Source organism: Micromonospora okii (genome assembly GCF_020884795.1).
Lineage (GTDB): Bacteria > Actinomycetota > Actinomycetes > Mycobacteriales > Micromonosporaceae > Micromonospora > Micromonospora okii.
Genome location: NZ_BBZF01000030.1, coordinates 1 through 46,812, shown reverse-complemented (window position 1 = coordinate 46,812; position 46,812 = coordinate 1). Strand labels below are relative to the sequence as shown.

The window sequence follows — 46,812 nt, the reverse complement described above, 5'->3', positions numbered from 1 at the left end:
CCGCCTTCATGACGCTGCTGGACGTGAGCATCGTCAACGTGGCCGTGCCGTCGATGGACCGCGCGCTCGGGGCGAGCCCGAGCGACCTGCAGTGGGTGCTGTCCGGGTACGCGCTCACCTTCGGCCTGGTGCTCGTGCCCGCCGGCCGGTTCGGCGACGCCCGGGGGCGGCGCAACGCCTTCGTCCTCGGCATCGCCCTGTTCACCGTGACCAGCGCCCTGGCCGGGCTGGCCCGCTCGCCGGAGTGGCTGGTCGCGGCGCGGCTGGCCCAGGGCGCCGCCGCCGGGATCGTCAACCCTCAGGTCACCGGCCTGATCCAGCAGTTGTTCCGGCCGGCGGAGCGCGGCCGGCCGTTCGGGCTGCTCGGCGCGACCATCGGCATCTCCACCGCGATCGGGCCGCTGCTCGGCGGGCTGCTGATCCAGGCCGGCGGCGAGGAGCACGGCTGGCGGTGGGTCTTCTTCGTCAACATCCCGGTGGGCGTCGCCGCGGTGGTCCTCGGCTGGCGGCTGCTGCCGTCGCGGGCGGCGGGGGCTGCGGAGCGGCACCGCCTCGACCCGGTCGGGGTGCTGCTGCTAGGCGTCGGCGTCCTCCTGCTGCTGCTGCCGCTGGTGCAGCGGGAGCAGTGGCACAGCCCGTGGAAGTGGGCCCTGATCCCGGCCGGGCTGGTCGTGCTCGCGGCCTTCGGGCTCTGGGAGCACCGGTACGCCCGACGCCGCTCGCCCCTGTTCGACATGAGGCTGTTCCGGTTCCGCTCGTACACCCTGGGCTCGCTGATCGCGCTGGTCTACTTCGGCGGCTTCACCGCCATCTTCTTCATCTTCACCCTGTACCTGCAGAACGGCCTCGGCTACAGCGCGCTGGTCGCCGGCCTGGCCATCACGCCCTTCGCCCTCGGGTCGGCCGCCGCGTCCGCGCTCGGCGGCCGGATCGTCAACCGGTACGGCCGTCCGCTGGTCGCCCTGGGTCTGCTCGTCGTGGTGCTCGGCCTCGGCGCGGTGGTGCTCGTGCTGCGCGGCGACCCGCACGGCTCGGTGCCGCTGCTGACGGCCGCGCCCCTGCTGGCCGCCGGCCTGGGCAGTGGCCTGGTCATCGCGCCCAACCAGACCCTCACCCTGTCGCAGGTGCCGGTGCCGGCGGCGGGCAGCGGCGCGGGAATGCTCCAGACCGGGCAGCGCATCGGCTCCGCCGCCGGCATCGCGGCTGTCGGGTCCGTCTTCTTCTCGTCGCTGGCGGGCAGCGGCGGCGACTGGTCGACGGCGTTCCGGCACTCGCTGCTGCTGGCCACGGGCATCATCGCGCTCGCCCTGGTCGCCGCCCTGGTCGACGTCCACCTGGGCCGCCGCGACGCCCGCTGACCCCCTGCGCGGACGGCGGCGGTGCCCCGCCGGAGTCCTCCGGCGGGGCACCGCCAACCCAACGGCACGGGCACTGCCCGGCCGGCGCAGGGTCAGCGCGGCGACCGGAAGCCGAAGCTGCCGCGCCGACGCCAGGCCAGGCCGGCGAGCGTCAGCACCACACCGACGCCGAGCAGGCCGCCGCCGACGGCCAGCGGCGTGCCCAGGTCGTCGCCGGTCACGGGCAGCCCGTGCGGCGGCCTGGGCCTGTGCGTCGGCTTCTGCGTCGGCTGGGACGCCGCGAGCACGGTCAGCGTGGCCGACGCGCTGCGGCCGCTGGTCCGGCCCACCGCCGTGTACAGGTAACGCCCGGGGGTGTCGGGCCGGTGGGTCACGGTGTGCCGCCCCTCGTGGTCGGTCACCGCGGTGAAGCGCGACGGGGCAGCCGCCCGGTACGCCACGGTCGTCATCTCGACGGTGCCGCCGTCGCTGCGGCGGGCCTGGCCCGGCAGACCGGCCGTCAACGGCGTGACGGTGACGGTGTGGTCGACGGTCTCGTTCGGCCCGAACCCGGCGCCGGTGAGGGTGGCCGTCTCCCCGACGACGAGCGTCGACGGGTTCACCGTCAGCACCGGCGGCTGCGGGACGTAGGGCGGCTGCTGCGAGCCGGTCGGTGTCGGCTGCGGCTGCGGCTGCGCCGCCCCCGCCGCGGTCGGCGCGGCCACGACGGCGAGGCCGACCGTGAGCGCCATGAAGATGCGGGATAGCCGCATGATGGGTTCCCTCCTACTGGTTGCAGTGTGGTGCGGAATTGATGTGGGTGGTCCAGGGGGTGGCGGTCGGGGTGAGCCACAGGTCGACGTCCCCGCTGCCGGTCCGGCCGGTCAGCACGTCCACGTCGAGGGTCCGGGTGGCGCCGGGCGGGACCTCGACGGTGGCGACGGCGACCTGCCGGCGGCGTTCGAGGCCGCTGCCGACGGGCACCGTGCGCCCGTCGAGTCGGGTGCCGAGCACCGCGCCGCCGGCCGGGCTGTGCACCGAGACGAGGGTGCGGGCGGTGTACGGGTCGCCGGAGAGACCGAGGCCCAGCACCGACGGGGACAGCCCGCGCTCGGGCGCGGTGGAGTGGAGCGCGAACCGCAGCCGCAGGTGCCGACGCGCGTCGGGGCGGCACTCGCCGACGGTCAGCGCCGCCGCCGGGCGCAGGTAGTAGCCGAGCTTCGCGCCGCTGCCGTCGTTGAGGAAGACGCCGACGGTGGGCACGGCCTCCTGCTCGGGCAGCGAGCCGGCGAGCCGGTTGCCCTCGACGACCCGCTGCTCGGCGGAGCGGGCGCTCCAGAACAGGATGCGCCCCTCCCCGATCGCGCGGTCGAGGGCCGACAGGAACGCCCTCGGGTCGACGTCGCGGGTGAAGAAGGTGCCGAAGACCGTCGCCGCCGAGGCCGCGAAGAACTCGTCCTGCTCCTGTGGCTCCATCCGCTGGTAGGTGTCGGAGAGCAGGGTCCGCACCACCGTGTCGCCGACCAGCGTGGGGTGACCCGGCACCGGCACCGGCCCGGTGGCCTTGAGCAGGTACGACAGCACCACCGGGTCGACCGCGAGCACGCCGTCGACCGTGCTGCCCGTGCGCCGCCGGTACATCTCGCGGAACAGGGCGGCGGCGGTCGGGAAGTGCGGTGTGAGGTTGACGTCGGCCGGCCAGACGCCCGGCAGGTCGGTGTAGAGGCGGCGCACCTCGGGCCTGAGTTCCAGCGGCGGGTCGAACAGCCCGAGTTGGGCGCTGGTGCCCTGCGCGCCCATCCGGAGCCGGCCGTCCTCCGCCTCGATCGTGGCGTACGCGCCGAACATGCCGCCGGTGGCGCGCAGTTCCGCCGGGTTCTGCGACACCATCAGGTAGCGGCGCGGCCCCTCGGCGCCGAGCAGGGCGGGCAGCAGGCGGGCGGTCTGGTCGGCGGCCCGGGTCAGGGTGGCCAGCCGGTCGATCTCGGCGCGCAGGTCGACCACGGCCTCGCGCACCTCGCCGACCAGGTCGACGGTGGGGACGCCGTCGAGGCGGGCGCGGGTGCGCTGGACGACCCGGTCGGTCTCGGCGAGTTCGGCGGCGACGGCGCGCAGCCGTTTGACGTCCAGCCGCTCCTTGCCGGGCAGCAGGGTCGACAGGTCGGTGCGCAGCAGGGTGGGGAACGCCCCCCGGGCGAGGTCGTCGATCGCCACCGCGATCTCGCGTACGGCGGCGAGGTCGTCCCCGGCGTACGGGGCGCGCTGCCCGAGCCACCAGCCCGGGTCGGCGGTGGCGTCGCGGGCCGCCGCGGCCTGCTCCTGGAGCGCGGCGAGGGTGCGCTGGGCCCGCTCGACGTCGGCGGCCACCACCTCGGCGCCGAGTTCCCGGGCCAGCCCGGCGGCGTTGACCAGGTGCGTGCGCGCCTGCCAGCCGCGGAAGCCGACCCAGCCGCCGCCGAGCACGACCAGGGAGGCGACGAGCAGGCCGGCGAGCAGGGCCCGTCGCGCGCGGACCCGGGTGCGCCGTCGGGACCTGCGGCCTCGGCGTCGGGGCTTCTCGCTGTCGCTCACACCCGCTCCGCTCGAAAATAGGACATAAATGACGATTCATCACTTCTTAGCACGACGGCCGCCTGGTCCGTGGCCTTATCGGCGCTTTTACGCGCCGTGTCCCGTCAGTGAGCCCTGCTCGGCCGGCGCGCGGCCCCGCCGCCGGGCGGCGACCACCTCGTAGAGGAGTTGCTCGACGCGGTCCACGCCGCCGCGCAGCGACATGTCCCGCAGGTACGCCTCCCGGCCGCGCCGCCCCATCTCCAACCGGGCCGGGGGCGGGATGGTGGCGGCCAGCCAGAAGCGGTCGGCGAGGGTCGCCCAGTCCTCCGGCGGGCAGGAGAGCCCGGCCCGGGCCCGCTCCACGATCTCCACCGTGTCCCCGCCGGCCGAGGCCACCACCGGCGCGGCGCAACCGAACGCCGCCTGGAGCTTGGCGGGAACCGTCCCGCGCAGCTCCGGCCGGTCGCGCAGCATCACGAGCTGGTAGTCGGCGGCGGCGTACAGGTCGGGCATCTCCAGCGGCGAGCGGCGCGGCACGAAGCGCACGTTGCGGCAGCCCAACTCCTTGGCGAGCGCGCGGACCCGCGCCTCGTCGGGGCCCGAGCCCACCAGGACCAGGTCCATCGTGCCGCCCAGCGGGGCGGCGGCGCGGACGGCGTTCTCCAGGCCGTGCCGGCCGGCGATGGTGCCGGCGTGCATCACGACGCAGCGGCCGTCGCCCCGGACCAACCGGCGGGCCTCCCGGGTCGGCTCGGCCGGGCGGAAGATCCGCTCCTCCGTCCAGTTCAGCAGCAGGCGCACCCGGCCCGGGTCCGCCCCGGCGGTGACCGCCAGGTCACGCATCCCGGGCGCGGCGACCGCGACCAGGTCGGCGCGCCCGTAGAGCCTCCGGGTGGCGGCGGCGGCCCGCGTCACCCAGGGGCCCGCCGAGGCGCCCAGCTCCGGGTCCACGCCCTGGAGGTGCAGCAGCGTCGGGACCCCACCCAGCAGGCGCAGCAGGCCGGACGCGGCGAACGTCACCGCGGGGAGCTGGTGCACGTAGAGCGCGTCCACGCCGGCGAGGTGCCCCCGCCCGATCGTCGCGGCGCTGGCGGCGAAGGAGAGCCAGCCCCGCACCCGGGCGCGCGCGGAGGCGTCGCCGCCGGTCCAGCGCGGCACCCGCCGCACGGTGAGCCGCTCGCTGCGGCTGTCGTACCGCCACCGCTGCCGCCAGCCCGGGTAGACGTGGCCGACCGGGTGGTCCGGGAAGCCGGTGAGGACCCGGACCTCGTGGCCGCGCGCGGCCAGCTCCTCGGCGAGGCTTCCGGGCACGAACGCGGGCTCCGGCGGGAAGTGGTACGACAGGATGCCGATCCTCACCGCGGCCCCCCACCCCACCGGTCGCCCACCGGCGCGGCGTGGACCCGAGGCGCGGCGTCGCGCGCATACGATTCCGGCGGCGCGTCCGACAAGCCGGAAGGGTCCGAGATGGTCGACCGCATCCTGTTCGTCTGCCACGCCAACCTGTGCCGCTCACCGATGGCCGAGTTTCTGGCCGGCCGGTTGCTGGCGGGGTCGCCGGTCGAGGTGGCCAGCGCCGGCCTCGGCGCCGTGGACGGCCGCCCCATGCACCCGTACGCGGCGGAGGTGGCCGCCGGGACCGGCCGGGACCCGGCGGGGTTCCGCAGCCGGGCGCTGACCGCCGGGCACCTGGCCGACGCCGCGCTGGTGCTCACGGCGAGCCGACGCCAGCGGTCGGCCTGCGTCTCGCTGACCCCGGTCGCCGTGCACCGCACGTTCACCCTGCGCCAGTTCGGTCGCCTCGCCGCCCTGGCGTCCGCGCCGGACGACGCGTGGGGCGGGGCGCTGCGGGCGGCGGTGCGGGCGGCGGCCCGCGCCCGGGGGCGGTCGCAGCCCGGGGCCGCGTCCGACGACGACCTGGCCGACCCGATCGGCGGCACGCCGGCGGACTTCCGGCGCTGCGCGCGGGAGATCGAGCGGTCGCTGGCACCGGTGGTGGCGCTCATCGAGGCAGCCGGGTGAGTTCCTGCGTCGGGTCGGGGACGCCCTGCGCCGTGCCGACGAACCCGGTGTTCCGGGCGGTCGGCGCGGCCGTTGCCCGGCTCGTCGGGGCGGCGGGCGGAACGATCGGGACCTCGACGCGGTAGCTCTCGTACTGGTAGGTCTCGGCGCGCCCGAGCTTGGCCATGTTCAGCACGCAGCCGAGCAGCCGCACGGAGACGGACTGCAACGCCTGGGCGGCGGCGCCGACCTGGTTGCGGTCGGTGCGGCCGTACCGGCTGACGAGCAGGGCCCCGTCGGCCTGGACGGCGACGACCACCCCGTCGGTGACGGTGCGCAGCGGCGCGGTGTCGATGACCACGATGTCCGCCGACTCCCGCAGCACCAGCAGCAGGTCCGCCATCGCCTTCGAGCCCAGCAGCTCGCTGGGATTGGGCGGCACCGAGCCGCTGGGCAGCACGAGCAGGGACCTGTCGCCCCACCGCTGCACCACGTCCCCCACGTTGACGTCGCCGAGCAGGACGTCGGTGAGCCCCACGCTGGCCTCCAGGCCCAGGTACTCGGCCACCTTCGGCCGGCGCAGGTCGGCGTCGACCAGCGCGACCCGCCACCCGGCCTCGGCCAGCGCGATGGCGAGGTTGCAGGAGAGGGTGGTCTTCCCCTCCCCCTGCAACGCGCTGGTCACCGCGATCACCCGGGCCGGCTCGTGCACGTCGACGAAGCGCAGGTTCGTCCGCAGCTTGCGGACCGCCTCCGCACGCGGCGAGCTGGCCGCCTCGCCGACGATGAGCGGGGCCGTACGGGCGGCGGGGTCGAACGGGATCTCGCCGAGCAGCGGACTGCCGGTGACCCGCTGGAGGCCGACGGAGTCCCGCAGCCGGGTGTCCAGCCGGGCCCGCAGCAGCGCCAGGCCGACTCCGGTGAGCAGGCCGGCGAACGCGCCGAGGGCGACGTTGCGCGTCGGGTTGGGCGACACCGGCGTGGAGCCGACCCGGGGCCCGCTGATCACCTCGACCTTGATCGGGGCGGCCCGCCCACCCTCGCCCGTCGTCTCGACCGCCTTGACCAGCTCGACGAACTCGGTGGAGAGCGCCTCGGTCAGCCGCTGGGCGCGGGTCGCGTCGGTGTCGGTGACGACGCCCCGCAGCAGGACCGTGTCGGGGACGGTGGCGGCGGTGACCCGGGACTGCACCTCCTCGGCCGTGAGCCCGAGCGGGGTCTTCGCCACGACGCTGCGTGCCAGCCGGTCGCTGCGCAGCAGGTCGGCGTACGACTTGACCCGCTGCTGCATGAAGACGCTGCCCTGGTAGGCGTCGGTGAGCCCCTGGCTGGGGGTGGTGACGAAGAACGTCACCGATGCCTCGTAGCGGGGTTCGGCCCGGACGGTGACCAGCGCGGCCAGGCCGAGCGCCGCCATGACGGAGAGGAGGACCACCCACCAGCTACGCCGGACGGCCCGGAGGTAATCACGAACGTCCATCAGTGGGGAAGCCCCCGTCCGGTCCGTGTGCTCGACATGTACAGCACCCCAGCTCCCTCAGCTACCAAGGGGGCGATCTCTCGCTTCGACAGCCCCACCAGCGCAATCCGACCGAACCGACTGTAGAGGATTTAACTTCCAAAATACCGCAATATGGTCAAAAGCCCTCGATGCCACCATTGGCCATCCGGGCTGATCAGCGGCCGCGTTCGGAACAACTCCGGCGGGGGCGGTGAAGTGACGTGGGGCGGGCCAACGGGCGCGGCACGGGTGCGGGGGCGGACAGCGCCCGCCACAGCGCGGCCCGCAACGCGACCACGGCGGCGGCCCCCGCCACCTGCGCCCAGCCCTGGTCGCCGGCGAGGCGGAGCAGGCCCGCTGCGGTCAGCAGGTCCAGCAGCACGCGCAGCGCCAGGCGCCAGGAGTTGCCGCCCAGCAGCACCGCGAGGCCGACGAGGAACGCGGCGGCGGTGACGACCGGCGCGGCCCGGGCGCTCACCGGGGCGCGCCCTGCGGGGCTTCCGGCCCCGGGGCGGGAGCGGCGGGGGTCACCTGGCGCTGCTCGTGGGCGATCTCCCGGCGCAGGAAGAAGTTGAGGGCCGTCCGGATGGCGGCGATCGCCGCGAGCTTGGCGATCTGGTCGAACGTCGGGGACACCGCGGTACGCAGGATGTCCGCCGCGAGCTGGAACTCCAGCCCGAGGGTGAGGAACCGGCCCAGGGAGAGCCGGATGGGGGTGAAGACGGCGGCGCTGCGGTGGCGCAGTCCCTCGACCACGAACCGCAGCGCCGCCCAGAGTGCGCCGACGAAGATCACCAGGGCGCCGGCGACCTCCACCACCGCGACCGCCACCTGGTCGGCGTGGCGCAGGGCCTCGTCCCAGCTCACCCGGGGCCGTTACCCGGCCCGGGCGGGGGTAGTCGGGACGTGGGGGGATCCGGTGGGTTCGGCGGGGATCAGGTGAGTTCGGCGACGGCCTCGAGGATCAGCCAGAGGCCGCAGATGGCGAAGAGCACCGCCGCGCCGTACCGGATGGCGCGCTCCGGCAGGTGCCGGCCGAGCAGCCGGCCGACGAGGATCGCCAGGGCGTCGGCGGCGACCATGCCGAGGGTGGAGCCGAGCCAGGTGCCGAACCAGCCGTACTGGGTGGCCAGGGTGATCGTGGCGAGCATCGTCTTGTCACCCAGCTCGGCGAGGAAGAACGCCACGCCGACGGCCACGACGGCGGACTTGCCGGTCCGCTCGGCCTTCTGCTTCTCCTCCTCGGTGAGCTTGTCCCCGCGCAGCGTCCACGCGCCGAACCCGAGGAACGCCACGCCGGCGACGAGCGAGATCCAGTCCGTGGGCAGGGTCGCGCCCAGCCCGTACCCGATGGCGACCGACGCCAGGTGGACGACGGCGGTGGCGATCGTGATGCCGATGAGCACCGGCACCGTGCGGAACCGCGTGGCGAACGTCAGCGCCATCAACTGGGACTTGTCGCCCAGCTCGGCGACGAAGATGACGCCGAAACTGACCGCCAGCGCGACGAGGAAACCTTCCATGACACCCTTCCCGACGTAAGCCGGGCCGGGGTGTGTGGGGCGCCCTCGACCCGGCTGATGTGCACAGCCTGGTCGAAGGTCTCGCCCGCCCCGCCGCACGGGCGGGGCCGCGTGGCCGGGTGCGGAACGCACCAGTGTGTCGACCACGACATTGGGGGCTACTCCCCTTCGCGCCGCCAGCATAGCCGACCGGCCCGCGCCCGCCCAGGTGGGCGCGGGCCGGCGACCGGCGGCGGTCAGTCCGCGCGGGCCAGGGTCACCCCGAACAGGTTGTCGGCGTCGGTCCAGAACCTCCGGGCGGTGAGGCCGGCGGCGGCCAGCTCGGCCGCGACGCCCTCGGGGCGGAACTTCGCCGACACCTCCGTGCGCAGCTCCTCCCCCGCGGCGAAGTCCACCTCGAGGTCGAGCACCCGGACCCGCATCGGGCGCTCGGCGCGCAGCCGCATCTCGATCCACTCCCGCTCCGGGTCCCAGCGGGCGACGTGGGTGAACGCCCCCGGGTCGAAGTCGGCGCCCAGCTCCCGGTTGACCACGCGCAGCACGTTGCGGTTGAACTCGGCGGTCACCCCGGCGGCGTCGTCGTAGGCGGGGACGACGACGGCCGGGTCCTTGACCAGGTCGGTGCCGAGCAGCAGCCAGTCGCCGGGTTCCAGGGCCGCGCGCAGGGCGGCGAGGAAGCCGGCCCGCTCGGCGGGGACCAGGTTGCCGATCGTCCCGCCGAGGAAGATCACCAGTCGCCGTCCGCCGGCGGGCAGCCGGTCGAGGTGGCGGGTGAAGTCGCCGACGATGCCGCGTACCCGCAGGCCCGGGTAGTCGGCGGCGACGCGCGCGGTGGAGCCGCGCAGGGCGCTGGCCGAGACGTCCAGCGGCACGAAGGTGCCCAGCCCGCCGCGCCGGGTGAGGGCGTCCAGCAGCAGGCGGGTCTTCTCGGACGAGCCGGAGCCCAGCTCGATCAGGGTCTTCGCCCCGGTCAGCTCGGCGATCTCGCCGGCCCGCTCGGCGAGCACCGACCGCTCGGCGCGGGTCGGGTAGTACTCCGGCAGGCGGGTTATCTCCTCGAACAGCTCGCTGCCCCGGGCGTCGTAGAACCACTTGGGCGGCAGCCACTTCGGCGTCGCGGTCAGCCCCGCCCGGACGTCCTCGCGCAGGGCCTGGCCGAGGTCCCGCTCCCTCAGGTAGATCTCCAACGGTTCAGCGCTCATCAGGTGTCCCCTCCGTCAGTCGTGTCGTGTCCCCAACCCGGCGGGCGGCCGGCGCTCACCGGCGGGGCAGGGCCGTGATCCGCGCCCCGGCGGCCGTGGCCACCACCAGCCGCCCCTCCGGCACGGCCCGCCAGCCGGGGTCGTCGTCGTGCGGCTCCGAGGCGAGCAGCACCCCGCCCGGCACCTGCCGCACCGACAGCGCGTGGCCGGCGACGCTGGCCACGACCGTCCGCCCGTCGGTCAGCAGCAGGTTGAGCCGGGACGCGGGGGCCACCGCCGCCACCTCCGCCACCGTCTCGGCGACCGCCCCCGCCGGGTCCTCGCCGGCCCGCAGCCGGTGCCGCAGCAGGGCCCAGAGCAGCGCGGAGTCGGTCGGCGCGTCGAGGGTGAGCAGGTCGCGCACGGGCAGCCGGCCGGCGAGGCCGGCCACCGCGTCCGGCCAGCCGCGCACCGCCCCGTTGTGGCTGAACAGCCACGGCCCCTCGCCGAACGGGGCGGCGGCGGTGTCGAGCACCGGCATGCCGACGGTGGCCGACCGGACGGCGGCCAGCACCGCGCCGCTGGTGGTCGCCGCCGCCAGCGCCGGCAGGGTGACGTCGCTCCAGATCGGCGTGCCGCGCCGGTACCGGACCGGCTCGCCGCCGTCCGGCGGATACCAGCCGATGCCGAAGCCGTCGGCGTTGATCGTGCCGCCGCCGCGCATGTCCCGGGGCGCCCAGGACTGCCGGGCCAGCGAGTGCGGCGGGTCGTACAGCAGGGTGCGCAGGCTCACCGGCGGCCCGACGTACGCCAGATGTCGGCACATCAGGCGGCCGTCACGGGTGCGACTCCTCCGGGCCGGCGTCGCGGGCGCAGCGGAAGCCGCTGAAGATCTGCCGCCGGATCGGGTAGTCCCAGTTGCGGAACGTCCCCCGGCAGGCCGCCCGGTCCGTGCCGAACGAGCCACCCCGCAGCACCCGGTGGTCGTCGCCGAAGAACACCTCCGAGTACTCGCGGTACGGGAACGCGGCGAAGCCGGGATGCCCCCGCAACGGGCTGGAGGTCCACTCCCAGACGTCGCCGAGGAGCTGGTGCACGCCCAGCGGGGACGCGCCGGCCGGGTACGCGCCCACCGGCGCCGGCCACAGGTGCCGCTGCCCGAGGTTCGCGTGCTCGGCGGTCGGCTCCTCGTCGCCCCACGGGTGGCGACGGGACCGCCCGGTCGCCGGGTCCCAGCGGGCGGCCTTCTCCCACTCGGCCTCGGTCGGCAGCCGCTTGCCGGCCCAGGCCGCGTACGCCCGCGCCTCGTACCAGCAGACGTGCACCACCGGCTCGTCGTCGCGCACCGGCGACCACCGGCCGAAGCGCCGGTACGCCCACCCGTCGCCGTCGCGCCGCCAGTGCATCGGCGCGGTCAGCCCGGCCTCGGTGCGGTGCCGCCAGCCGGCCTCACCCCACCAGCGCGGATCATCGTAGCCGCCGGCGTCGATGAACTCCCGGTACCGGCCGTTGGTGACCGGTGCGGCGTCGATGACGTACGCGGGCAGGCGCACGGTGTGCGCGGGGCGCTCGTTGTCCAGCGCCCACGGGTCGGTGGAGGTGCCCATGGTGAACTCCCCCGCCGGCACGAGCACCTCGTCGGCGACCCGGGCCCGGGGCTCGGGCGGGGGCGGGGCGTGCAGCGCCGGCGGGCCGGCCCGGAGCTGGTGGGTGGCGAGCATCGTCTCGTCGTGCTGCTGCTCGTGCTGCACGATCATGCCGAAGGCGAACCCGTCGGCGACCAGCGGCCGGTCGGTGAACGGAACCCGGCCGAGCAGGTCGTGCACCTTGTCCCGCACGGTGTCCACGTAGGCGCGGGCCTCGGCGGGCGGCAGCAGCGGCAGCGCGGGCCGGTCCCGGCGGGGCTGCTTGAACGCGTCGTACAGGTCGTCGATGTCCCGGCGGACGGGCTCGTGCCCGCCGACGTCGCGGACGAGCCAGAGCTCCTCCTGGTTGCCGATGTGGGCCAGGTCCCACACCAGCGGGGACATCAGCGGCGAGTGCTGGCGCGTCAGGTCGGCGTCGTCGACCGCCTCGGTCAGCAGGGCCGTGCGCGCCCGGGCGCGCTCCAGTTCGCCGGCGATCCGGTCGCGCAGCCGCTCCGCGCCGAGTTCGTCGATGGTCGTCACTGCGATCCCCTCTCCGTGGCGGCCAGCCGCCGCCGCAGTCCTCGGGTCGTCTCCTCGCGCAGCCGGTCGGGCAGGTCGAGCCCCGGCAGGGCGGCCAGCGCCAGGTCGAGCAGGCCGGCGGCGGCGCGCGCCAGCGGCGGGTCGGCGAGGCCGTGCCGGGCCGCCACGTACCACCGGTCGGCCACCGGCGCGGCGACCGCCGTGGCGCGGGCGACCGTGCCTGGGTCGGCGAAGATCGCCGCGAGCACGACGAGCGGCAGCGTCCAGTCCCGGCCGGGCTGGGCGTCCAGGTAGCGCAGCTCCAGGTACCCCCGGGGGCGGACCACGGGGAAGAGCGTGCCCAGGTGGTAGTCCAGGTCGTCGGCGGTGGGCGGGCGGGACAGCGCCCCGGCGGCCCAGTCGGCGAAGGTCACCCCGGGCGGCGGGGTCCAGTCGCCGTCGCCGGAGCGCAGGCAGAGCAGCGGGGCCGCCAGCGCGTACGCCGCCCAGGCCGCGACCGGGTCGGCGTCGGGGTCGGCCGGCGACCAGACCGGGCGGCTCCGGGCCGGGTCGATGCCCAGCCACGTCGCCATCCGGGCGGACGCCCACCCGGTGTGCCGCCCGGCGTGACGCCCGGCGGTGGCGAACGCGGCGAGCAGCGGCGGGCCGACGGCGTGCGCCGCCGCCCAGCGGGCCGGGAGGTGGGCCGGCTCGCCCGCGTCCAGGCAGACCTGCAGGCCGGCGGTGCTGCACATCATGGTCCGGCCGGCGGGGCCGTGCCGGTCGAAGACGCTGCGCATGGCGCGGTAGCGGGGGGTGTCGACGGTCGGCCGGGGGGTGCGCCACGGGTCGATGCCGGTGCGCCCGAGCACCAGGCCGGCGGCGCGCAGCAGGCGGGTCACCTGGGCGATCTCGTCGCTCGTGGCGTCGATCAGCGCGGCGAGCGAGGAGCGTGGCGCGGTGGAGATCTCAAGCTGGCCGCCGGGCTCGACGGTCACGGCGCCCCCGTGCCGCAGCGGGGCGGCGGGACCGGAGCTGTCGATGGTGGCGGGGCTGTGCGGCCCCAGGGCCGCCCGGAGCCGCTCGGTCTCCACGGGGCGAGCGGGGTCGGCGGCGTCGTGCACGGTCCATTCCAGTTCGAGGCCGGTGTGGACGGGCGGGCCGGTCTTGAAGCAGATCCGGGCGATGTGTCGGACCGCGTCCTCCACCCCACGGATCGGAGCCGTCCGGTCCAGTTCCGGTGACGTCACCACGAAGCGTTCCCTCCCTCGCGGGGCTGGGAGCAAAATCGGCGGACGCCTCGCCGGAGGTTCCGGACCCGGCGTCCGCGCTGCGACCATTTTCTGTCTAGCAGAGGGAATCCGCTCGTTCTGGCGTAACAGATGTTTCCAGGTCGTTCCGCCTGCGCGCCTGCTTCCAGGTCAGGCGGCGTCCGCGGCTGTCACAGTGTCACGCCGCGTTCGCGCCGGGGCGGCCGTTGTCGCGGCCCGGCCGACGGTCCTCCTCGGGCGTCGGGCGGCCGGCGTGGGAGGGCCGGGCCTTGGGCGGGCCGGCGGGCCGCGCGTCGGGCAGCAGGCGCAGGCAGAACTCCTCGACCCGGTCCGCGCCGCCGGCGGCGGCCACCAGGGGCGCGTACCCCGGGGTGGCCAGCGCCCGGTCGCGCCGCGCGGCCGGCTTCGCCAGGTACGCCCGGCACAGCCCGCGCACCTGTGGGGCGTCAGGGCGATCCGGCGCGCCGGGGCCGGGCCTCGGGGACCGGTCGGGGGTGGCCGGGGACGGCGCGCCGGCCCCCGGCGCGGGCGACGACGCGGCCGGGCCGGAGGGCGCGGGGGCCGGGCGGGTGGGATCGGCCGGCGCGGTGCTCGGCACGGGCCGGGGGTCGGGTGCCTCGCGGTCCAGGGTGACCGCCGCGACGGCGACGCCGGCGGTGGCGGTGGCGGCCAGCGCCCCGAGCCAGGCCAGCGCCGCGACGGTGAGGCGGCGCCGGCGGGGAGCCGGCCCGGGGGCGGGGGCGGCCCGGGCGGCCCGGAACGCGGCCAGCGCCGCCTCCTCCCCGGCGAGTTCGCCGGCTCGGGCCGGGGCCGCCGCGGCGGCGAGCAGGCGGGCCAGCGGGTCGGCGGGGGTGGAGGCGGGTCGGCCGCCGGGGTCGGTCGGGCCGGTGGGGGTCGGTCGGTCTGCGGGGTCGGGCAGGCCGGTGGGGGCAGCCAAGCCGGTGGAGGCGGACCAGCCGGCGGGGTCGGGCGTGCCGGTGGCCGGCCCCTGCCCGCGCGCCGCGTCGAGGAGCCGGTCGGACTCCGCCCGGTCGGTCGGCCGGGCGGGTTGCCGGTCCGGCCGGCCGGGTTGCCGCATGATCATCGGTTGTCCCTCACGTCAGCCGTCCGCCGGCTCGGCCTGCGGCGCGCCGGAGGCCGGCCGGGCGGCCCGGGGGCGGGGCGGCGTCGGGTGCGCCCTGGTGGCCGGGGGCGCGTCCGGGCCCCGCAGCAGGGCGGCGAGCCGGCGCAGACCCCGGTGGGCGGCCGTGCGCACCGCGCCGGCCCGCCGGCCCAGCACCCGGCCGGCGCTCTCGGCGTCCAGACCGATCACCGCGCGCAGCAGCACGGCCTCGGCCTCCCGGGGCGGCAGCGTGGCGATCAGCGCCAGCGCGGCCTCGGTGCCCAGGGTCTCGCCGGCCCGCTCGGCGGTGTCGGCGTTGCCGGGCAGGTCGTCCAGCACCTGCGCCGGCACCGGCAGCGAGGGGCGACGGCGCTGCCGGCGCAGCTGGTCCAGCGCCCGGTTCCGGGCGATGGTGACGGCCCAGGCCCGGAACTCGCCACCGACGAAGCCGGAGAGGTCGCGGGAGATCTGGAGCCAGGTCTCCGAGGCCACGTCCTCCGCGTCCGGCCCGACCAACGCGGTCAGGTAGCGCAGCAGCCCGGGTTGCAGGCTGCGGTAGAGGAAACGGAAGGCCTCCTCGTCGCCGGCCTGTGCCGCCGCGACCGCCTCTTCCAGCTCATCGCTCACGGGCACGCCGCTCCCGCCGGCCGATGCGCGGGACCGAGGCGCTCGAGCGCGCGGTGAGCGGTGGGGCGGGCGAACAAGTCAAGACTCCCGAGGCGGAATGTGAAAAGTATCTCTCGGTGATGCGGCACGCCGAGGGCACTACGGCAACCCCGCGCGCCCCGTCGACCGAGGTCGGGCAGGCCCGCCGCGACCGGCGCGGTTCGCGCAGGCCACAGCTTCCTCACAGCAAAAGGCGTGACTGCTCGTCGCTAGATGATCACACCCTAGCGGGTGCGCCCGCCGTCTCGCTGCCCCGGCCCGTGGCGCGCGCCGATCCACTCCGGCGGTATCGCGAGAAGTGCTCCGCGGCCGATCTGGGTACGGTATTGACGTGTTGTCTTCGGGAGTCGTGCTCAGCGGGCGGTACCGCCTGGACGACCGTGTCGCCACCGGCGGCATGGGCGATGTCTGGCGGGCCACGGACCAGATCCTCGGCCGACGGGTCGCGGTCAAGGTCCTGCTGCCCGCGCTCGTCTCCGACCCCGACTTCATCGCCCGGTTCCGCGCCGAGGCCCGGATCATGGCGGCCCTGCGGCACCCCGGCATCGTGCAGGTCTACGACTGCGGCGAGGACGACCTGGCCGACGGCGGGCGGGCCGACTACCTGGTCATGGAGTTCGTCGAGGGCGAGCCGCTGTCGCGGCGGATCGAGGCGGCGGGGCAGCTCGGCGTGGCGGAGACCATGTCGATCGTGGCCCAGGCTGCCGAGGCGCTGCACGCGGCGCACGTCGGCGGCATCGTGCACCGCGACGTCAAGCCGAGCAACCTGCTCGTGCAGGAGGACGGCACCGTCGTGCTGGTCGACTTCGGGGTGGCCCGGTCGACCAACGTAACCAGCATCACCAGCGCCAACGCGGTGCCGGGCACCGCGCTCTACATGGCCCCCGAGCAGGCGGCCGGGCGACCGGTCTCCGGGGCGACCGACATCTACGCGCTCGGCGCGGTGGCGTACTGCTGCCTGACCGGCGGGCCGCCGTTCACCGGCGACAACCCGTTGCAGGTGGCCGTGCGGCACCTGGACGACGAGCCGCCGGAGCTGCCGCAGGAGATCCCCGCGCCGGTGCGGGAGCTGGTGTTCCGGGCCCTGGCGAAGGATCCGGCGGAGCGGTTCGCCACGGGCACGGAGATGGCCGAGGCCGCGCGGGCCACCATCGCGGACGGTTCGGCGCCGACGAACGTCGTACCGGTCGCGCTGCGCGGGCCAACCGCCGCCCGCCCCGCGGGTGCCAGCGGCACCACCCGCGACGACCTGCCGCCGGTGCTGCCGGCTGCCGCCGCCGGGCAGTCGACCATCGGGCGCGCCGGCCGGCGCGGGACGCTGGTCGGCGCGCTCGCGGCCGTGCTGGTGGCCTTGGCCGCGCTCGGTGCGGCCCTGGGCATGTCCAGCGACAAGGAAGCGCCCGCGACGAACTTCAAGCCGACCGCGCCCGCGGCCGTGCCGACGCCGCGCACCGACGACGTGGGCGCCACCGAGGAGTCGGTGGTCGAGCAGGAGCGCACGTACCGGCCGGGCCCGGGGCGGACCTCGGCGCCGGCCAGCGCGACGCCGAGCCCGACGCCGAGCGGGTCGCCCGGCCCGCAGCCGTCGGGCGTGCCGTCGACGAGGCCGTCGGAGAAGCCGGTCCCGACGACCGCCCCGCCGGTCAAGCCGACCCCCACGGCCAGCACCCCGGAGGAGCCGCCGCCGACCACTGCGAGCACCCCGGCGGACCCGCCGCTCGACGACGAGAACTGACGCCCCGCCTCCACCGACCCCGGCCCGGATCACCCGATCCCGGCCGGGGTCGCGGCTTTCCCACCCGCCACGCCTTTCTCAAATCGGACTTAAAACACAGAAGCTCACTTACGCTGACGAGGAGCACGATCCGTCGTCTGCTGCGGGAGCACGCGTGAGCGCTGAGAAGTTGGTCGTCATCGGGCAGGGATACGTCGGCCTGCCGCTGGCGGTACGGGCCGTCGAGGCGGGCATGGAGGTCGTCGGCCTCGACGTCAACGCCGAGCGGGTCAAGCGGCTCGCCTCGGGCGAGTCCTTCGTCGAGGACATCCCCGCCGACCGGCTCGGCCGGGCCCTGGGCAGCGGCCGGTACCACCCGAGCACCGAGTACGCCGACGCCGAGGGCTTCGACATCTGCGTCATCACCGTGCCGACCCCGCTGCGCGACGGCGTGCCCGACCTGAGCCACGTCGAGCAGGCCGGGGTCGGCATCGGCCCGTACGTGCGGCCCGGCTGCGCGGTGGTGCTGGAGTCGACCACCTACCCGGGCACCACCGAGGAGCTGCTCCGGCCGCTGCTGGAGTCGGCCAGCGGGCTGACCGCCCCCGGTGACTTCCACCTCGGCTACAGCCCCGAGCGGATCGACCCCGGCAACCCGGTCTGGAGGCTGGAGAACACCCCGAAGGTCGTCTCGGGGGTGGACGCGGCGTCCCGGGACCGGGTCGACGCGTTCTACCGGCGGCTGGTGGAGCGGACCGTGCCGGTGGACTCGACCCGGGTGGCCGAGCTGACCAAGCTCATCGAGAACACGTTCCGCCAGGTCAACATCGCGCTGATCAACGAGTTGACCATGCTCAGCCACCACCTCGACATCGACGTCTGGGCGGCGATCGAGGCGGCCGAGACCAAGCCGTTCGGGTTCATGCCGTTCCGGCCCGGTCCCGGCGTCGGCGGACACTGCCTGCCGATCGACCCGTGCTACCTCTCCTGGCAGGTCAAGCGCCGGCTGGGGCGGCAGTTCCGGTTCATCGAGCTGGCCAACGACGTCAACCACGAGATGCCGGAGCACGTCGCCCAGCGGATCATGAACGGGCTGAACCGGGCCGGGCGGGCGGTCAGCGGGGCCCGGCTGCTGCTGCTCGGGCTGGCGTACAAGAAGAACACCGGCGACGTGCGCGACTCCCCCGCCGTCGACGTGGCCCGCCGGTTGCAGGCCCTCGGCGCGCGGGTGCGGGCGGTCGAGCCGTACGTCGAGCCGCACCACCTGCCCGGTGGGGTGACCGTGGTCGGGCTGACCGAGCGCGAGGTCCGCGAGGCCGACGCCGTGGTGGTGGTCACCGACCACGACTGCCTCGACTACGACCTGGTGGCGCGGCACGCCCGGTACGTCTTCGACGCCCGCAACCGGTGCCACGGCCCGACGGTCGAGCGCCTCTGAACGGCCGGCCGGCCCGGCGGACGCCTCGGGAAGAGGCCCGCCGGGCCGGCCGGTTGGGAAGGGGCCCTTCCTATACCGAAAGCGTTAACGCGGGGCCCTTCCTTCCCCCCAGGGCGTGGCGGGCCGGGAGGATCGAGGCGGCGAGCGCGGCCAGCACCGCCACCGCGAGGATCAGCCCGAGCCGGCCCCACGGCAGCACCAGCGTGAAGTCGCCGCCGATGCGGTCGACCACCGCCACCGCCCCTGCCCCGGCCCCGGTGCCGAGGCCCACCCCGAGCACCGTCCCGACCAGCGCCGTCAGCACCGCCTCGACGGCGAGCATGGCCCGCATCCGGCCCCGGGTCAGCCCGAGCGCGCGCAGCAGGGTGTTCTCCCGGGACCGCTCCACCACCGACAGGCTCAGCGTGTTCGCCACCCCGACCAGCGCGATGCACACGGCCAGGCCGAGCAGCGCGGTGACGAAGGCCAGCAGCATGTCGACCGTGCCGGTGAGCATCTTCTTGTACGCCGCCTGGTCCATCAGGTTGACCGTCGGGTAGCGGGCCACGACCGACTCGATGGCCTGCCGCGCCCGCTCGGCGGGAACCCCGGCGGCCGGGTCGGCCTCGACGATGAAGCCGCGTTCGGCCGGGAAGAGCCGGGTGAAGTCGGTGTCCGCCAGGTCGACCACGTGCCCGACCGGGACGGAGCTGCCGGCCAACACGGACCCGCCGGCGGTCACCACCGCGGCCACGGTGAACTGCCGCCCGGCCAGCGTGATCCGGTCGCCGACCGCCCAGCCCCGGTCCCGGGCCAGCTCCCGGTGCACCAGCACCCGGCCAGACCCGAGCCGACCGACGTCGCCGGCGTCCACACCGGTCAGGGTGCGCCCGACCAGCGCCGGGTGCGCGGAGCGCAGCTCGACGCCGCCGGTGATCCGTCTGCGCTGCTCGTGCACGGCGCCCAGCTCGCCACGCGCGGCCAGCTCGGCCGCGAGGGTCGGTGGCACGTTCCCGCCGATGCCGGTCACCACGAAGTCCACCCCGATCTGCTTGTCCACGGCCCGCTCGATGCCGGACTTGACGCTGCTCGCCCCCACCACGAACGCGGAGACCAGACCGATGCCGATGACCAGGGCGGTGGTGGTGGCGGCGATGCGGCGCGGGTTGCGCACGGCGTTCGCCACGGCGAGCGCGGCGGTCGCCCCGAACAGGCGGCGCGCCGGGGCGCCGAACACCCGCACCAGCGCCGGCACCAGCACCGGGCCGAACAGGACGATGCCGAAGAAGGTGAGCACCCCGCCGGCCGCGACCAGCCACACCTGGCCGGCGAACCCCGCCGAGACCAACGCGGCCGCCCCGGCGGCGAAGACGAGCGCCCCGGCGGCCAGCCGGACCCGGCCGGCCCGGCTCGACGGCTGCACCGCCGCGTCGGTGAGCGCGGCCACCGGCGCGATCCGGGTGCCCCGCCACGCCGGGACGGCGGCGGCGCCGGCGGTGACGGCGGTGCCGAGCAGCAGACAGAGCAGCACGGTCGGCGCGGTGACGGCGAGCCCGCCGCCGATCGGCGCCTCGAACGCGGCCATCGCGGCGCGCAGGCCGGCGGCGAGGCCCACGCCGGCCGCCAATCCGAGCGCCGACGCGGTCAGCCCCGTCACCGTCGCCTCCAGCAGCGCCGCCCGGAACACCTGCCCCCGGGTCGCGCCGACCAGCCGCAGCAGCGCCGTACGCCGGGCGCGCTGGGCGAGCACGATGGCGAAGGTGTTGGCGATGACGAACCCGGCCACCAGCACGGCCACCGCCGCGAAGGTGAGCAGGAACAGGTTGAACTGCTCCAGGTCGCGCACGGCGTCGTCGACGGCGGCGTCCAGGAGCCCCTGCCGGTCCTTCACGTCCACGCCGGGACCGGCCACCGCCGCCAGCCGGTCGGCGAGCTCCGCCACCGGCACGCCGGGCTCGGCGGCCACCATGATCCGCCCGTAGCCCTTCTCCGCCGTCACCGCGAGGGCGTCGGGGCCGGTGAGGCCGATGAACGGCCCGCCGACGTCCCGGGAGGTGCCGGCCACGTCGACCGTGCCGACCAGGGTGTACGGGCGGGCCGCTCCCCCGCTGCCGCCCACCTTCACCGGCGCGCCGAGGGTGAACCCCTCCTCGGCCACGGTCGGCGCGTCGAGGACCAGCTCACCGGGGCGCTGTGGCAGCCGCCCGGCCACCACGTCGTACGACTGGAGGGCCGTCTCGGTGGGGATCGCGGCGAGGACGGCGAAGCCGAGGACGGGCCGGCCGTCGGAGCCGAGCACCCCGGCGGTGCCGGTCAGCTCGCCGGCGGCGGCGCGGACCCCGTCGACCGCGCGCACCTTCTCGACCAGAGCGGGCGGGAGGGGGTCCCGCTCGGCGTACACGCCGGCGTCGGTGTGCCGGTCGAAGGTGCCCGCGCGCTCGTACGCGCCGCGCTTCATCCCGTCGGTGAAGATCAGGGTGCCGGCGACGAACGCGACGCCGAGCACCACGGCCAGCGCGCAGAGCAGCAGCCGCAGCGCGTCGGCCCGCATGCTGCGCAGGGTCAGCCGGATCATCGGCCGGTCACCGCCCCCGCGCCGGCCGGGGCCGTGTCGAGGTGGGCCAGGGTGTCGAGGACCGCCTCGGCGGTGGGCGCGGTCAGCTCGCGGACCAGCCGGCCGTCGGCGAGGAACACCACCCGGTCGGCGTGGCTGGCGGCCACCGGGTCGTGGGTCACCATGACCACGGTCTGCCCCAGGGCGTCGACGGCCTCGCGGAGCAGCCGCAGCACCTCCGCCCCGGAGCGGGAGTCGAGGTTGCCGGTCGGCTCGTCGGCGAAGATCACCCACGGCTTGGTGATCAGGGCGCGGGCGACGGCGACGCGCTGCTGCTGGCCGCCGGAGAGTTCGGCGGGCCGGTGCCGCAGCCGGTCGGCCAGCCCCACGGCGGCGACCACCTGGCCCAGCCAGCCGGGGTCGGGGCGGCGGCCGGCGATGGCCAGCGGCAGCGTGATGTTCTCCTCGGCCGTGAGCGCGGGCAGCAGGTTGAACTTCTGGAAGACGAAGCCGACCCGGTCCCGGCGCAGCAGGGTGAGCCGCTTGTCGTCGAGCCGCCCGAGCTCGGCGTCGCCGATCCGCACGGTTCCCTCGCTGGGCCGGTCCAGGCCGGCGAGGCAGTGCAGGAGAGTGGACTTGCCGGAGCCGGAGGGGCCCATGATGGCGGTGAACCGGCCGGCGGTGAAGTCGACGTCGACGCCGTCGAGGGCGACGACGCGCGCCTGGCCGGAGCCGTACTCCTTGCGCAGGCCGCGGGCGGTGACCGCGACGCCGGCGGCGGCGAACGCGGGGGGTGGGACGGACACGGCGGGGCTCCCCGTTGTCGGTGGCTGGAACGCCTCCGACGCTATGGGCGGCGGCCCGGCGTCCGCGTCCACCCGCGCGCTCGACCCTCCTGCGCCGTAGGTCGCCCCGACGGGGCGGTCCCGTACGCCTCAGGTCGTACCGCCCGTCAGCCGCCGGGGGTGACCAGCCCGCTCTCGTACGCCAGCACCACGGCCTGCACCCGGTCGCGGAGCCGGAGCTTGGCCAGGATGCGGCCGACGTGGGTCTTCACGGTCGCCTCGGCGACGTGCACCCGCGCGGCGATCTCGGCGTTGGAGAGGCCCTGCGCCACCAGCAGCAGGATCTCCCGTTCCCGCTCGGTGAGCTGCGTCAGCCGGGGGTCGGCGGCGGGGCCGGGGCCGAGCTGCCCGGCGAAGCGGTCCAGCAGCCGGCGGGTGATCGACGGGGCGACCACCGAGTCGCCCTCGGCCACCACCCGGATCGCGGCCAGCAGCTCCTCCGGGGGGACGTTCTTGAGCAGGAAGCCGCTCGCCCCGGCCTGGAGCGCGGCGAACGCGTCGGCCTCGGTGTCGAAGGTGGTCAGCACCAGCACGCGGGGCCGGTCGCCGGGGCGGCCGGCGCAGATGCGGCGGGTGGCCTCCACGCCGTCCATGGTCGGCATCCGGACGTCCATCACCACCACGTCGGCCTCGACCCGGCCGAGCACCCGCAGCGCGTCCGCGCCGTCGACCGCCTCGCCGACCACGGTGAGGTCCGGCTGGGAGTCCAGCACCATCCGGAACCCCGCCCGCACGAGGGCCTGGTCGTCCACGATCACCACGCGGACCGTCATGCCGCCACCTCCGTCCCGGTGTGCGACGGTAGCGGCAGTCGCGCCTCGACCTGCCACCCCCCGGCCAGCCCCGGCCCGGCGGTGAGGCTGCCGTCGTACACCGCCACCCGCTCGCGCATGCCGACCAGGCCGTGCCCGCCGGACGGCGCGGGCCGGACCACCGGCCGGCCACGGCCGTCGTCGACGGCCCGGACCACGACCGCGTCGGGCGGGTGGGCGAGGCTCAGCGTGACCCTCGCGCCGACCCCGGCGTGCTTGAGGGCGTTGGTCAGGGCCTCCTGCACCACCCGGTACACGGTCAGCTCCAGGCCGGGCGGCAGCGCCGGCGGCTCGCCGGTGACGGTCCAGTCGACGCGGAGCCCGGCCGCCCGGAACCGGTCCAGCAGCTCGGGCAGCCCCACCAACGCGGGGCGCTGGTGCGCCGGCTCCGCCGACAGGCCCGCCGACACCACGCCGCCCGGCTCGGGCGCGCTCGTCTGGCGCAGCACGCCCACCAGGCGCCGCATCTCCTCCAGCGCCTGCCGGCCGGTGTCGGCCACCACCCGCACCGCCTCCCGGGCCGTCTCCGGGTCCCGGTCGAGCATGTACCGCGCGCCGTCCGCCTGGACGATCATCACGGCCATGCTGTGCGCCACGACGTCGTGCAGTTCCCGGGCGATGCGGGTGCGCTCCTCGGCGACGGCGGCCCGCGCCTCGGCCTCGCGCTCGCGCTCCAGGGTGACGGCCCGCTCCTCGAGGCTGACCACGTAGAGCCGCCGGGTGCGGACGTTGAGCCCGATCAGCCACACCGCGACCGTGCACATGCCGAACCAGATCGCGGACATCCACCACGGGCTGGTGCTCTCGACCTGGAGGGCGGCCAGCACCACCCCGACCCCGGCGACCACCCCGGCGAGGATGCCGTCGCGCAGCCGGTCCGCGTACTTCACCACGCTGTAGAGGGCGATCAGCACGGCGACGTCGTAGGGCAGCGGCCCCCAGCCGGCGGCGACCTGCGCCAGGGCGAGCACGGCGACCACCGCCGCCACCGCCGACGGGTACGCGCGCCGGAACAGCAGCGCCCCGGCCATCGCGATGCCGACCCCGATGACCTGCCAGTCGTCGCCCACCTGGTTGGCCGCCCCGGCGAGGCCGAACAGCGCGACGAAGCCGGAGACCGCCAGGTCGAAGGCCAGGCTGCGCAGCCGCCGGCCGAACAGTGTCCGCTTCACGGTCACCCAGCGTACGGGCCGGCGGCCGACGGCTGGCGCGCCCGTCCGGCCCGGCGGCGCGTGTGGGCGTACAGGAGCGCGTTCCGACCCCGTTGATACATACCGCCGCGCGATTTCTTCAGCCACGTTCCGCCGTATTCGGGAATTGCCACCTCCCCGGCATATGCGGACGCCTTTTCAGCAATCGACAATGTTGACTGTTTCGTTTTCCCCGACCGTTGTCCTACAGTAATCGGGCCGGGTCGTGCGAGCCATTGTTCGCCATTCGGCCCACCACCGCCAGTCGAAAGGGAATCAGCATGCCAATCGCACGCACCCGCTCCCGTCCGCGCACCGCGCGGCTGCTCTTCGGCGCTGCCCTGGCCGCCGTGCTGGCCTTCTCGACCGGGGGCACCGCCACGGCCGCCGTCGAGTCCGCCGGCCTGGCCCCCGCCCGCACCGACGTCTTCATCAAGGACATCGCGAGCGACGCCGGATACGAGCCGCACGGCTCGATCTACTCGTCCTTCTTCAACAGCCCGGACATCAAGATCTGCCCCACCGCGGTCGAGTGCGCGGCGTCCACGAATCCGGTCGTCGGATCGACCAGCTACATCTTCGTGAAACTGCGGAACAACGGCCCGTACGGCTCCGGCACCAGCACCGGCCAACTGAAGGTGTACTACACCACCTCCGGCGGCGGCGCGAACTGGCCGGCCCACTGGACGCCCATCGGCTCGACGCCGTCCATCCCGGTCACGGCGGGCGTCACCACCACCTCGATCGCCTGGCCCAACGTGCCGTCGATCGGGCACTTCTGCCTCCTGGTGCGCTGGGAGTCGCCGACCGACCCGATGCTCTTCGAGGGCACGGCGACGTCGGTCAACACGCAGTACAACAACAACATCGCCTGGAAGAACGCCAACACCGTCCCGGCGGCCACCCCCGGCCCGATCTCGGTCCGCCCGTACGCCCTGGCCAACGCCCTGGACGTGCCGGCGCGGTTCGACCTGGCGTTCCGGCCGCTCGCCGAGCCGGTGCCGGGCGTGAAGATCGTCGCCGACCTCGGCCCCGAGCTCTTCGACCGCTGGCGGCAGGCCGGCGGGCAGGGTGAGAACATCCGGGTGATCGACAGGTCGGCCGTCGAGATCCTCGACCCGAACAAGGCGCAGATCCGGGGCATCCTGATCAACCCCGACGAGCGCCCGGTGCTGAAGTTGAGCTTCTCGACGAGCCAGGTGCTCCAGCGGCCGCAGACTCTCCAGGTGGTCCAGGTCGGGCCGCTCCAGAAGGAGGGCGAGCGGTACGACGTCGGCGGGGTGGACTACACCTTCGACCCGACCAAGCGCTGACCCAGGGGGCAGGTGGGCCGGCCCCGGGACTCCTCCCGGGTCCGGCCCACCGCTCTGCCCTTGCTGTCCCGGGCGCCCAGCGGATCCTGGTACGAGACGGCCCTCGGGAGGGGCCGTCTCGTACCAAAGTTCGTTACCGCGCCTCCGCCACGGAACCGCCGGGGCCCTGGTCCGCCACGCGCTACGGCAGGGTGAGCGGGAGGCGGTACGCGCGTTCGGTGCCCCTGGCGGTGCGCAGGTGGATGTCGCCGCTGCGCAGGCCGTAGGTGACCGACCAGCGGGTGTGGCCCTGACGGACGTCGTTGAGCAGCTCCAGCGCCGCCCGGTCGTCGACCACCCCGCCGGCCTTCGTCAGGGCGGCGGCGAGCAGGCCGTAGCGGTGGTCGGCGCGCCGACGCTCCTCGGGTACGTCGATGACCGGCACGTTGGTCAGCGCCTGCCAGCTCCCCCGCCCCTTCTCCACCCGCATCGCCCCGTCGACGAACTCGACCACGGCCGAGGTCCCGCTGGCGTCCGCGAGCAGGTAGTGCAGGGGCGGGCCGCCCTCGAAGTCGAGGTTGTGCCGCGTGAGGACGGCGACGGCCTCGTCGACCGTGGCGGCCTGGTCGAGCACCAGTCGCAGGATGCGCACCGAGCCGACGGTCGGCTTCCCCGCCACGGGCCGGGCGGTGGCGGCGTCGTCGGCGGCCAGCCCGACGGCGAGGCCACGCTCGTTCATGCCGTCGAACGGCAGCAGGGGCGCGTCCAGCAGCCGGCGGTCCCCCGTCGGGTCGTCGCCGACGCCGAGGTACGACATGTCGACCAGGGAGACGGTGGCGTACCCGTCCGGCGGGTCGGTGCGCAGCACCAGCGCCGGGTTGGCCTCCCAGTCGAAGTTGCGGGCGAACAGGGGGCGGCCCGGGTCGCCCCACGCGGCGAAGAGCGAGCAGCCGAACGGGCTGGGCGGCGCGGCGTCGGTGCCAACGGTCGGGTCGTAGTCGCCGACGTAGGTCATCTCCCACATCGGCAGGTCGTCGACCCGGCGCAGGCTGGCCAGGGTCCGCTCGACCTCGGCGGGGCTCTGCCGCGACGCTGACGGCGCCCCGGTCGACGGGCCGCCGGACGTCGGCCCGGGGGCGGCGGTGGACGTGGGGCCGGAGCAGGCGGCGACGGCGAGCAGCAGGGCCAGGCCGGCGCCGAGGAATGTCCTACGCATGATGCGGCGAACGCTAGGCCACCCATCGACTGCTGTCCACCACCCGGCCGGCCGGAAAGGAGGGGCCCCTTGTTAACGCATTCGGTGGTGGAGGGGCCCCTTCTTAACCGGCTGCGGCGGGAGGGTCCGGTCACAGGGGCACACCGAGCCGGCGACGGGCGCGGGCCGGCGTGGCAGGATCAGCCTCCGTGACCCCCGACGGCGACGAGCCGCCCGCCCCGGCCCGCCACGCCCGGACCCCGACGCCGCACCCGTCGATCCCGACGCCGCACCTCGCCCCGACGGCCCCCGCCTCGGCCCCGGCACCGCACCCGTCGCCCCCGGCAGCCCCGACGCCGCGCGCGTCGGCCCCGGCCGAACGCTCCACGGTCGCCGCCCGACACCCGGTGAGCCCGGCCCGTCGTACGAGGGAACCGGCGCGCCGGCCCCGCCCGCCGGACCGGCCGTCAGGCCCGCTGGGGCGGTGGGGCCGGCTGGGTCGGTTGCCCGACCGCCTCGGTCGGCTGCACCCGCTCGACTGGGTGGCGCTGGCGCTGGCCCTGCTCGGGGCGGCCTGCGCGCTGACGGGGCTGCTGCCCCGCGCCGAGACGGTGGCCACCCTGGAGCGCGTCCTGCCGCTGCTGCTCTTCCTCGGCACGGTGGTGGTGCTGGCCGAGCTGACCGCGGTGGCCGGCGTGTTCGACGTGCTGGCCACCCGGCTGGCGATCGTGGCGCGGGGCAGCTACCCGGCGCTGTTCGCGCTCTGCGTCGGCTTCGCCTCGGTCACCACGATCGCGCTGAACCTGGACACCACGGCCGTCCTGCTCACCCCGGTGATGCTGGCGCTGGCGCGCCGCCTCGGGATGCCGCCGCTGCCGCTGGCGATGACCACGGTGTGGCTGGCGAACACGGCCAGCCTGCTGCTGCCGGTGTCGAACCTGACCAACCTGCTCGCCGCCGACCGGGTCGGCCTCGACCCGCTGCCGTACGCGGGCCGGATGGCGCTGCCGCAGCTCGCCGCGATCGGCGTCACGGCGGCGCTGCTGTGGGTCGCGTACTGGCGGCGGGGTCGACGCGGGGCGGACCGGTTCGTCGCGCCGCGCCGGCCCGTCCCGGCCGACCCGGTGCTCTACCGGACCGCGCTGGCCGGCTGCCTGCTCCTCGTCGCCGGAATCGTCGCCGGGGTGGAGATCGGGATCGCCTCGGCGGCGGCCGCCGCGCTGGTGCTGGCCGGGTTCGCCGTGCGGTCCCGGGCGACGCTGCGGCCCTCGCTGGTGCCGTGGCGGCTGCTCCTCCTCGTCACCGGGCTCTTCCTGGTGGTGCAGACCCTCGGCCGGCACGGCCTGGACGACCTCGTCGGCGCGCTGCTCGGCCCGGACGGCGGGGCGCTGGGCGCGCTGCGGGCCGGGGGCACGGGCGCGCTGCTGGCCAACGTGGTGAACAACCTGCCCGCGTACGTGGCCGGCGAGGCGGCGCTGCCTGCCGGCGACGTCACCCGGCTGCTCGCCCTGCTGGTCGGCACGAACGTGGGGCCGCTGGTCACGCCGTGGGCGTCCCTGGCCACCCTGCTCTGGTACGAGCGGTGCCGGGCCGCCGGGATCACCGTGCCGGTGGGCCGGTTCGTGGCGGCCAGCTCCGTGCTGGCCGTGGCGGCCACCCTCGCGTCCGTCGGCGCGCTGCTGCTCACCGGTTGAGCCGTCGCGTCGGCGGCGGGCGGAGGCGGGACGCGGCCCGGGCAGTCCGCGGCGAAACCCGACAGGTCGAGACATCCCCACGGGCCGGGACGCCACCGTCTGAAGTCAACTGGTCCCCTCGTCAGTGCAGGGGGCGGTTGTCCATGCAGCAGCGGATGAAGTCACGGATGGCCGGGTCGCCGTCGGCTGAGGGTGTCCACGCCACACCGATCTGGGTCGGGCTGACGCCCAGCACCGCCCGGTAGACGACGCCGGGACGGGCATAGAAGCACGCGGCGGAGGCCGGCGCCAGTGCGATGCCGTAGCCGTTCGCGACCGCGTTGAGCCACTCGTCGGGCTGATCCGTGACGGCGCCGACACGGACCGGGTGGCCCTCACGTTCGTCGGTGGCCAGCCAGTAGTCGCGCCACCAGCCCGGCTCGGGTCGGGCCGCCACGAACGGCTCGTCCCGCAGTTCCCGGAAGGCGATCCGGTCGCGGTTGGCGAAGGGATGCGCGGAGGGGAGCGCGACACAGCGGGGTTCGGTGAGCAGCACCTCGATCCGCAGCCGGTCCTGACCGGGAAACGGCAACCGGACCAGGGCGACGTTGACCTCGCCGCCGGCAAGCCCGCCGGATGGATCCGACCAGCTCGCCTGGCGCATCTCGACGCGCCAGCCGGGCCGACGGTCCGTGAAGGCGGCGACGATGTGGGAGGTCGCCTCATTCGTGGCACTGGGCAGGAACCCGACCCGCAGGACACGGGCAACCCGGCTGGCAGTGCCCTTCGTCCCCCGTACTGCCTCGTCCACTGCGGCGAGCACCGCCGGCGCGCGCTGCGCCAGCGTCCGACCCGGCTCGGTCAGCGCCATCCCGGCCCGGGACCGCACGAACAGCGTGACGCCCAGCAGCGCCTCAAGCTGCTTGATCTGCTTCGTGAGCGCGGGCTGGGACACCAGGAGCCGGTGCGCAGCACGGGTGAGGTTGCCTTCGGCCGCGACGGCGACGAAGTAACGCAGCAACCGGGTGTCCACATCCATGCCGACAGGTTATAGATTCAGGTATTGGACGTGCGCTGGGCACTGCGGTGAGCTGGAGACAGCGGAAACCCCGTTCGCAGACATCCCCACCACGGAGTAGTCATGCCTGTTCTGATGATCCGCTACGAACTCGCTGACGAGGGCGTCACCGACGTCGTCGAAGCGGTCGAAGCCGCCTTCGCCGCCGTGCGGGCCGAGGAGCCCGACGGCGTCCGGTACGCCTATCTGCGCCGTGCCGGCACCACCGAGTTCATCGCCCTTCTCGAGCTGGCAGAGGGCGTGGAGAACCCGTTACCAGGCATGGCGGCCGCTCGGCGCCTGCAAGCCACCGTGGCGAAATGGGCCGTCGGAGCGGCCCCGACGCCTCAACAGGTGGAGATTCTCGGCGACTACCGCATGTTCGGGTGAAGGAACCGGCATGCAAACTGTAGGCGCAGTCGTGATCCTCCTGACGATCGCCGCGAACCTCGGTGTCGCGGTCGCTGACTTCGCACGAGCCCAGTTCGTCCTGGCGAACTCCGCTGAAGTCGGTGTCCCACCCTCCTGGCTGCCACTGTTGGGCACCCTCAAAGCGGCCGGGGCGGTCGGACTGGTTCTCGCATTGCTGGGGCTGCGGCCCATCGGCGTCGCCGCGGCGGCCGGTCTGGTGCTGTTCTTCATCGGAGCGGTCGCCGCGCACCTGCGCGCCCGCGTACACCACAACATTGCCGTTCCCGCCGGCTACCTGGCGCTGGCCGCAGCTTCGCTGGTCTTCCTGCTCGTGCAGTGAACACCGCCGGTGACGCCGTGGGGCCGCTGGCTGATCCGTCTCAGGCGCGGATCAGCGCGCCGGGAGGCGGGCGAGCTGCTCCTCGATCGCCTCCGGGGTCAGAGCGGGACGGCCGCCGGGGTGGCCGACGGTGGCCCCGGCCGCCGCGACGGCGTACCGGGCGATCCGCTCGCGCGGCTCGTCGCGCAGCAGGCCGACGGTGAGCGCGGCGACGAAGGCGTCGCCGGCGCCGGTGGTGTCCACGGTGCGGGTCTCGCTCAGCGGCACGAACAGCTCACCGCCGGGCCAGGCGAACGCGTTGCCCTCGCCGGAGACCTCGACCGCGACCAACGCCGGCCCCCGGTCGCGCAGCTCGCGGGCGGCGCGCAGCCCGGCCTCGGCGTCCTTCGGCGGGTCGCCGACGATCAGCCCCGCCTCCCTGTCGTCGGCCCGGAGCACGTCGGCGCTGGCGAGCAGCTCGTCGGCGGTGTCGTCGTCGGCGGGCGCGCCGTCGAGCACCACGAGCCGGCCGGCCTCGCGGCCGATCCGGGCCGCCGCGAGGGCCGCCGTCGGAGGCTGTTGGAGCTGCACGAGCACCGCCCGCGCGGCGCGCAGCGCGTCGGCCGCGCCGGTGACGTCCGCCTCGGTCAGCAGCGTCGGCTCGGGCAGGTCCTCGACGTACCGCCAGCGGGCCCGCGCGTCGACCAGGTCGACGATCAGCCCGGTGGGGGTGCCGGCGCGGCGCAGCACGGCGTCGACCTCCACGCCGTCGGCACGGGCCTGGGCCAGCAGCCGCTCGCCGACCTCGTCGTCGCCGACCACGCCGAGCAGGCCCGGCCGCGCGCCGAGCTGGGCCAGCCCGACCGCCTGGTTGGCGCCCTTGCCGCCGAGCAGTTCCCGCCTCCGCCGCACGGGGGCGGTGCCGGAGGGGCCCGGCACCTCGTCCACCAGTAGGACCAGGTCCCGGGCCACCTGCCCGACCACGATCGCGTCCAGCTCCACCATGTCCGGTCAGTACCCCGGCGAGATCCGGCCACTCCCGCCCTCGCGGGAAGGCGGCGTCCCACGCCGGTACGCCGGGGCGGGCCGCCGAGCCGACGGCCCGCCCCGCCCGGTCAGCGCCGGACCACCGGGAGCTGGAGTTCGGTCACACCGTTGGCCGGGTCCTCGGCGCTGTAGGCGACGTACAGCTCGCGGGCGAACCCGTCGGCGTGCCAGCCGTTCTCCTCGATCCAGGCGGCGAGGGCCTGCATGCTGCGTTCCACCTCGTCCATCGGCCCGTGGTGGATGATCGTCGCCGCAGCCGGCACGGCCGGCAGGTCGACAATCGCGAACTCCCGGGCCGACCCGGCCTCGGCGGCGACGACCACCCCGGCGTGCACCAGCACGGCCTCCTCCCCCGCCGGCTCGTACCATGCCAGGCCGGGGCCGGAGGGGGTGATGCGGGCCTCGCCGAGGCGGCGGTGCAGCTCGGGGTAGAGCGGCTGGATCACCGGCGAGATGTCCGGGGTCTGATAGCTGCGGGCGACCGCCGTCAGCTCCGCGACGCGGACCGGGGGCAGTTCCTTGAGTACGACGTCCTGGCTGGTCATTCGACCCTCCGTCTCGATCATACGGAGCCGCGCCTCGACCCCGGCCAGCCGCGCGGTGTCGGCGGCGAGCCGCGCCTCCAGCTCGGACCGGCGCAGCCGCAGCATCCCGCGCAGTTCGGCGACGTCGACGGCGTCGTCGACGATCACCCGCACCTGCCCGAGGGTGAGCCCCAGTTCCTTGAGGGCAATCACCCGGTTGAGCCGGTGAAGCTGCTCGGCACGGTAGAACCGGTACCCACTGCGCTGGTCGACGGCGGCCGGACGGAGCAGCCCGATGCTGTCGTAGTGACGCAGCATCCGTACTGACACCCGACCGAGTCTGGCGAAGTCTCCGATGGTGAACATGGCCCCCCACACGTTCGGCCCTGACACGGTGTGAGAGTCAACCAGGCGGGCGGTCCACCGTGGTCGTGGCCGTGCGTCGGCCGGGGTTCTTCCCACCGCGGCCGGCTCAGACCCCCATCTCGGCCTCGTACGCCCGGCGGAACCGGGCCCGGGCGGCGGGCGCGAGGCACAGGTGCCAGGTCTGTCCCTCGTCGACGACGTTGACCTCGCCACGGCGCTGCCGGGCCAGCAGCAGCTCCGCCAGCGCCTCGCGCACGCCGAACCGCTCGAACCAGGCCATCTCCACGTCGACGGCGTACCCGAGGCAGTGGCCGCTGGGCACCATCGCCGCGTAGCCGAGGCGGCGCAGCCGGTGCTGGTGCTCGGCGCTGCGGACCAGGCTGGTCACCCACAGCGGCGGGGTGCCGGGCGGGGCGAGCCGGGCGAACTCGCGGCCGACGTCGTTGAGCAGGCCGACCACCTCCCGCCGGGCCCGACGGAACCTCAGCCCGGCGGTGCGCGGCCGGGCGTCGGGCAGGAGCCGGCGGCGCACGGCCCGCACGCCCCGGCCGAGCACGGTGGCGGGCTGCTCCTGGTAGCGGAAGCGGAGCAGCTCCCGGCGGCGCAGCCACTCCAGGTCGACCAGTTCGGTGCTGGCGTCGACCTGCGCGTCGGTCATGAAGGGGGCGGTGTCGCGCCACCACATCACGTCGATGCGGGAGAGCAGGTAGATCCGGACCAGGGCGGTCAGGTCGGCGGCGGGGCCGCGCGCGTGGGGCCGGTAGCGGGCGATCTCGAGCAGCAGCGTCTCCCGGGCACCGATGAACCCCTGGCCGGTGGCGTGGAGCACCGAGGCGATCTCCGGCTCGCGCAACCGCTGGTCGAGCAGCACCTGCCGAGCCCCGGCCGACTCCGCGTCGGCGAGCGCGCCGACCTCGACCAGCAGCTCCGCCACGGCGGCCCGGTAGGCGTCGAGGTCGGGGGCGGGCCGCCGGGCCACCCCCCGCGGGGTCCGCCGGACCGGCGCGGCAGACCCCACGGGCGCGCCGGGCTGCTGGCCGGGGAGTCGGCTGGGCACTGGCATGGGTCGGTCCCCTCTCCGGTACGCCACGCGTGGCCGGCGTTGGATTCACCGTAAGCACGCGGAGCAGGAGAAGACCGAACATTCCTCCCATTCATCCCTTGGAGGTGACGGCAGGAACGCGATCTGGGTCGGGCTGTGGACGTTCCCGGCCGACACCACGCGGCGCATCGGGCCGGTGGCCTGCGGCGGCGCGGGGCCGCATGTCACCGCGCCAGTTCGGGGCTGCCTGCGCCTCTATCGCCGGGGCGGGGGCGGCACCGGGATGGAGCAGGACGGCCGGGGTGGGTGCGGCACCCCGGCCGTCCGCCCGGGCCTCGATCCCGCGCGAGCGGAAGAGGCCTTGGTCCCAGTTTCACCGAACTCCGTCGTTTCCGCAGCCCCGTACGCCGACCGGCTCAGACCGTCCGGCGCTTACTCTCCTGCCGTACAACTGCCTGGCCATGTACCCGGGGCCTCCGTCACACGGATGGAGACCCCGGGTGCAGGACGGTGCGCCGAGCTCAGGCCGGCGGGGCCGGCAGGGTGTGGGCCTGGAACCGGACGTTCGCCGGCGCCTCGGTCGCTGGTGATGCGGTCTTCAGCGAGGGGAGGATCTGCCGGTCGTACACCCGGGTGGCGTCGTTGACATTCCGATAGACGATCATCCAACTGCTACCGCTGCCATTGCTGAGCAGCGCGACCGTTGGATCCGTGGCGGCCGGATCGCTGAACCCCGAGTTGATCGCCTCCCAGTTCCCCCAGGCACCGGAGCCAGGGGCAGTCTCGAAGACCCGGTAGATTTCGTTGTCGGCCCCACGGACCACGACCGCCGTCCGGCCCAGCACCGGGTCGAGGATCGCGGCCGGCGGGCCAGCAGCGACCTGCGCGCCGACGGCCTCCCAGACGGTCGACCAGACCCCGGCAGCGTCCTGCCGCTTGCTGACGACCGAGCCGTCGGAGGCACGGGCGAAGATCGCCGTACGGTAGCCCGGGTAGACAACCGCAGCCGGCGTTCCCGCCACGGTGCCACCCAGGTCCGTCCACGTCGACAGACCGCCGTCGTTGGTGTAAACGGCGGTCTTGACAGCGCCCGTCGCGGTGGTCCCGATGATCCGGAGACCCACTTCGATTCGCTCCGCCGTGACCTTACCGACGAGACCCGCGTTGCCGAGGCTCTTCCAGGAAGGACCGGTGCCGGACTGACGGTAGTGCCAGAGTCGGCCGTCGATGTCGACGTCGAACAGCACGCCGGTGCCGTCGGCCACTGTCGTCGCCGTCGGCGTCCCCGCCATCGACCCGCCAAAGTCCGTCAGCGGGTCCCAGGTCGCCGCACCCGCAGCGGTCTGACCGCCGCCCCAGATGGTGCCGCTGGTGTGCTGTGCGCTGACCTGTACCGGTTTGCCGCCGGGCTGGTGGAGCGCCGGCTGGCCGGTGAACGACTCCAGGCCGGAGACGACCGTCCACTGAACGCCGGAGAAGTCGTTCGGGTCGGCCTGGTGCCCGATTCGCAACTGCCCCAGGTTGTTGACGTAGGCGTACTCGACGGTTCCGTTGGCGGTGCCCGCCGGCTGCGCCTGAAGGGCGACGCTCTTGGAGTACGTGGCGACCGGCAGGGGCGTCACCGGATCGGCGAACCAGCCCTGGACATCGACCACGAGATGGACCGTTCCATCGGAGTCGTTCCCGATGGAGACCCGGCCCTCACCATCGACCATGGCTACCACGAGGCTGGAACGAGGACCTTGACCGGAGTTGAAGTGTAGCGACGTTCCCCGCGGCGGCAACGTCTCAGGAGCACCAAACCAGCCCGGTCCCACGTGAAGGAGCCCGGTTGCGGTCGGACTGACGGCGGTCACGTTCAGCACCACGGCTGCGACGCCCCGGGTAGGCAGCCCATTGCTGCCGCCGACGCCGACCGAGATGCCGCCATTAGCGGCTATCGGCACATTGCTGCCGACACGGGTGTCGAGCACCCGGCCAGCCGAGATCGGGCGCAAGCCCGCTCCGGTCGTCGGTTGGTCGGTGAAGTAGCCCTGGACCGAGATGGTGACGTCGACGGCGGACCCCTGGTTCGTGATGTTGATGCTTCTACTTCCATCACCCTTGAGCCTGACGCTCATCGCCATGGAAGTAGCGCCAGGCCGGTAGTCAACGGTCGTGGAGGAAGCCGTGTTGACTCCGACGGTCAGCGTGCCGGATGCGGTGGCGCGGGCAACGGCCACATCCAGCAACACTGCTTTGGCGGTGCTCGGAACCGCAACAATTGGGAAGGTAGCCGGGGACAGGTCGACGGCGACTGTGGCACCGTTGGCTATCGCAGGCGGGGGCGGGCACTCGTCCTTGGGAAAGCACGGCTTCGGTCGCAATGGAAAAGGAAAGACCTGCATGTGCTTGACCGCCACGAACCCGGATCCCGCGCTCCCCGTGGTGGCGGTGAAGTAACCCTGCACGTCGAGCTTGATGTGCACGTTCCCAGCCTGGTTGTGGATGGCGAGCTTGCCGTTCGCGCCAACCTTCACCACTGCCGAGTTGGACAGGGTCTCCCCCGTCGAGGCACTCAGCGACGTGGCGGTAGGCCGCGTCGTCTGGTCCGGGTAGACGGTCAGTGACGTGTTGGCGGTCGGGCTGATCGTCGTCACGTCGACCATCAGCGCACTGACGCCGGTAGCCGGGATGCTGCCGACACCCAGGGCGTTCACCGCCGTGACGCTGTTGGCACCCCGGACACCGGTGACACCACCGGTGCCGTTACGGGTGTCCAGGAGCACGGCGTTGACCGGTACGAAGTCACCACCCTTGCCAGCGGCGTCCGCGTACGCCGGCACCCCCGACCGCAGCAGTGTCAAGCTTCCCGACAGTACCAATACCATCACCAAAGAGAATCTCGATACGGATTTACCAGCCTTACCCATAGCTAATCCTCCAGCCACCTAGCCACACTTTCTCCGAGTGAACAACTTACATCGATGGATCAGGTGCCCCGCCAGGTTCGATACACCTCTCAGCCTAGGAAATGACGAAGGAGCCCAAGCGACAGAATGGGACGCATCCAGAGTCGCCACATGCACTCCGAAGGGCTTATTCCACGCCCCGCAGAGGACCAAATTTAGATGGAGAGTGAGCGCCTCCTTGATCTTCATGCCACTTACAATGAGTGGCGCACAGGTACGCCTCGCCCCCATTGATTACGTACCATAAAGGCTTTACCTCGCGAGGCAGCTCGACCCCGCAATCACCCCAGTCATCGGGAGCCAGATCGATGTGAAGTCGACTCAGAGTTGGTGCCAAGTGCATGAAGTAGACATGACTGAACAACACATCGATCCGCGTCTCGAATCCGGGCACGTCGACGCTCCGCAGAAGTAGCTGTGAATAGCTCACAACGTACTGCCATACGTGGAACTCCCGATCCCACCGAACGAGGTTCCGCACCCCTATCCTCCAAGGTAGCTCGGTCGAGCGATATTTACTTCTGCTTCATTCAGATAGAAATTGATGCTATCCCACCTTCTGTTGCCGAGCCGGACGGAACGGCCCACGATATTCATCTCCCGCTCGGTCGTGAACCAGTTCGCACCGCCGCCATTGCGATACGCCTCGTCAAACAAGTCCCCCGGCGTTGCGCTTGCAGGGTTCGCACCCGCCCCAGGCTTGAAACCGTCAAGACGGATGTGGATCCTCGCCTTTGGGTGGTAATTGGCGACGTCTCGGACGGACGCGAGCGCACCATCAAGGTCCTCATCCAGAAAATGCGTGTACTGGTTCTTGTCCGCAAATTCCCGGAGGCCATTTTTACGAATACCCAGGGCAACGTTTTCATATGCTTCCCCGCAGTTGTGTACCAGTACCGCAGTCTCGGCGGCCACCACATAGTACGTGTGAAGACCGTCTACGGTGAGGTTGTGGACCCTCTGCCATTGCGTGCGCTTCGTGGCGGCTACAACCTTTACCGGCCGGTGGTCCGCCGTCTCGAAAGTGAAGCCCTGCTTCAACTCACTTGCCTTGACCCAACGCCTCTCATTGGCCGCCCAGAACGGGTGTCCCTCGGTCGCAGTGACCGTTGCCGTCCGATGACCCCTGGCACCGTCGGCATCGATCTTGATGTCGACGAGATCCTTGCTTCCGGTTCCGACAAGCAGCGCGGTGACCATACGGCCCTCGGTCCGTCCGCTCGTCGGGTCGGTGGCAAGCACTCTGTCACCGATCCTGACCTCGCTGATCAGCTTCTGACTGCCGTCGGCCATCAGCACCCGGGTCTGTGGCGTAAAGCTGTTCGGGCACCTGCCGACCAACTTGTTGCCGAGCGAACGCGTCTGGCTGCCGATTGCACGGGCCTCGGTCAGACCTGCGCTTAACGCTTTGCCACTCGCCGACCGAAGCCCGCCGCTCAGTCCTCGGATCCCGGCCCCCAGCGCCTGACCGCCGATGGAGCCCAGAGCCCCGCCGAGCGCCCCGGTCAGACCGCCCAAGGCTGCGGCGCCGGCCAGGTCCCAGCCGCGCTTGCCCTCCATGTAGCCAGTCACCGCCGAGCCGACCGCCCCCGCGAGCGCCCCGCAGGCCACCGCCCCGACACCGGTCCAGCCGATCGCCGCACCGCAACCCAACCCGACGACCGTGCCGGCGACGACGCCCGCGATCGTGGCAGCGTGGTCCTCGACGAACTGGGTCGCCTTGTCCCACACGGCGGACACGCCCTCGGTGACGGACGCCAGTTTCTGCGCCGCCTCCTGCCAGAGTTTCTGCTTGAACTTCTGTGGGTCCTTGATGGCCATCGTGGTGACGGCGACGACGCTAGCCGCCATCTTGAAGCCCGTGGAGACCACCTTGCCGAGGGCGATCAGCGGCTTGGTGAGCGCCTGGATCACCGGCAGCTTGGTAAACTTGACCGCCTGTTTGATGGCCGCCTTCGCCGCGCTAGTCACCGCGACCTTGGCCTGGTAGATGCGTTGCGCGACTATCTTGGCCTGCTGTTTCGCCCAGTCAGCGGCGCGGGCCACCGTGTTGTAACCGGAACGGATCGCGTTGCCGACGTACCTGACCACGCTCTTGGCCTTGTTCGCCAGCCAGCTCGCGCCCTTGGAGATGGCCCGACCGACCGCCTTGAGGCCGGACACGGCGTAGTTCCACGCCTTGGATACGTAGCTCTTGGTGTAGTTCCATGCCGTGGACGCGTAGCTGCTGACCGTGTTGACGACGTTGGAGACGGTGTTCTTGACCGCCCTGGCTGCGCGGTCCACCCACTTCGGCCAGTGGCCGTCCGGGTCGTCGAAGTCCAGCGGCGCCCCCGCGCCGTAGGTGTAACGGTTGGCCAGGATCGAGTCGCCGGAGGTGTAGTTGACGCTGTCCCGCGAGGTGAACGTGCCGCTCCCCGGCTGGTACCAGCGGGCCCCCATGTCCACCTGGCCGGTGTCCGGGTCCGTCCAGTCGCCCTGGAAGCCCAGCCGGCCCGTGCTGCCGGAGCTGCTCATCTTCTTGCCGAACGGGTCGTAGGTGGTGGAGTCGTTCAGCGCAGAAAGCTGGGTGTCGGCCGGGTCGAGGGCCGCCACCACGTCGCCGTGGGCGTCTGTCAGCGACAGCCGCTGGTTCGGGCCCTGGGCAGTGGCGAGAAGTTCGTCGTTCGGCCCCCGGGCGTAGTACTCGACCCCGTCGTGCACCACCTCGTCGCCCAGCCCCGCGTAGACGAAGGCGTTTCCGGTGCGCGAGACCACCCGGTCCAGGCCGTCGTAGGCGTAGGCCTGGTCCTTGGCCCCGGTCAGCCGGTCGAAGGCGTCGAACGAGAACTGTTCGGCCAGGCCGGAGCTGGTCCGGGTCCGCAGGGTCCCCCGAGCGGTGTACGCGTACGTGTAGTCGCCGTCGGAGATCAGCCGGTTCCGCTCGTCGAAGGACGAGGTCTTGGTGCCGGCCCGCACCCGGTTGCCGCTGTCGTCCCAGGCGTAGGTGACGGTCCCTGCAGGACCGGTCCAGGAAATCAGCCGGCCGGCCTTGTCGTAATCGTAGGTGTTGTTGCCGGCACCGGCGGTGCCAGAGGTGTTCTTGCTCGTGACATGGCCGTTGAGGTCGAAGCCGTAGCTGACGGAGGCGACCGTCTGTCCGGCCGAGTTGCGCAGCACGTCGTTGGTGACCCGGCCGTAGTCGTCGTAGCCGAAGGTGCGCAACCGGCCGGCGCCGTAGTCGACGGTCTTGACATCGCCAGCGGCGTCGTAGGTGAGCTTCTGCTGCTGACCGGTGATGCTGTCGGTCAGGGTGTCGAGGCGGCCGTTGACGTAGCCGAAGGTGGCCGTCCCGGTGAGATCGGCCCGGGTGGTGAGCAGGCCGTCGTCGTCGTAGCCGAAGCTCGCCGCGCCGGACGGGCCGGCGGCGGAGATCAGACCACCTCGGTCGTTCCAGTCGTAGGTGTTGTTGCCGTCGGGAGCGCTGACCTTCGTCAACCTGCCGGCCTGGTCGTAGTCCAGGATCCGGGTGGCGGTGGGGGTGTCACCACCGGAGCCCGTCTCCTCGGTCAGGCGACCCGCCGCGTCGAAGGTGCGCTGGCGGCTCACCCCACCGGGCGCACTCAGCCGCACCGGGTTGCCGGCGGCGCTGTACCCGAAGGTCCAGGTGCGGTCCCCGGCTGTGGGATGGCCGGCCGTGGGTGGCTCGATCACCGACTCCGGCAGCCCCAGGCTGTTGTACGTGTAGACGGTGGAGTTACCGCGGCCATCGGTGTAGCGGGTCCGGTTGCCGGCGGCGTCGTAGCCGAAGGTGGTGGTGATCGACGCCGTGGCGGTCGTCGGCTCGATCTGCTTGACGAGCCGGTTCGCCGCGTCGTACTCGTACGAGGTGACGGTGTCGTACGGATCCTTCGACGAGGTCATGTTGCCGGCGGCGTCGTAGCCGTAGTACTGCGTGCGCAGGGTCGCGCCGTCGGCCTTCAGGTTGCTGGTGGCGACCTGGTTGCCGAAGAGGTCGAAGACGAGGCGGGTGGTGCGGCCGAGCCCGTCGGAGACCCGGACCTGCCGGCCGGTGAAGTCGTACCCGAAGAGCGTGGCCTCGCCGGTCGGCGCGGTGGTCCGGGTGATCTCGCCGATCGAGTTGAAGACGTTGACCGTGGTGGCCCCGGTAGGCGACGTCGTCGAGATCAGGTTTCCCGCGTCGTCGTAGCTGAGCTTGCTGACCAGGTTGCGGGTGCTCGGACGACGCTCGACGACGGTCTGGGTGACCTGCCGGTCGAGGTCGTCGTAGGTGGACTCGACCCGGGCACCGGTCGGGCCGGTGACCGAGAGGACCTCACCGGTACGGGTGTAGGTGTAGCTGGTGAGCGCCCGGTCGTCGTTGGTTTTCGACGGCTCGTTGCGGACCGTGAGCCTGTTGAGTTGGTCGTAGGTGTAGCGGGTGGTGCCGGCCGGGTCGGTTTCCTCGGTCACGTTGCCCAACGGGTCGTAGCTGCGCTGGGTCTCCGGGGTGACCGGCTGGTTCACCCCCGGGGCCTGGTACGTCGGAGCGAGACCTCGAACGAGGCGGCCGAGCTTGTCGTACTCGGAGGTGGAGATCTTGCCACGGGGATCGCGCACGGCGACCTGCTCGCCGAAAGCGTTGTACCCGACAGCGCTGTTCGGGGCTGTCTCCACCGCCGGGTTGCCGTCGCTCTCTGCGACGACCGTCGGCCCGGTCACGCCCACCTGTTGGCCGAGTTCGTCATACCGGTAGGTGGTGGTGAACTTCGCCTTGTCGGCGCCGGGGAGATTGCCACGCGGATCGGTGACAGAGGTGCGTAGGCCCCGGCTGTCGTAGGTGTAGCTCGTCACCCGGGTTTCGGTCTCGGCGGTAACCGTCTCGGCCGTCACGTTGCCCGCGTCGTCGTAGGTGTAGTCGACGACCTCCGACGCCGCCTGCACCTCCCACGGCAGATTGGACGGCGTGCCGGAACGGACCGTCTGCGTGACGTTGCCGTTGAGGTCGTAGGTGAAGGTGTTGGCTCGCCGTACCCCGTTCGGGTCCAGCGCGGTGGTCTTCACCTTTCCGGCCCTGTCGACGGTGTGCTCGGTGGTCCGGGTGCCGTTGGCCTCGACCTTGCGGGTCACGTTGCCCGCACCGTCGTAGGTGTTCTCCTCCACGACGTAGTTCCGGGTGCTGCCGTCCGGGTTGTGGAAGCCCTTGAGGGTGATCTTGCGCAACAGGTCGTCGCCGTAGTACTGGTACTCCAGTCGCCGGCCCATCGCGTCGGTGTCGCTGGCCAGCCGCCCGGAGAAGTCGTACGAGTAGGAGTGCAGCACCAGGTAGTCGCCGGCGCCGGCGCCGGGGGCACCCCCCGGGTCGCCGCGCCAGTTCCGCAGCCTCACCTCGGCGACCTTGTTCTGGGCGGTGTACGCCCAGTCGTACCGGTTGCCGTTGGCGTCGGTCATGGTGGTCTTGTTGCCGAACCGGTCGTAGCCGTAGCTCGTCTCGTTGCCCTCGGCGTCGACGACCTTGACCGGCCGGCCCTGGTCGTCGTACTCCGTGCTGGTGACCCGGGCTGCGTCCCCGGTGAGCAGATCCGAGACGGTGACCTTGATGGCGTTGCCGTCGGCGTCGTGCTCGTTGACGGTGTGGCTCTGGTGCCGCTGGCCCGAGATCGCGTCGGTGGTGACCGGCCCGGTGACGGTCGCCACCCGAGAGTGCGCGTCGTAGGTGATCGTGGTGGTGACACCGGCCGGGTGGGTATCAGAAACGACCTTCTCGGTGATTCGCCGGCCCAGCACGTCGTACGTGTACTCGGTGACCAGCCCGGACGGCTCAGTCACGCGGGCCAGGTCGCCGTTGTGGTAGTAGGCGTAGCGGGTGATCTTGCCTCGCGCATCGGTGCTGGTAGACAGCAGTCCGGACGGCTGCATCCCCCCGCCGTACGCCGGCTCCCCGCCCGTGCTGTAGGTGTGGCCGACCGTGCTGCCATCCGGGTTGGTCTGGCTCGACAGCTGGCCTTTTGCCGAGTACGAGAAGGTGGTCCGGTAGGTGGCGTCGGTCGGCCCGCTCGACCGCCCGTCGCGCTGCTCGACAGCCAGGTCGATCCGGGGATCGAACGGGTCGGTGATGGTGGCCGAGTAGCCGTAGTAGTTCGTGAAGCACTGGGTGGCCGTCCGGCAGCTCTTGCGGGTCGAGAGTCGACCCCGGCTGTCGTACGTCATCTCCACCGAGTCACCGTTCTCGTTGGTGACCTTGCTCTGGAAGCCGTCCTCGTCGTAGGCGAAGGAGCGGATGGCCATGCCCTCCAGCGGGTGCCGGACGAAGACCGGCCCGCCCGCGTCGCCCGGAATCGTGGTGCAGAAGGCTGGATCGTTCGGATCGGGCTGGGAACAGGCCCCGGTGGGGCTGGGGCTCGGCGTCGGGCTGGGCTGCCCAGGCCGGTCCTCCTCCCGGGTTTCCAGACCGAGCGGGGTGCCGGAACGTAGCAGCCGACCGGCGAGCGCGTCGTACTCGTACAGGTAGGGGCGGTTGGCGGGGTCGAGGACCTGGACGCTGCGCCGCAGGTCGGCGTCGCCACCGTAGACCGTGGGCTGGCCGACCTTCCAGGTTCCACCGTCGTCGTCGGTGTACTCCTTGACGCGGTCGGTGGCGGTGTCGTACTCGACCTCGGTGGCCACGCGACCACTCGGCAGGGTCACCCGCGTCAGTTGCTGCGCGGCCGGTTTCGCGTATCGCTGATGCGCGGCTGCGGCGGCCGGGCCCAACGGGCGCGAGTAGACGGCCACCTCGTCGATGGTGCCGGCGAAGTACCGTTGGGCGGTGGTGCCCCAGGCCGGCCAGGAGGACGGTGTGGCCGCCGACGCGGCACCGACCTGGTTGAAGGTCAGCAGCGAGTGTTCGATCGCCGGTCCGGTGAGCTCGCCGACCTTCACCCCGTCGAGGTACATGGTCTGGGTGTTGGCCATCGCGGAGAGCACCACGTGGTGCCACTTGTCGTCGTTGACTGCGCCGACCGAGGTGATCGGCGCGATCGTACCGGTCGCGAACTGCCCACGCAGCTTGCCGTCGGTGCCGGTGTAGAGCACCGGCACCCCGCTGGTGGCCGTGGTGCCGAACGCCTTGTCCTGGTAGCCGATCAGTGGGCCGCCGGTCTGCGCCAGCCCGATCTTGAACCACAGCTCGACCGAAGCGTCCCGGCTCTTCTTGACCAGGCCCTTGGGCAGTTCCAGGTAGGCGGAATTCCCGTTGAAACCGGCTGCGGTGCCGTTCGTGCCCTCGAGCGCCCCCGGCCGGCCCAGGGTGACATTGCGATACGTGCCGGCGTCCTTGCCAAGGTTGATCGCCACGTCGCTGGCCGCGCCGGTGCCCTCGGACTCACCGAGGCGGTAGTACGAGTCGGGCTTGGCATCGAGGACGGCGGTGCGATAGTGCGAGCCGGCCGCGTAGTCGTAGCTGGTGCACGCGGACTCCGGGCCGCAGACCTTGGTCAGCAGGTCGCCGTTGTAGGTGTAGGTCCAGTTCAATGCGGCACCGTTGACCGGGTCGGTGCTGACCGTGGTGATGTGGTTGCCGGTCCAGGTGAAGCGCAGCGACCGGCCGGCGGTGTTGGTCTGGCTGTTGGACACCTGGGCCCGGGCCAGCTTGCCGATCGACGTGTTGTAGGTCAGCACGACCACGTGCCCCGAATTGTCACTGATCCGGGTCAACCTGCCGTCCACGAACGTGTACGTCGCCCCGGAGCGGTCCTGCAGCTTCCAGACGGTGGCGTCGACGGTGAGCTTCGCGACCCGTCCGGACGGGGCGGCAAACGTGCCGTCTGGGTTCCTGCCGAACCGGACCTCCTGGCCGTCTGGATAGCGGATCACCACGTTGCCGGAGCCGTCGTCGTCGGGGATCAGGGCCATGTCGTACCGGCTGGACCAGCCCGCGCCGAACACCCCCGAGGGCCGGGGATCGAGGCTGTTGTAGGTGCGAACCAGGTTCAGTTCCGGCCCGACGGTCGCCACGGTGGCATCCACGGCCGACGTGGCGAAGTTGCCGATCTGGGCGTCGAACTCCCGTCCCTGCTCCGCGTCGGGCGAGGTGGCGATGCGGGAGAGCAGGTCCGGCTGAGGCACCGAGGTGAGCAACACGGAGTCCGGGGAGACGACCTCGTTGGCGACGTCCTTGACGTAGGAACGCCACAGATAGCTCTTGCCCCAGGACATCCGTCCGCTGGGCACCACCCACGACTGCTTGGCCTGGTAGCCGGAGTTCGTGCAGTTGGTGGCCGCCCCGGCATCGGTCCGGTCACAGACCTCGAACTTGAACGACAGCGTGGCGCCGGGTGGCGCGTCGGTGTCGACGGCCCGGGCCCAGAGCAGCGGGGTCAGCGTGGGTGCCTGGTAGCCGTTGTCCGGATAGATCTCCTGCACCACTGGCGGCACATCGAAGACCTGCAGGACGATCCTGCCGGGCGGTACCTGATGGTCGGTGAAGACGGTGCCGCCCGTTCGCACCATGGTGAAGTCGAGGAAGTAGGTGCCCGGCTCCATCCGCTTGACGGTCGCCTCGAGGGTCACCTTCCCGCCCCGGGCGAGGGTGGTGCTGAGGTTGGCCGCCCGCTGCTGGGTGACCGCCGCGCCCGTCCTCGCGTCGTACGCCCGGTAGGCGAGGTAGTAGTTCGACGGCGACCATGCCTCCGCGCCACGGTTGGTGACAGTGACCTTGACCTTGCCGTCCTGGTTGCGCAGGACCGCCGGTTCCGGCGTCGGCTTCGGGATCGCGTACCCCGCGTTGTACGGCGAGTGGGTGACGTACAGGGCCGGCGGGTTGGCGGTTCCGGTGCCGGCGAACTTCTTCCACGCGGAGCCGTCGGTGGTCGACGCGCGCAGCGAGAGGCCGTGGTTGTCCTGCTGGCCGTCCACCCAGCGCTGCACCAGGTTCCGCCCGGCCGCGCCGAGGTCGAACATCTCCCCCGCCGCCGGGCAGGCCGACTGGTTCTGGCCGAGCGCGACGTATCCGTGAGCGAACGAACGGCTGGCCAGCGACCCACCCACCGACGGCCCCGGGTACGAGTAGCCGGTGCCGGCCGACCACGATTCGGTGACCGGGTGGACGGTCACCTGCCTCGGTCTGCAGGAGGCCGCGTCGAAGTTGACCGCGGAGAGCGCTGCGCCGTGGATGGTGTGGTGCTGAAGTCGGCTGACGAGTCCGCCGAACTTGAGATAGGCCGCAGCGTTGGATCCGCCGGAGCGGCCGACGAGCAACTCGCTGCCGCCGGAGGTGGAACTGTTCCCGTGGACGTACATACTGCTGTCGGCCTTCACCGGGTCGACCGGCGGGCCCACGGTCGGGTCGACCTCGACCGGGTAGCTCCGGGCCGGGTCGCTCAGCCACTCCTTGTCGAGGGTGACCTTCAGCGCCTGCTGACCCTCGTCGGTGACCAGTTCGTACGTCACACCGGTGGAGGTCGCCGGTCCGGTGGCACCGGAGCCGGCGTCCATCATGTAACCGGGAGGAATGACCCCCCGCTGGCGTCCGTCTCGGCCGGTGAGAAGGACCTGGCCGTCGGCAAGCTGCGCCGTGAGCTCTCTTAGGCGAAGCGGGAACACGTACGAGCTGGGCGCCTGGGCCGAGTGCAGGACCAGGGTCTCCTTCACCCCGCCGGCCCGGGGCTCCAACCGCAGGTCCACGTCCGGGCGTACGTCGACGTAGGTGACGACGTTTCCGTCAGCCCGGCCGGGCGAGTCTCTTGCTCCGGACAGCCCGAAGCCGAATTCGGCGCCGCCCTCAAACGTCAGCCGTGCCAACTCACCCGCCGTACTGCGGGCGTCGATGTTGAGACCCACCATGTCGGCGGTCGTATGCCAGCCCGCGCCGTTGCCCGCCGGCAGTAGGTCAGGGTTGATCGGTGCCCAACTGCCGTCAGGCTTGCGATAGTTGATCGGCGCGGACGAGAACTCGGTCGTCTGGGTACCGTCCGCGTTGTCGTAGACCCGCTGGTTGGCGGCGCGGTCGGCTAGGCGCTCCCGACTGGTCCGCTTGTCGAAACCGCGAGCACGACCGGCCGGTGGCACGGCAACAAATGCCTTGTTCCGTCCCGCTGCCGGTTCCTGGGCGAGTCGATGCAGCGGATACTGCCCCCGTAGCGATTTCGGGATCTCCTCGTTGTTCCGCCCGCGGGTCACGTGGGATTTGCCGGCTGCCGATCCCCATACCTGGTCCGGCTTCTTACCACTACCACGCTGACCGTTGGCGATCCCGCCCTTCCCGGTCCCGGAGACCGGAAACGCGGTCACTCCGCTGCCGCCCAGGTTGAGCATCAGGATACCGACCAGCGCGGCCGCCACCGTCAAGCGTGCGTTCGCCATGCGGAGCAACGGCTGCCGTCTACGTGGCCGAGGATGCAGGTCGGCTGGCTGCCAACGCGGGTGGAACAGGCGCCGAACGTTGGAGGACATCATCAACCCCCGGATCGAGGAGAAGCTGGCGGGCAGCGTGCCGCGCGACGACACGAGGGGTCGGGGCACAGTAAAGGACGCCGGTGCGAACAGCCAACGCGCTGAAATGGGCAGCAAAAAATAACCGAGCCGAAGGCCAGAGTGGAAAACCCGGGAAGCGAGGGTTTATCTCGCGGGAAGGGCGGTCACGTGAGAAGCAGTCCGTCCGAAAGGCCCAGCAACGCCTGTCTACGGCAGAACGCCGGCAAACCTGCGGTCACAGCTTTACACCCCCGTGCACTGCTACTCATCAATGTGCTGCTGTACAGTGACAGCATCGTGGCGCTCTGTCAAGGCCCGGTCACCCTGCGGATCCGGGAAGCGGTGACCATGATCGACCACGCTGAGTGAAGCTGGCGGTATCACGGTCAGTTCCCTGCCGCCCACAGCGGTTACGGAGTGCGACACGCTACTGAAAGACAGCGAGGCCTCGGCGACGCTTGGGCCCACCTCCGCAGAAAGCGGCCAACTCAGAACCTGGACCCGGATTCGACGACAGGCACCTTCGACATTCTCGACACAGCGCCCGGCGAAGCAGATACATCGTCTGCACGGCCCGGAACCAACGAAACCGCCTCAACAGTGAGCAACGGCAGGCACGCAGCACCCGGCGAAAGCCTTACCCCCGAACAGGCCGCGCCGTCGGCTTCGCCTTCGACCCCGGCGAGGCAA

At 72.9% G+C, this 46,812-nt stretch carries 32 protein-coding genes; 8 read left to right on the top strand and 24 right to left on the bottom strand.

All coding sequences use genetic code 11. From position 1 onward, the window contains the following. A partial coding sequence (locus tag LPU43_RS27330; RefSeq protein ID WP_373321836.1) for an MFS transporter occupies positions 1-1,358 on the top strand: 1,358 nt, incomplete at its 5' end. A 92-nt stretch (positions 1,359-1,450) separates the two neighbouring features. Here the strand turns inward: LPU43_RS27330 and LPU43_RS27325 are convergent. From LPU43_RS27325 to LPU43_RS27315, 3 genes are all read right to left on the bottom strand, one after another. Continuing rightward, the gene (locus tag LPU43_RS27325) at positions 1,451-2,110 is read right to left on the bottom strand and encodes a hypothetical protein (RefSeq protein WP_229403424.1); all 660 of its coding nucleotides are present in this window, start codon (positions 2,108-2,110) and stop codon (positions 1,451-1,453) included. Between the two features lie 13 nt (positions 2,111-2,123). Continuing rightward, positions 2,124-3,908: a DUF4012 domain-containing protein gene (locus tag LPU43_RS27320; RefSeq protein ID WP_229403423.1), complete on the bottom strand. Its 1,785-nt coding sequence runs from the start codon at positions 3,906-3,908 to the stop codon at positions 2,124-2,126. A gap of 87 nt (positions 3,909-3,995) precedes the next feature. Further along, positions 3,996-5,249 carry a glycosyltransferase family 4 protein gene (locus LPU43_RS27315; RefSeq protein ID WP_229403422.1) on the bottom strand — a complete coding sequence of 418 codons (1,254 nt, stop codon included), beginning with the start codon at positions 5,247-5,249 and terminating at the stop codon, positions 3,996-3,998. Between the two features lie 108 nt (positions 5,250-5,357). Between LPU43_RS27315 and LPU43_RS27310 the strand changes: the two genes are divergently transcribed. Then, positions 5,358-5,912, top strand: a complete 555-nt coding sequence (locus LPU43_RS27310; RefSeq protein ID WP_229403421.1) for an arsenate reductase/protein-tyrosine-phosphatase family protein — start codon at positions 5,358-5,360, stop codon at positions 5,910-5,912. Here the strand turns inward: LPU43_RS27310 and LPU43_RS27305 are convergent. The 10 genes from LPU43_RS27305 to LPU43_RS27260 form a co-directional block, all read right to left on the bottom strand. Beyond that, entirely contained in the window at positions 5,893-7,371 is a 1,479-nt protein-coding gene (locus LPU43_RS27305; protein ID WP_229403420.1) for a tyrosine-protein kinase domain-containing protein, read from the bottom strand. The two genes, LPU43_RS27310 and LPU43_RS27305, sit on opposite strands and share 20 nt — an antisense overlap. A gap of 196 nt (positions 7,372-7,567) precedes the next feature. Beyond that, positions 7,568-7,870, bottom strand: coding sequence for a hypothetical protein (locus tag LPU43_RS27300; RefSeq protein ID WP_229403419.1), 303 nt, complete (start codon positions 7,868-7,870; stop codon positions 7,568-7,570). Beyond that, positions 7,867-8,259 carry a DUF1622 domain-containing protein gene (locus LPU43_RS27295; protein ID WP_229403418.1) on the bottom strand — a complete coding sequence of 131 codons (393 nt, stop codon included), beginning with the start codon at positions 8,257-8,259 and terminating at the stop codon, positions 7,867-7,869. The genes LPU43_RS27300 and LPU43_RS27295 overlap by 4 nt, the downstream gene beginning before the upstream one ends. A 68-nt stretch (positions 8,260-8,327) precedes the next feature. Further along, positions 8,328-8,915 carry a TMEM165/GDT1 family protein gene (locus LPU43_RS27290; RefSeq protein ID WP_229403417.1) on the bottom strand — a complete coding sequence of 196 codons (588 nt, stop codon included), beginning with the start codon at positions 8,913-8,915 and terminating at the stop codon, positions 8,328-8,330. Between the two features lie 236 nt (positions 8,916-9,151). Next, positions 9,152-10,117: an L-histidine N(alpha)-methyltransferase gene (egtD, locus tag LPU43_RS27285; protein WP_229403416.1), complete on the bottom strand. Its 966-nt coding sequence runs from the start codon at positions 10,115-10,117 to the stop codon at positions 9,152-9,154. Positions 10,118-10,172: 55 nt separating this feature from the next. Continuing rightward, the gene (gene egtC / locus LPU43_RS27280; protein WP_229403415.1) at positions 10,173-10,922 is read right to left on the bottom strand and encodes an ergothioneine biosynthesis protein EgtC; all 750 of its coding nucleotides are present in this window, start codon (positions 10,920-10,922) and stop codon (positions 10,173-10,175) included. A gap of 10 nt (positions 10,923-10,932) precedes the next feature. After that, positions 10,933-12,264, bottom strand: a complete 1,332-nt coding sequence (egtB, locus tag LPU43_RS27275) for an ergothioneine biosynthesis protein EgtB (protein ID WP_229403414.1) — start codon at positions 12,262-12,264, stop codon at positions 10,933-10,935. Next, a complete protein-coding gene (egtA, locus tag LPU43_RS27270) occupies positions 12,261-13,496 on the bottom strand; it encodes an ergothioneine biosynthesis glutamate--cysteine ligase EgtA (protein ID WP_373321835.1) in 1,236 nt (411 codons plus the stop codon). Before egtA ends, egtB begins: the two co-directional genes overlap by 4 nt. A gap of 196 nt (positions 13,497-13,692) precedes the next feature. Then, positions 13,693-14,598: a hypothetical protein gene (locus LPU43_RS27265; RefSeq protein ID WP_229403413.1), complete on the bottom strand. Its 906-nt coding sequence runs from the start codon at positions 14,596-14,598 to the stop codon at positions 13,693-13,695. A 15-nt stretch (positions 14,599-14,613) separates the two neighbouring features. Next, positions 14,614-15,243 carry an RNA polymerase sigma factor gene (locus LPU43_RS27260; RefSeq protein WP_229403412.1) on the bottom strand — a complete coding sequence of 210 codons (630 nt, stop codon included), beginning with the start codon at positions 15,241-15,243 and terminating at the stop codon, positions 14,614-14,616. Positions 15,244-15,613: 370 nt separating this feature from the next. On the opposite strand from LPU43_RS27260, the gene LPU43_RS27255 reads away from it, so the two are divergent. Further along, positions 15,614-17,017, top strand: a complete 1,404-nt coding sequence (locus LPU43_RS27255) for a serine/threonine-protein kinase (protein WP_229403411.1) — start codon at positions 15,614-15,616, stop codon at positions 17,015-17,017. Between the two features lie 154 nt (positions 17,018-17,171). Then, positions 17,172-18,434, top strand: coding sequence for a nucleotide sugar dehydrogenase (locus LPU43_RS27250; protein ID WP_229403410.1), 1,263 nt, complete (start codon positions 17,172-17,174; stop codon positions 18,432-18,434). 70 nt (positions 18,435-18,504) lie between these two features. Here LPU43_RS27250 and LPU43_RS27245 read toward each other — a convergent pair whose 3' ends face one another. The 4 genes from LPU43_RS27245 to LPU43_RS27230 form a co-directional block, all read right to left on the bottom strand. Then, positions 18,505-20,988 carry an ABC transporter permease gene (locus tag LPU43_RS27245; RefSeq protein ID WP_229403409.1) on the bottom strand — a complete coding sequence of 828 codons (2,484 nt, stop codon included), beginning with the start codon at positions 20,986-20,988 and terminating at the stop codon, positions 18,505-18,507. Continuing rightward, positions 20,985-21,773, bottom strand: a complete 789-nt coding sequence (locus LPU43_RS27240) for an ABC transporter ATP-binding protein (protein WP_229403408.1) — start codon at positions 21,771-21,773, stop codon at positions 20,985-20,987. The genes LPU43_RS27245 and LPU43_RS27240 overlap by 4 nt, the downstream gene beginning before the upstream one ends. Before the next feature lie 146 nt (positions 21,774-21,919). Further along, positions 21,920-22,585 carry a response regulator gene (locus LPU43_RS27235; RefSeq protein WP_229403407.1) on the bottom strand — a complete coding sequence of 222 codons (666 nt, stop codon included), beginning with the start codon at positions 22,583-22,585 and terminating at the stop codon, positions 21,920-21,922. Then, the gene (locus LPU43_RS27230) at positions 22,582-23,802 is read right to left on the bottom strand and encodes a sensor histidine kinase (protein WP_229403406.1); all 1,221 of its coding nucleotides are present in this window, start codon (positions 23,800-23,802) and stop codon (positions 22,582-22,584) included. Before LPU43_RS27230 ends, LPU43_RS27235 begins: the two co-directional genes overlap by 4 nt. Before the next feature lie 293 nt (positions 23,803-24,095). On the opposite strand from LPU43_RS27230, the gene LPU43_RS27225 reads away from it, so the two are divergent. Continuing rightward, positions 24,096-25,127 (top strand): hypothetical protein, encoded by a 1,032-nt coding sequence (locus LPU43_RS27225; RefSeq protein WP_229403405.1) that lies wholly within the window; start codon positions 24,096-24,098, stop codon positions 25,125-25,127. A 181-nt stretch (positions 25,128-25,308) separates the two neighbouring features. On the opposite strand, the gene LPU43_RS27220 is transcribed toward LPU43_RS27225, so the two are convergent. Beyond that, positions 25,309-26,322, bottom strand: a complete 1,014-nt coding sequence (locus tag LPU43_RS27220; RefSeq protein WP_229403404.1) for a linear amide C-N hydrolase — start codon at positions 26,320-26,322, stop codon at positions 25,309-25,311. A gap of 188 nt (positions 26,323-26,510) precedes the next feature. Between LPU43_RS27220 and LPU43_RS27215 the strand changes: the two genes are divergently transcribed. After that, positions 26,511-27,995 carry an SLC13 family permease gene (locus LPU43_RS27215; RefSeq protein ID WP_229403403.1) on the top strand — a complete coding sequence of 495 codons (1,485 nt, stop codon included), beginning with the start codon at positions 26,511-26,513 and terminating at the stop codon, positions 27,993-27,995. A gap of 121 nt (positions 27,996-28,116) precedes the next feature. Here LPU43_RS27215 and LPU43_RS27210 read toward each other — a convergent pair whose 3' ends face one another. Then, positions 28,117-29,013 (bottom strand): LysR family transcriptional regulator, encoded by an 897-nt coding sequence (locus tag LPU43_RS27210; RefSeq protein ID WP_229403402.1) that lies wholly within the window; start codon positions 29,011-29,013, stop codon positions 28,117-28,119. 102 nt (positions 29,014-29,115) lie between these two features. On the opposite strand from LPU43_RS27210, the gene LPU43_RS27205 reads away from it, so the two are divergent. After that, positions 29,116-29,421 (top strand): hypothetical protein, encoded by a 306-nt coding sequence (locus tag LPU43_RS27205; protein WP_229403401.1) that lies wholly within the window; start codon positions 29,116-29,118, stop codon positions 29,419-29,421. Positions 29,422-29,452: 31 nt separating this feature from the next. Then, on the top strand, positions 29,453-29,782 hold the full coding sequence (locus tag LPU43_RS27200) for a DoxX family protein (RefSeq protein WP_229403400.1): 330 nt from the start codon (positions 29,453-29,455) through the stop codon (positions 29,780-29,782). A 51-nt stretch (positions 29,783-29,833) separates the two neighbouring features. On the opposite strand, the gene LPU43_RS27195 is transcribed toward LPU43_RS27200, so the two are convergent. The 5 genes from LPU43_RS27195 to LPU43_RS27175 all read right to left on the bottom strand — a co-directional run bounded on the left by LPU43_RS27195 (position 29,834) and on the right by LPU43_RS27175 (position 45,492). Continuing rightward, a complete protein-coding gene (locus LPU43_RS27195) occupies positions 29,834-30,766 on the bottom strand; it encodes a PfkB family carbohydrate kinase (RefSeq protein WP_229403399.1) in 933 nt (310 codons plus the stop codon). 110 nt (positions 30,767-30,876) lie between these two features. Beyond that, the gene (locus LPU43_RS27190) at positions 30,877-31,698 is read right to left on the bottom strand and encodes a MerR family transcriptional regulator (RefSeq protein ID WP_229403398.1); all 822 of its coding nucleotides are present in this window, start codon (positions 31,696-31,698) and stop codon (positions 30,877-30,879) included. Between the two features lie 106 nt (positions 31,699-31,804). Further along, positions 31,805-32,761 carry a DUF5715 family protein gene (locus LPU43_RS27185; RefSeq protein ID WP_229403397.1) on the bottom strand — a complete coding sequence of 319 codons (957 nt, stop codon included), beginning with the start codon at positions 32,759-32,761 and terminating at the stop codon, positions 31,805-31,807. 500 nt (positions 32,762-33,261) lie between these two features. After that, positions 33,262-35,652 carry a DUF8189 domain-containing protein gene (locus LPU43_RS27180; protein WP_229403396.1) on the bottom strand — a complete coding sequence of 797 codons (2,391 nt, stop codon included), beginning with the start codon at positions 35,650-35,652 and terminating at the stop codon, positions 33,262-33,264. A gap of 522 nt (positions 35,653-36,174) precedes the next feature. Further along, positions 36,175-45,492: a LamG-like jellyroll fold domain-containing protein gene (locus LPU43_RS27175; protein ID WP_229403395.1), complete on the bottom strand. Its 9,318-nt coding sequence runs from the start codon at positions 45,490-45,492 to the stop codon at positions 36,175-36,177. Positions 45,493-46,812 lie beyond the last annotated feature (1,320 nt).

Coding starts and splice junctions, on each gene's coding strand:
- LPU43_RS27175 (WP_229403395.1), bottom strand. CDS start 45,492: ATGGTGGGTCTCAACATCGACGCCCGCAGTACGGCGGGTGAGTTGGCA.
- LPU43_RS27305 (WP_229403420.1), bottom strand. CDS start 7,371: ATGGACGTTCGTGATTACCTCCGGGCCGTCCGGCGTAGCTGGTGGGTG.
- LPU43_RS27205 (WP_229403401.1), top strand. CDS start 29,116: ATGCCTGTTCTGATGATCCGCTACGAACTCGCTGACGAGGGCGTCACC.
- LPU43_RS27225 (WP_229403405.1), top strand. CDS start 24,096: ATGCCAATCGCACGCACCCGCTCCCGTCCGCGCACCGCGCGGCTGCTC.
- egtC (WP_229403415.1), bottom strand. CDS start 10,922: ATGTGCCGACATCTGGCGTACGTCGGGCCGCCGGTGAGCCTGCGCACC.
- LPU43_RS27185 (WP_229403397.1), bottom strand. CDS start 32,761: ATGCCAGTGCCCAGCCGACTCCCCGGCCAGCAGCCCGGCGCGCCCGTG.
- LPU43_RS27180 (WP_229403396.1), bottom strand. CDS start 35,652: ATGGGTAAGGCTGGTAAATCCGTATCGAGATTCTCTTTGGTGATGGTA.
- LPU43_RS27210 (WP_229403402.1), bottom strand. CDS start 29,013: ATGGATGTGGACACCCGGTTGCTGCGTTACTTCGTCGCCGTCGCGGCC.
- LPU43_RS27310 (WP_229403421.1), top strand. CDS start 5,358: ATGGTCGACCGCATCCTGTTCGTCTGCCACGCCAACCTGTGCCGCTCA.
- LPU43_RS27265 (WP_229403413.1), bottom strand. CDS start 14,598: ATGATCATGCGGCAACCCGGCCGGCCGGACCGGCAACCCGCCCGGCCG.
- LPU43_RS27220 (WP_229403404.1), bottom strand. CDS start 26,322: ATGCGTAGGACATTCCTCGGCGCCGGCCTGGCCCTGCTGCTCGCCGTC.
- LPU43_RS27290 (WP_229403417.1), bottom strand. CDS start 8,915: ATGGAAGGTTTCCTCGTCGCGCTGGCGGTCAGTTTCGGCGTCATCTTC.
- LPU43_RS27195 (WP_229403399.1), bottom strand. CDS start 30,766: ATGGTGGAGCTGGACGCGATCGTGGTCGGGCAGGTGGCCCGGGACCTG.
- LPU43_RS27325 (WP_229403424.1), bottom strand. CDS start 2,110: ATGCGGCTATCCCGCATCTTCATGGCGCTCACGGTCGGCCTCGCCGTC.
- LPU43_RS27190 (WP_229403398.1), bottom strand. CDS start 31,698: ATGTTCACCATCGGAGACTTCGCCAGACTCGGTCGGGTGTCAGTACGG.
- LPU43_RS27245 (WP_229403409.1), bottom strand. CDS start 20,988: ATGATCCGGCTGACCCTGCGCAGCATGCGGGCCGACGCGCTGCGGCTG.
- LPU43_RS27235 (WP_229403407.1), bottom strand. CDS start 22,585: ATGACGGTCCGCGTGGTGATCGTGGACGACCAGGCCCTCGTGCGGGCG.
- egtD (WP_229403416.1), bottom strand. CDS start 10,117: ATGAGCGCTGAACCGTTGGAGATCTACCTGAGGGAGCGGGACCTCGGC.